General features: G+C 68.9%; 47 protein-coding genes (2 of these 47 cut by a window edge). 27 read left to right on the top strand and 20 right to left on the bottom strand.

Going from position 1 to position 57,671, the window contains the following annotated elements; genetic code table 11:
• A protein-coding gene (locus tag HDA45_RS03755; RefSeq protein ID WP_184891900.1) for a flavin monoamine oxidase family protein crosses the window boundary here: on the top strand, positions 1-100 show its end. Its footprint begins 1,592 nt before the window's first position; 100 of the gene's 1,692 nt are visible here — the last part of the coding sequence; the start codon falls outside the window, past its left edge; the stop codon is at positions 98-100.
• Here HDA45_RS03755 and HDA45_RS03750 read toward each other — a convergent pair.
• From HDA45_RS03750 to HDA45_RS03730, 5 genes are all read right to left on the bottom strand, one after another.
• Positions 64-576: a VanZ family protein gene (locus HDA45_RS03750; protein WP_184891899.1), complete on the bottom strand. Its 513-nt coding sequence runs from the start codon at positions 574-576 to the stop codon at positions 64-66. The two genes, HDA45_RS03755 and HDA45_RS03750, sit on opposite strands and share 37 nt — an antisense overlap.
• Positions 577-604: 28 nt before the next feature.
• A complete protein-coding gene (locus HDA45_RS03745) occupies positions 605-1,150 on the bottom strand; it encodes a cysteine hydrolase family protein (RefSeq protein ID WP_184891898.1) in 546 nt (181 codons plus the stop codon).
• 2 nt (positions 1,151-1,152) lie between these two features.
• The gene (locus HDA45_RS03740; RefSeq protein WP_184891897.1) at positions 1,153-2,145 is read right to left on the bottom strand and encodes a TolB-like translocation protein; all 993 of its coding nucleotides are present in this window, start codon (positions 2,143-2,145) and stop codon (positions 1,153-1,155) included.
• Entirely contained in the window at positions 2,142-3,401 is a 1,260-nt protein-coding gene (locus tag HDA45_RS03735) for an MFS transporter (protein WP_184891896.1), read from the bottom strand. The genes HDA45_RS03740 and HDA45_RS03735 overlap by 4 nt, the downstream gene beginning before the upstream one ends.
• Before the next feature lie 66 nt (positions 3,402-3,467).
• On the bottom strand, positions 3,468-4,331 hold the full coding sequence (locus HDA45_RS03730; protein WP_184891895.1) for an alkaline phosphatase family protein: 864 nt from the start codon (positions 4,329-4,331) through the stop codon (positions 3,468-3,470).
• A 270-nt stretch (positions 4,332-4,601) separates the two neighbouring features.
• Between HDA45_RS03730 and HDA45_RS03725 the strand changes: the two genes are divergently transcribed.
• Entirely contained in the window at positions 4,602-5,237 is a 636-nt protein-coding gene (locus HDA45_RS03725) for a MerR family transcriptional regulator (protein WP_184891894.1), read from the top strand.
• On the opposite strand, the gene HDA45_RS03720 is transcribed toward HDA45_RS03725, so the two are convergent.
• From HDA45_RS03720 to HDA45_RS03700, 5 genes are all read right to left on the bottom strand, one after another.
• Positions 5,194-6,003: a serine hydrolase gene (locus HDA45_RS03720; protein WP_184891893.1), complete on the bottom strand. Its 810-nt coding sequence runs from the start codon at positions 6,001-6,003 to the stop codon at positions 5,194-5,196. The two genes, HDA45_RS03725 and HDA45_RS03720, sit on opposite strands and share 44 nt — an antisense overlap.
• Before the next feature lie 182 nt (positions 6,004-6,185).
• The gene (locus tag HDA45_RS03715; protein ID WP_184891892.1) at positions 6,186-7,784 is read right to left on the bottom strand and encodes a purple acid phosphatase family protein; all 1,599 of its coding nucleotides are present in this window, start codon (positions 7,782-7,784) and stop codon (positions 6,186-6,188) included.
• Positions 7,785-8,041: 257 nt separating this feature from the next.
• Positions 8,042-8,311 (bottom strand): hypothetical protein, encoded by a 270-nt coding sequence (locus tag HDA45_RS03710; RefSeq protein ID WP_184891891.1) that lies wholly within the window; start codon positions 8,309-8,311, stop codon positions 8,042-8,044.
• Between the two features lie 201 nt (positions 8,312-8,512).
• Complete coding sequence (glpK, locus tag HDA45_RS03705) at positions 8,513-10,453, bottom strand: glycerol kinase GlpK (RefSeq protein ID WP_184891890.1); 1,941 nt, start codon at positions 10,451-10,453, stop codon at positions 8,513-8,515.
• Positions 10,454-10,466: 13 nt separating this feature from the next.
• A complete protein-coding gene (locus HDA45_RS03700; protein ID WP_184891889.1) occupies positions 10,467-11,234 on the bottom strand; it encodes an IclR family transcriptional regulator domain-containing protein in 768 nt (255 codons plus the stop codon).
• A 151-nt stretch (positions 11,235-11,385) separates the two neighbouring features.
• Between HDA45_RS03700 and HDA45_RS03695 the strand changes: the two genes are divergently transcribed.
• The 3 genes from HDA45_RS03695 to glpD are packed head-to-tail and all read left to right on the top strand — an operon-like array spanning position 11,386 to position 15,455.
• On the top strand, positions 11,386-12,207 hold the full coding sequence (locus HDA45_RS03695; protein ID WP_184891888.1) for an MIP/aquaporin family protein: 822 nt from the start codon (positions 11,386-11,388) through the stop codon (positions 12,205-12,207).
• Positions 12,208-12,219: 12 nt separating this feature from the next.
• Complete coding sequence (glpK, locus tag HDA45_RS03690; protein ID WP_184891887.1) at positions 12,220-13,737, top strand: glycerol kinase GlpK; 1,518 nt, start codon at positions 12,220-12,222, stop codon at positions 13,735-13,737.
• 5 nt (positions 13,738-13,742) lie between these two features.
• Positions 13,743-15,455 carry a glycerol-3-phosphate dehydrogenase gene (glpD, locus tag HDA45_RS03685; RefSeq protein ID WP_184891886.1) on the top strand — a complete coding sequence of 571 codons (1,713 nt, stop codon included), beginning with the start codon at positions 13,743-13,745 and terminating at the stop codon, positions 15,453-15,455.
• A gap of 83 nt (positions 15,456-15,538) precedes the next feature.
• Here the strand turns inward: glpD and HDA45_RS03680 are convergent, their stop codons facing one another.
• Entirely contained in the window at positions 15,539-16,270 is a 732-nt protein-coding gene (locus tag HDA45_RS03680; protein WP_184891885.1) for an SDR family oxidoreductase, read from the bottom strand.
• A gap of 107 nt (positions 16,271-16,377) precedes the next feature.
• Between HDA45_RS03680 and HDA45_RS03675 the strand changes: the two genes are divergently transcribed.
• On the top strand, positions 16,378-16,860 hold the full coding sequence (locus HDA45_RS03675) for an RrF2 family transcriptional regulator (RefSeq protein ID WP_378317345.1): 483 nt from the start codon (positions 16,378-16,380) through the stop codon (positions 16,858-16,860).
• Positions 16,861-17,063: 203 nt separating this feature from the next.
• Here the strand turns inward: HDA45_RS03675 and HDA45_RS03670 are convergent, their stop codons facing one another.
• Positions 17,064-18,353, bottom strand: a complete 1,290-nt coding sequence (locus HDA45_RS03670; RefSeq protein WP_184891884.1) for an MFS transporter — start codon at positions 18,351-18,353, stop codon at positions 17,064-17,066.
• A 66-nt stretch (positions 18,354-18,419) separates the two neighbouring features.
• Here HDA45_RS03670 and HDA45_RS03665 point away from each other — a divergent pair, with 66 nt between their 5' ends.
• Complete coding sequence (locus HDA45_RS03665; RefSeq protein WP_184891883.1) at positions 18,420-19,370, top strand: Lrp/AsnC family transcriptional regulator; 951 nt, start codon at positions 18,420-18,422, stop codon at positions 19,368-19,370.
• Here HDA45_RS03665 and HDA45_RS03660 read toward each other — a convergent pair.
• Positions 19,360-20,160, bottom strand: a complete 801-nt coding sequence (locus HDA45_RS03660) for an NmrA family NAD(P)-binding protein (RefSeq protein ID WP_184891882.1) — start codon at positions 20,158-20,160, stop codon at positions 19,360-19,362. The genes HDA45_RS03665 and HDA45_RS03660 overlap by 11 nt on opposite strands.
• A gap of 140 nt (positions 20,161-20,300) precedes the next feature.
• Here HDA45_RS03660 and HDA45_RS03655 point away from each other — a divergent pair, with 140 nt between their 5' ends.
• Positions 20,301-20,516: a hypothetical protein gene (locus HDA45_RS03655; RefSeq protein WP_184891881.1), complete on the top strand. Its 216-nt coding sequence runs from the start codon at positions 20,301-20,303 to the stop codon at positions 20,514-20,516.
• A gap of 167 nt (positions 20,517-20,683) precedes the next feature.
• Positions 20,684-23,260 carry a glycoside hydrolase family 3 protein gene (locus HDA45_RS03650; RefSeq protein WP_184905264.1) on the top strand — a complete coding sequence of 859 codons (2,577 nt, stop codon included), beginning with the start codon at positions 20,684-20,686 and terminating at the stop codon, positions 23,258-23,260.
• 88 nt (positions 23,261-23,348) lie between these two features.
• Here HDA45_RS03650 and HDA45_RS03645 read toward each other — a convergent pair whose 3' ends face one another.
• On the bottom strand, positions 23,349-24,548 hold the full coding sequence (locus HDA45_RS03645) for an oxygenase MpaB family protein (RefSeq protein ID WP_184891880.1): 1,200 nt from the start codon (positions 24,546-24,548) through the stop codon (positions 23,349-23,351).
• 115 nt (positions 24,549-24,663) lie between these two features.
• On the opposite strand from HDA45_RS03645, the gene HDA45_RS03640 reads away from it, so the two are divergent.
• Complete coding sequence (locus HDA45_RS03640; RefSeq protein ID WP_184891879.1) at positions 24,664-25,293, top strand: TetR/AcrR family transcriptional regulator; 630 nt, start codon at positions 24,664-24,666, stop codon at positions 25,291-25,293.
• On the opposite strand, the gene HDA45_RS03635 is transcribed toward HDA45_RS03640, so the two are convergent.
• Positions 25,247-25,912, bottom strand: coding sequence for a TetR family transcriptional regulator (locus tag HDA45_RS03635; RefSeq protein ID WP_184891878.1), 666 nt, complete (start codon positions 25,910-25,912; stop codon positions 25,247-25,249). The genes HDA45_RS03640 and HDA45_RS03635 overlap by 47 nt on opposite strands.
• 79 nt (positions 25,913-25,991) lie before the next feature.
• Between HDA45_RS03635 and HDA45_RS03630 the strand changes: the two genes are divergently transcribed.
• The 3 genes from HDA45_RS03630 to HDA45_RS03620 are packed head-to-tail and all read left to right on the top strand — an operon-like array spanning position 25,992 to position 29,154.
• On the top strand, positions 25,992-27,371 hold the full coding sequence (locus tag HDA45_RS03630; RefSeq protein ID WP_184905262.1) for an FAD-dependent monooxygenase: 1,380 nt from the start codon (positions 25,992-25,994) through the stop codon (positions 27,369-27,371).
• Positions 27,372-27,397: 26 nt separating this feature from the next.
• Positions 27,398-28,603: an MFS transporter gene (locus HDA45_RS03625; protein ID WP_184891877.1), complete on the top strand. Its 1,206-nt coding sequence runs from the start codon at positions 27,398-27,400 to the stop codon at positions 28,601-28,603.
• The gene (locus HDA45_RS03620; RefSeq protein ID WP_184905260.1) at positions 28,600-29,154 is read left to right on the top strand and encodes a TetR/AcrR family transcriptional regulator; all 555 of its coding nucleotides are present in this window, start codon (positions 28,600-28,602) and stop codon (positions 29,152-29,154) included. Before HDA45_RS03625 ends, HDA45_RS03620 begins: the two co-directional genes overlap by 4 nt.
• Positions 29,155-29,470: 316 nt before the next feature.
• On the opposite strand, the gene HDA45_RS03615 is transcribed toward HDA45_RS03620, so the two are convergent.
• On the bottom strand, positions 29,471-30,436 hold the full coding sequence (locus HDA45_RS03615) for an aldo/keto reductase (RefSeq protein ID WP_184891876.1): 966 nt from the start codon (positions 30,434-30,436) through the stop codon (positions 29,471-29,473).
• Positions 30,437-30,438: 2 nt separating this feature from the next.
• Positions 30,439-31,239, bottom strand: a complete 801-nt coding sequence (locus HDA45_RS03610) for an SDR family NAD(P)-dependent oxidoreductase (RefSeq protein WP_184891875.1) — start codon at positions 31,237-31,239, stop codon at positions 30,439-30,441.
• Between the two features lie 301 nt (positions 31,240-31,540).
• On the opposite strand from HDA45_RS03610, the gene HDA45_RS03605 reads away from it, so the two are divergent.
• The 5 genes from HDA45_RS03605 to HDA45_RS03585 are packed head-to-tail and all read left to right on the top strand — an operon-like array spanning position 31,541 to position 44,121.
• Positions 31,541-37,849, top strand: a complete 6,309-nt coding sequence (locus HDA45_RS03605) for a type I polyketide synthase (RefSeq protein WP_184891874.1) — start codon at positions 31,541-31,543, stop codon at positions 37,847-37,849.
• 8 nt (positions 37,850-37,857) lie between these two features.
• Positions 37,858-41,886, top strand: coding sequence for a beta-ketoacyl synthase N-terminal-like domain-containing protein (locus HDA45_RS43000; protein ID WP_184891873.1), 4,029 nt, complete (start codon positions 37,858-37,860; stop codon positions 41,884-41,886).
• Positions 41,887-41,901: 15 nt separating this feature from the next.
• Entirely contained in the window at positions 41,902-42,201 is a 300-nt protein-coding gene (locus HDA45_RS03595; RefSeq protein ID WP_184891872.1) for a phosphopantetheine-binding protein, read from the top strand.
• Positions 42,202-42,205: 4 nt separating this feature from the next.
• Positions 42,206-42,991 (top strand): alpha/beta fold hydrolase, encoded by a 786-nt coding sequence (locus HDA45_RS03590; protein ID WP_184891871.1) that lies wholly within the window; start codon positions 42,206-42,208, stop codon positions 42,989-42,991.
• Entirely contained in the window at positions 42,988-44,121 is a 1,134-nt protein-coding gene (locus tag HDA45_RS03585; RefSeq protein ID WP_184891870.1) for a glycosyltransferase, read from the top strand. Before HDA45_RS03590 ends, HDA45_RS03585 begins: the two co-directional genes overlap by 4 nt.
• 359 nt (positions 44,122-44,480) lie before the next feature.
• On the opposite strand, the gene HDA45_RS03580 is transcribed toward HDA45_RS03585, so the two are convergent.
• The 3 genes from HDA45_RS03580 to HDA45_RS03570 all read right to left on the bottom strand — a co-directional run bounded on the left by HDA45_RS03580 (position 44,481) and on the right by HDA45_RS03570 (position 48,103).
• The gene (locus HDA45_RS03580; RefSeq protein WP_184891869.1) at positions 44,481-45,593 is read right to left on the bottom strand and encodes a trypsin-like serine peptidase; all 1,113 of its coding nucleotides are present in this window, start codon (positions 45,591-45,593) and stop codon (positions 44,481-44,483) included.
• 717 nt (positions 45,594-46,310) lie between these two features.
• The gene (locus HDA45_RS03575) at positions 46,311-47,162 is read right to left on the bottom strand and encodes an ABC transporter permease (RefSeq protein WP_184891868.1); all 852 of its coding nucleotides are present in this window, start codon (positions 47,160-47,162) and stop codon (positions 46,311-46,313) included.
• On the bottom strand, positions 47,159-48,103 hold the full coding sequence (locus tag HDA45_RS03570) for an ATP-binding cassette domain-containing protein (protein WP_184891867.1): 945 nt from the start codon (positions 48,101-48,103) through the stop codon (positions 47,159-47,161). The genes HDA45_RS03575 and HDA45_RS03570 overlap by 4 nt, the downstream gene beginning before the upstream one ends.
• 327 nt (positions 48,104-48,430) lie before the next feature.
• Here HDA45_RS03570 and HDA45_RS03565 point away from each other — a divergent pair, with 327 nt between their 5' ends.
• From HDA45_RS03565 to HDA45_RS03525, 9 genes are all read left to right on the top strand, one after another.
• Complete coding sequence (locus HDA45_RS03565; protein ID WP_184891866.1) at positions 48,431-50,020, top strand: DUF6801 domain-containing protein; 1,590 nt, start codon at positions 48,431-48,433, stop codon at positions 50,018-50,020.
• A 200-nt stretch (positions 50,021-50,220) separates the two neighbouring features.
• A complete protein-coding gene (locus HDA45_RS03560) occupies positions 50,221-50,991 on the top strand; it encodes a hypothetical protein (protein ID WP_184891865.1) in 771 nt (256 codons plus the stop codon).
• A gap of 2 nt (positions 50,992-50,993) precedes the next feature.
• Positions 50,994-51,797 carry an MlaE family ABC transporter permease gene (locus tag HDA45_RS03555; RefSeq protein ID WP_184891864.1) on the top strand — a complete coding sequence of 268 codons (804 nt, stop codon included), beginning with the start codon at positions 50,994-50,996 and terminating at the stop codon, positions 51,795-51,797.
• A 4-nt stretch (positions 51,798-51,801) separates the two neighbouring features.
• Positions 51,802-52,641 (top strand): ABC transporter permease, encoded by an 840-nt coding sequence (locus tag HDA45_RS03550; RefSeq protein WP_184891863.1) that lies wholly within the window; start codon positions 51,802-51,804, stop codon positions 52,639-52,641.
• Positions 52,638-53,861: an MCE family protein gene (locus tag HDA45_RS03545; RefSeq protein WP_184891862.1), complete on the top strand. Its 1,224-nt coding sequence runs from the start codon at positions 52,638-52,640 to the stop codon at positions 53,859-53,861. Before HDA45_RS03550 ends, HDA45_RS03545 begins: the two co-directional genes overlap by 4 nt.
• Positions 53,858-54,871: an MCE family protein gene (locus HDA45_RS03540; protein WP_184891861.1), complete on the top strand. Its 1,014-nt coding sequence runs from the start codon at positions 53,858-53,860 to the stop codon at positions 54,869-54,871. Before HDA45_RS03545 ends, HDA45_RS03540 begins: the two co-directional genes overlap by 4 nt.
• Positions 54,868-55,878, top strand: coding sequence for an MCE family protein (locus tag HDA45_RS03535; RefSeq protein WP_343071971.1), 1,011 nt, complete (start codon positions 54,868-54,870; stop codon positions 55,876-55,878). Before HDA45_RS03540 ends, HDA45_RS03535 begins: the two co-directional genes overlap by 4 nt.
• Positions 55,878-56,882 (top strand): MCE family protein, encoded by a 1,005-nt coding sequence (locus tag HDA45_RS03530; RefSeq protein ID WP_184891860.1) that lies wholly within the window; start codon positions 55,878-55,880, stop codon positions 56,880-56,882. Before HDA45_RS03535 ends, HDA45_RS03530 begins: the two co-directional genes overlap by 1 nt.
• Positions 56,879-57,671: the 5' portion of an MCE family protein gene (locus HDA45_RS03525; protein ID WP_184891859.1), read on the top strand. 191 nt of this gene lie beyond the right edge of the window; 793 of the gene's 984 nt are visible here — the first part of the coding sequence; the start codon lies at positions 56,879-56,881; its stop codon lies off the right edge, out of view. The genes HDA45_RS03530 and HDA45_RS03525 overlap by 4 nt, the downstream gene beginning before the upstream one ends.

Genomic DNA, 57,671 nt, shown 5'->3' with positions numbered 1-57,671 from the left:
GTGGGGCGTCCTGCACCATTTCGGCGGCGAGACGGACCCGGCGAACCCGGGACCGGGCGACGTCTACGACGACATCGCGCCCGTCGAACTGCCGGACTGAGCACGGCGGTCCACCAGCCACGCCGTACCGAGCGCGAGGAGTAACCCGAGGACCCCGCCGAGGGTGTTCATCAGCCAGTCGTTGGTGTCGCAGGCGCGGCCGATCGCGGGTACGAGCGCCTGCAGGGTCTCGACCACCGCGGACAGCGCCGAGCCCGCCACGAGCATCGTCAGCGGGCGCCGGGACGCCAGCGCGGCGAAGTACACCGGAGGCAGGAACAGCGCGACGTTGGCCAGGAGTTCCACCGCGCCGAGCGTGGGCAGGGAGAACTGGACCGTGCACCCGACCTCGTCGATCGTGCGGCCGGCGGGAACCAGCGTCAGCGCGAAGACCGGCACCAGGGACACCCCGGTGAGGGTCCACAGGATCCGGTGCCTGCCCGCGAACAGGTGACCGAGGACGGCGCAGACGAGCGCGACCAGCAGGATCGCCACCGGCACGAGGGCGGAGTGGTCGAGCAGGAAGTTCGTGATCATGACTGGCCGATCCTACGAGCACGCCCGCTCAGCCGGTGAACGCGACCTCCGCCGCGGGAACCACGCGCAGCCGCCCGCCGGGGTGGATCGCCGTGCCCAGGATCAGGTTGTGCCGGGCGATGACCTGCTCGGCGGTCAGACCGGCGACGGGATCGCCGTCGGACGAGGGCGCGTGACCGTCGCCGACCAGCACGACGTCCAGACCGTGGCTCTGCGCGGACCGGGCGGTCGCGTCGACGCAGTAGTCGGTCGCGAGCCCGGTCAGCACCACGGTGTCCACGCCGCGGTCGACGAGCAAGCCTGCCAGCCCGGTGCGGTAGAAGGAATCCGTCGCCGTTTTGTCGACCACCACGTCGACCGGTTCGAGGCCGAGCAGCGGGCTGAGCCGGGTGCCCGGTGACGCGGGGTCGAAGTCCGTGCCGGAGGCGCCGATCTGCCGGAGCGCGATCACCGGAACGCCGTGGGCGCGGGCTTCGCGCGCCAGCGCGGCGATCCGGGACGCCAGTTCCTCACCGCGCCAGACCAGGGGAACGAGCATTTCCTGCATGTCGACGATCAGCAGCGCGGCCCTCATGGTCAGGAGCGTAGAGCAGCGGGCGATTCGGCCTCCGGGATGAGCAGGCGCGGTGCCCCCGTACCGTCGGCGGGAACGGCCCAGACGTCGGAATGTCCTTGCGTGCGGGGGAGGGCGTAGCCGACGGTGTGGTCGTCGAGCCAGGCCGGCTGGTCGTCGACGCTCCGGGTCTCGGCCAGCGGCGTCACGGTGCCGCTCGCGAGGTCGAGCACCGAGACCCGCCAGCCCTTGGCGGGATCGCCGTCGATGGCGGACTTGTAGGCGATGCGGGTCTCGTCGGGGGACAGCGACGGGCATTCGACGTTGTCCCGCACCGTCCTGGCGGTGCGGGCCTTGGCGTCGCCTTCGACGAGGTAGCGGTGGGAGCCGGTGGACATGGTGGCGTAGAACCGGTCCGGGTCCCGGGTGAAGGTCACGCCCCAGAAGTTGAAGTCGGCCGCCTTGTAGGGCTTGCCGTCCACGGTCACGGCGAAGTCCTCGAGCGTGCCCTCGACGTTGTCGGTGGTGAGGTCGAGCGTGCCGGCGCGGGTGGAGAACCGGCCGCCGTTGTAGGAATCGCCGGTGACGAACACCGTCCACGCGAGACGGCGGCCGTCGGCCGAGACGCGGGCCCGGTTGGGCAAACCGACCAGCGGGATCTCCTGCGTGACCGTGAGACGGCCGTCGAGTACGGCCAGCTGATAGGTGGTCAGCCCGCTCTCCGGGCGCAGGCAGATGCCGGTGCCGCCCGCCGCGTAGACCCGGCTGCAGGACAGGTTCGACACCGCCCGAGCCCCGCCCGGATCGGCCGCCGCGACGCTGGACACGTGCCCGCGGTCGGCGTCGGCGGTGCTGCGGAAGAGCAACCGCGGGCCGTCGAGGGTGACGGCACCGCTGGTGCCCGCCGACGCGGTGTCCTGGTTGCGCGCTCCCGCCACTCCGACGTAGATCACGGCGGCCGCGGCCAGCGTGAGTACTCCGGTGACGGCGATCAGGACGCGGGTGCGGGTGTTCACGGTCGTGCCTTCCTGCGGGGAGCCAAGAGAACGAAGGTGGCGGCGACGGCGGCGAGCACCGTGCCCGCGGCGATCGCTATCGCCGTGGTCGCACCCCAGAACTGCCATGAGAGTCCGAAAAGGACGGACGAGGCGAAGTAGGCGAGCGCCTGCCCGCTCTGCACGATCGCGATCCCGGTGGTGCGCAAGGCCTCGGGCAGCAACGGCCCGGCCAGCGCCATCAGCACGCCGTCGGTCGCCGCGTAGAACACGCCGTACAGGCCGAGGGTGAGCGCGAACAGCGCCCAGCCGGTCAGCGGGCTGAGCAGCAGCAGGTAGACGGCGATCAGCGCGCCGTAGCCCGCGAGCATCACCGGCAGCCTGCCGATCCGGTCGGCCAGCGCGCCGAGCGGTGCGGCCAGCACCAGATAGCCCAGGTTCGTGCCGACTGCCAGCAGCGGGAACCAGCCGGTGGCGATGTCCTCCTTGTCCTGCAGCAGGAGGTACACGAAACCGTCGCCGATGGTCGCCATGCCCAGGACGCAGGCGGCGATCAGCAGCCGTCGCACGCCGGTGCCCCGCAGGAGCCCGGCCGCCGCCCGTAAGGACACGGTCCCCGACGGCGGTTTGGGCGCGCGGTGGTCGCGGACGAACAACGCCAGCAGCAGCACCCCGGCCGCGGCGATGCAGAAACTGGTCACGAACACCGCGTCGAAGCCTTCGATCCCGGTCGACGAGCCGACGAAGGCCAGCACCGCGACCGCGACGAGCGGGCCGAGGAACGCGCCGACGCTGTCCATCGCCCGGTGCACCCCGAACGCGCGGCCCAGCATGTGCTCCGGCGCGGACAGCGTGATCAGCGCGTCGCGGGGCGCGGTCCGCAGGCCCTTGCCCGTCCGGTCCGCGGTCAGCACAACGCCGATCGCGGCCGCCGAAGACCCCACGGCCACGAGCCCCAGTTTCGCCACCGCCGACATCGCGTAGCCCAGCCCCGCGACGGCCTTGCGCCGCCGCACCCGGTCCGCGACGTAACCGCCGACGAGGCGCAGCAGCGCGGTCGCGCCGGTGTAGAGGCCGTCGACCACGCCGTACGCCGCCGGGCCGAGGTGCAGCCCGAGCACCAGGTACACCGGCAGCACGGCCGTCACCATCTCCGAGGAGACGTCCGTGACGAGGCTGACGGTGCCGAGGGCGAAGACGTTCCCGCCCAGGAGGGCGAACGACTTCTTGGACACGCCGCCGGGATGCTCCCGGCGGCCGATCGTGGACAGGTACACGCGTCGAACCACCCTTCCCCGCCCGCGGGCGCGTCCACTGTGGACACGCCCGCGGGGTTCACCCGATTACTGCCACACGTTCGTGATCGGCGACTTGTTCGCCGCGTTGGCGATGCCCGGCAGGCCGAACGCCGCCTCCATCGTGCGGAGGATCGAGTAGTGGTTGACGGATTCGCTGTAGCTGCCCGGCTTCACGTGGGCGCCGACGAACGTGGTGAAGATCTGGTTCACCGACGTCCCGCTGTCTTCGTCGAAATTGACGATCAGGAGACTGTTGTGCGTCTTCGCCCATTGGGCATAGGCGTCGAGGTTCTTCTTCAGCCATTTGTCGCCCGTGTCGACCGCGCAGTCATGCATGTCGCTGCACAGGTCCGGGGTCACGAAAGCGACGTGCGGGAGCTTCGTGAAGTCGCTCGGGAACGACGAGAACCGTTTGTTCGCCGACGCCGGGACATTGCCGAAGCTGACCCAGCTGTTGTGCTTGCGGGCGTATTTGTCCTTCGTGCAGCCCGTGTAGCCGTCGGAAGGCATGCTTTCCGCGTAGCCGACGAACGTCTTGCCGATCCCGAACAGCTGGGACGCGATGTTCTCCTTGTTCCCCAGATCCTGGCACTTGTTGCTGTCGACACCGTGCGTCGAGCCGGCGAACTGGGCGATGTAGTTCGGCTGGCTGGGGTGCGTGGTCCCGTACGCCTTGGTGAACTTGGCGCCCTGTGCGGCGAGTTTGTTGAAGTACGGGGCCTTGGAACTGCCGTTGATCTCCTTGTAGTCCTTGTTCTCGAACATCACGAGGACGATGTGGTCGAACGCGGGTACTTTCGCGGCGGCGGGCTGTATCGCGACGGCCTGGGTGTCCTCATGGGACACCACGAGCGCCGCGGCCAGCCCGGTCGCGGCCACGGCGGCGACCGCGATCCGTTTCCAGAACATGAAACCTCCCGGTAAAGGTTGAAACTTTGACGACCAGCCATCGGGTTCAGCGGCGCTCCGCGGGCGGTGACAGAGTCAGACATCGGATGTCTTAGCTGCATTTAAACGGCAGGGAAGTCCTCGGCCTACCAAGATCGCCTGACTGGAGTAATCGACAGGTAGTGAACTCCCCAAATCCGGCATTCGACGACCGGGGATCGGTTGACGGTCCCGTCACCATTGCACCGGCTTCATGGTGTACTCATCCGACCATTGGTTAAGCTGATCGGCGTGAAGCCCTTTTCGTCGCGACCGGCCGGATACACGATCGAAGACCTGTCCACGATCGTCGGCATGTCGGCGCGCAATATCCGGGCGCATCAGACGAGAGGTTTGCTGCCGCCGCCGGCCCGTCACGGCAGGTCCGCCTACTACGGTCCGGTCCATTTGCGGCGCCTCCGGCGCATCACGATGCTGCAGAAACAGGGCTTCAACCTGGTGTCCATCGCCGCGATGCTCGGAACGACCACAGTGGACGGCGGCGATCGGCTGGAAGCGGCGATGGCCGACCTCGCCCGCGACCAGCCCGCCGTCGCCCGCTGCCTGGAGCGGCACGGGGTACTCGGCCGGGACGGCGCGGGGGAGCCCGCCGTCGTGCGCCCGTCCATCTCGCGTGCGGTGGCGGACCTCGCCGGGGCCGGGATCCCTCCTGTCGCGGCGCTGCGGCTCCTGGGGCAGTTCATGGACCGGGTCGCCCCGCTGGCGGGCGAGCAGCTGGCCGCGCTTAAGGCGCAGACAGGAGGTGTTTCGGCCGCTCCGCTGGCCTGTTTCGCCGAGCTTCTTGTAAGCGCTTTCAGAACGACTGTCGAGAACGCCGTCGAAGTCACTTTTCCAGACGGAGAGCCAGGGAAACGGCCGTCGAGGTAGTCATCGCCGTCGCCGCCCCGAGGTCGGTGCCTTCGGCGAAACTGGACAGGATGACGACGACGTAGCGGTCGCCCGCCCCGACGAGCCCGGTCGTGTGCGCGTCCACGGCGCCTCGTCCGGACGCCCAGCCCTGTTTCACGGCCCACGGCCGGTCCTGGAAGGCCGAGGGGATGCCGAAGTGCTGGTCGAATCCGTCGGCCGCACGCCGCGGCGCCTCCCGCAGCGGCTTGATGAGCGCGTTTCGCTTGGCCTTCGGCAGTTTGAGGATGTGCCGGTACACCAGGGCGATGTCGTCCGCGGTGGACAGGGTGTCGCCCCAGCGGCCCGGGTCGGCGGGCGCGGAGGTGTTCTTCAACCCGGCGGCGGCCACCGTCCTGGTCACGATCGCCGGCCCGCCGTTCCTGGCCCAGAGGGTGTTGGCGATGGCGTCGTCGCTTTTCGCCAGCATCCGGTAAAGCTGGACCTCGTCGGCTTTGCTCGGCTTGTGGGTGACGGCGTCCAGTGCGATGAACAGTTTCACCACCGAAGCCGTGCGGAACCTCTCCGAACCCGCGTCGTCGATCACCTGATCGCCCGACGTACGGTCGAAGACCACGGTGGCGGCTCGTCTTTCCGGTGCCGGGCGGCTTTCCGCGTTGGCCTGGAAGATCACGTAACCGAGGATTCCGGTGACGACCAGGAAAGCGATCAGCACCGTCACACGGAGGCGGAGTCGCCGGTTCGCACCGGGAACGGCGATCGGCCTGGTTCGTTCGTCGTCGAACATGGTGTCGATGTTCAGAGACGATCATCGTTGTCCCGTCTCGTTCTTGTCATGAACTCGTAACAGCGGCGGACCGCACGGAAACCGTTTCCGCGCTTCGGAAACCGGGCCGGACCTGATGTTCGGATACCGGCCGATCGGCCGAGGCGGACCGGCTTTCCGGTCGATGCGGTCCCGCCGCCGGGTCACGACCGCTGCACGATGATCTGGTCGACCAGGGTGCCGTCGGCGCTGATCGCGCGGACGTCCATTTTGGGCGGTGTGGTGCCCGTGCCCGCGATGACGTCGACAGCGACCAGGCTGTAGCCGCGGAACCGGACACGGGACCAGGTGACCTTCTTGGTGCGATCCTGACCGTCCCGTTCCGAGTACTTCATCGGGACGGGGGAGTCGTTGGGGGTCTCGTGGCCGAGGTAGGTGTCGGGAGCGGGGAACTCGGAGACGCTGCCGCCACCGCCGCCCGCGGTGATGTAGGTCGTCCCGTCCTTGACCGGGTTGGTGGTCCCGCGCGAGGGCACCTTCTTGACGGACTTGCCGGCGCGGATGGGGTCGGTGCGCTCGTAGATGTGGTTGTGCCCGTTGAGCACCAGGTCCACCTGGTACTTGTCGAACAGCGGTCCCCAGTCCTTCTGCGCGCCGAGTTCGGCGCCGTTGGAATGGCAGGTGGAATACGTGCACTGGTGGCAGTAGACGACGATGAAGTCGATCGTGGGGTCGGCGCGGAAGGCGGCGAGCGTCTTGCCGAGCCACTTGAGCTGCTTGCCCTTGGTGTAGTCCAGATTGGACGGGCTGTTGTAGCAGACGTCGTTGCCGTCGAGGCTGACCAGGCCGACGTTCTGGTATCGCCACGAGTAGATGCAGGTGGACCCGTCCCAGGCGTTGTCCGGCATGGTGAAACGCGCCCGGACGCCGCCGTAGCCGTCTGCGGAGTACCAGCCCTCCATCTCGTGGTTGCCGAGCGCCATCATCCACGGGATCCCGGCGGTGACCGGCTCGTTCTGCACGAAGAAGGAGTCCCACAGCCGGGCGTCGTACTGGTCTTCCTCCGGGTGCCCGCCCTCGCCCTCGAGGGCGTAGCTCAGGTCGCCCATGGCGAGGTGGAAGGCCGGGTCGAGGCCCGCGATCAGGCTGCTGGTCGCGACGGCGTTGTAGCCGACGCCCTGGTCGCCGAACGCGGTGAACGAGAACGTGCCGTCGCCGCCCGGGGCCGGAGCGGTGCGGAAACTCGCCATTTCGCCGAGCCTGGCGGCGGGGTCGTAGCCTTCGTGACCGACGACGTAGTAGTACGTGGTGTTGGGCAGGAGCCGATCGATCCGGGCGTGGAGGTAGTACTGGGTGATCGCCTTCGGACTGTTCGGCGGCACCTCCTCGACCGGGTGCTGCCAGGACATCTGGCTGGTCAGCGCCCGGACCTCGGCCTGGATGGGCGGGCTGAAGTCGCCGGGGACCGTGCCGATCCGGATGAACGGCGCGGTGACCGCCGCGGGCACCTGCCAGGAGACCACGACCTGCTGGGACGGGTCGGCCCCATAGGCGATATGCCTCCCGAACGGCCGGAGCGCCGAACCCGCGACCTTGTCGGCGTTGAGCAACACGGTCGGTCCTGGCGAGGCCATCGCGGTGCCAGGCTGGAGGACGCCGCCGATGGTGAGCGCCGCGCCGCTCATCGCGCCCACCCGGAACAGGGTCCGCCGCGAGTACCGGTTGACGAAGTTGTCGTGCTTCTCGGCCAGGCTGAGCCGACGATAGGCTTGAGACCTGCTGTTTCGGGGAGTCTCAGACATGAAATCGAAGTTAAGAAGGCTTCCTAACTAAGTCAAGAGGTGGGGACGCGCTGCACGGAACCGTGCAACCGGGCGTCGGCCAGGGTTCGCGGCGGGCCGAAGGCGTGACTCGCGTGCTTGAAGACGTGACTCGCGTGATCAGAGGCGGAACTCGCGTGTGCGGTGTTCAAGCACGCGAGTCACGTCTCCAAGCACGCGAGATCCGGGTTTGAGCACGCGAGTGCGGTGTCTGATCACGCACTCGAGCCGACGCGAGCTCAGGCCAATTCGGACGAGACGACCGAGTCCAACCCCCGCAGCCGCTCCAGCAGTGGCTCGACCTCGTCCGCGCCGATCAGGACGGCGCAGGTCATGGAGCTTTCCCGGACCCCGTCGCGCACGTCGACCGACAGTTCGTGGACGAGGCAGCCGAGGGTGTCGACCAGGGTGGGGATCTGCTCGACACCGCCGACGAAGTAGGTGGCGATCCGGCGGCGGACCATCAGTGCCGAACGCGGGGCGGGAACCTGGAAAGTGGTGAGTGACATCGTGGTCTCCAAAGGCGGGAACGAACAGGCCATGGAGGGCCAGGTCCCGGGAGATGCCCCGTGTCGAGGGGTCGCCGGAATGCGCGCCGGCGACCTGGTTCAGCCGGCGCGCTTGACTACGACTCGGGTAAAGCGGAGTCGAGTAAAGCGGAGTCGAGTCCAGCGGCGCACGGCGACAGGCTAGCACGCCCTACTGGCGAGTCACGAGAGCCGCAGCCGGGAACCCTGTTCGCGGACGTGGGCGGCCGAGCCGCAGTCGAGGTCGAGCTGTCGCCGCCGTTCGGCGACGAAGGCCCGGCCGAGAGCGGTGCGGTCCGAAGTGGACAGTGTGCGCCGGAGTTCGTTCAGCAACCCGCGTTCCTCCGTGCGGATATGCGCGTCGACCGAATTCTCCAGTGCCGCCAACGCCTTCTCGAAGTCCTCCGGTTCCAGGACCGCCAGCAGTTCCGCGGCGAGCCCGCTCTCCGTCGCATCAGGACGGACGATCCGTTCGGTCGCGGTGGCGTGGGCGACGAGCACCGCCGACAGTTCCGCGATCAGCGCCGGGCGGTCGGCCTCGTCGTTGCGGAGGTCCCGGAAGAGCTGCTCGATCCGCCGGTGATCGGCCAGCACGACCTCGACCAGGTCGGAACCCGGGGGCGCGGCCGCGGGGCCTGGACGCATCCAGCCGAACGTCAGTTCCACGGCCTGGCGCCAGTGCGCGTACTCGCTGTCACGGCGGGCGGGGTCCATCGACGGCAGCCATTGCCCGGCGCGGTGCCAGTTGCGGCGCAGGCCCTCCAGATCCGGCCAGTACCCGACCGACAGCCCGGCCGCGTACGCCGCGCCCAGCGACACCGTCTCGGCGACCATCGGGCGGACCACCGGCACGTCGAGCACGTCGGCGACGAACTGCATCAGCAGATTGTCCGCGGTCATCCCGCCGTCCACTTTGAGCGTGGACAGCGCGAGCCCGGAATCGGCGTTCATCGCGTCGACGACCTCGCGCGTCTGCCAGCCCGTCGCCTCCAGCACGGCCCTCGCCAGGTGGCCCTTGGTGATGTACGACGTCAGCCCGGCGATCACGCCGCGCGCCTCGCTGTGCCAGTGCGGTGCGAACAGACCCGAGAACGCGGGCACGATGTAGCAGCCGCCGTTGTCCTCGACCGTCCGCGCCAGCGTCTCGATCTCGGGTGCGCTGCCGATCAGTTCGAGCCCGTCGCGGAACCATTGCACCAGGGATCCGGTGACCGCGATCGACCCTTCCAGCGCGTACACGGCCGGCTCGTCGCCGATCTTGAACCCGACGGTGGTCAGCATGCCGTGGGTCGAGAGCACCGGCGTCGGACCGGTGTTGAGCAGCAGGAAGCTGCCCGTCCCGTAAGTGCACTTCGCCTCGCCGGGTGCGAAGCAGGTCTGGCCGAACAGTGCCGCCTGCTGATCGCCGAGCGCCGCCGCGATCCGGATCCCCGGCACCACCCGCGACGTCGTCCCGTACACCTCGGCCGACGACCGGATGTCCGGCAGCATCGCGCGCGGGACGTCGAAGAACTCGAGCAGTTCGTCGTCCCAAGACAGCGTCCGCAGGTTCATCAGCATGGTGCGCGAGGCGTTGGTGACGTCGGTGACGTGGACGCCGCCGGTCAGGTTCCAGATCAGCCAGCTCTCGACCGTCCCGAACAGGACGTCGCCGCGCTCGGCGCGTTCCCGCAGGCCAGGCGTCCTTTCGAGCATCCAGCGGATACGGGGCGCGGAGAAGTACGTGGCCAGCGGCAGCCCGCACAGCTGCCGGACGCGGTCCGCGCCCGGCTCGCGGGCGAGGTGTTCGAGCATGGCGTCGGTACGCGTGTCCTGCCAGACGATCGCGCGCCCGACGGGGTTGCCGGTGTGGCGGTCCCACAGCACCGTGGTCTCGCGCTGGTTCGCGATGCCGAGGCCGACCACCTGCCCGGCTTCGACGCCGGCGTCGGCCAGCGCCTGCGGCACGATCCGGGCGACGTTGCGCCAGATCTCCATCGCGTCGTGCTCGACCCAGCCCGGCCGGGGGAAGTGCTGCTGATGCTCGCGCTGCGCGACCGACACCAGCCTGCCGCGCGCGTCGAACAGGATGCACCGCGTCGAGGTGGTGCCCTGGTCGATCGACATCACATAGCGCTGGACCACGCGAGCACCTCCATCACCATCGGGACGCGCCGAGATCGCGGGAGACCGCCCGTGCCGCGTCGCGTACGTGGCCGAGCAGCCGCGGGATCGGGCTGCCGTCGGCCTCACAGATCCGTTCCGTCGCGCCGGACACCCCGATCGCGCCGACCACGATGCCGCCGTGGCCGCGGATCGGCGCCGCTATCCCGGCCTCGCCGGTGATCATCTCGCCGTTCTCGCTCGCCCAGCCCGCCTCGCGCACCTTGCCGCAGGCGCGTTTGATCGCGGTCTGGGTGACCAGGGTCCGGCGGGTGTAGGCCTCCGGCCCGCCGGTGCGCAACGATGCCACGAGACCGGTGTCATAGGCCAGAAGTACTTTTCCGAGCGCCGTCGCGTGCAACGGCAGGAGCGTGCCGACGTCGAGTGTCTGCAGGCTGTCGTCGGGCCGGAAAACGTGGTGTACCACCAGGACCCGGCCCTCCAGCGGCGCGCCGATCCGGACGGCCTCGCCGCTGCGCGCGGCCAGCGCGTCGGCCCAGTTGATCGCGCGTGACCGGAGTTCGTTGACGTCGAGGTAGCTCGTGCCGAGGTGCAGCAACGCCGCGCCCAGTTGGTATTTCCCGGTGTCGCGATCCTGTTCGACAAAGCCGACCCCTTGCAGGGTGCGCAGGATCCCGTGCGCCGTTCCCTTGGCGAGTTCGAGGGAATCGGCGATCTCGCCGACCCCGAGACGGCCGGAACCGCGCGCCAGCAACCGCAGGATCGCGGCGGCGCGTTCGATGGACTGGATTGGACCGGGCACGGCCCAACCGTAGCCCGACCGGCCCAGATTCGACAATGTCGAACATCGTCTCCGGACGTTCGACAATGCCGACCGGTGTCCGTTGACCCCGCGTTTCCGCGAACTTAACTTCGGCCTCAGCAGGGCAACGGTGTCCTTTGTGGAGGAAGCAATGGTGCGAAACCTCAAGGCTCGCGGACTCGCGGGCGAACTGGCGGCGGAGTTCGTCGGGACGATGATCCTCATCCTGTTCGGCTGCGGGGTGGTGGCTCAAGTCGTCGCCGCGGGCATCGGGGATCACGACAGCATCGCGTGGGCGTGGGGAATCGGTGTCACGCTCGGTATCTACGTGGCTTCACGGATCAGCGGCGCGCATCTGAACCCCGCGATCACCGTGGCGCTCGCGGTGTTCAAGGGCTTCTCCTGGCGCAAGGTCGCGCCGTACGCCCTCGCGCAGACCGCCGGCGCGTTCGTCGCGGCGCTGCTGGTGCGCTGGAACTACACCGAGGTGCTCAACGCGGCCGACCCCGGTCTGACGATCAAGACCCAGGGTGTCTTCTCCACCCTTCCGGGTAACGGAACCCTTCCGGTGGGTGACTGGGGCGCCTTCCGCGACCAGATCATCGGTACCGCCATCCTCGCCTTGGTGATCTTCGCCATCACCGATCTGCGCAACACCGCGCCCGCCGCGAATCTCGCCCCGGTCGTCGTCGGCTTCCTCGTGGTCGCGATCGGTATGGCCTGGGGCACCAACGCCGGCTACGCGATCAACCCCGCCCGCGACTTCGGCCCGCGGCTGATGTCCTGGCTCACCGGTTACGACACCGCGTTCACCGACCAATACGGCTACCCGTACTGGTGGATCCCGATCGTGGCCCCGATCATCGGCGCGGTCATCGGCGGCGCGATCTACAAGTACTTCATCGAGCGTTACCTCCCCGCCGAACCGGCACCGGAAGCCTTGCCCGCCAAGGACATCGAGCGCGTTTCCTGAAGGAGCGAAACCATGCCTGACTACATCGGCGCCGTCGACCAGGGCACCACCAGCACGCGCTTCATGATCTTCGACCACGGCGGCAACGAGATCGCCCGTCACCAGCTCGAGCACGAGCAGATCCTGCCGAAGCCGGGCTGGGTCGAACACGACCCGACCGAGATCTGGGAGCGGACCCGCTCGGTCATCGCCACCGCGCTCAACAAGGCGAACCTCACCGCCGCCGACCTCGCGTCGCTCGGTATCACCAACCAGCGCGAGACCACCGTCGTGTGGAACCGCCGGACCGGGCGTCCGTACTGCAACGCCATCGTGTGGCAGGACACCCGCACCGACCGGATCGCCTCGGCGCTGGAACGCGCGGGCAAGGGCGACATCATCCGCCGCAAGGCCGGACTGCCACCCGCGACGTACTTCTCCGGCGGCAAGCTGCAGTGGATCCTCGAGAACATCGACGGTGTGCGTGAAGACGCAGAGAAGGGCGAAGCGCTCTTCGGCACCACCGATTCCTGGCTGATCTGGAACCTCACCGGCGGGCCCGACGGCGGTGTGCACGTGACCGACCCGACCAACGCGTCGCGCACGATGCTGATGGACCTCGAAACCCTGGACTGGGACGACGAGCTGCTGTCGTTCTTCAACGTTCCCAGGAAGATGCTGCCGTCGATCCGGCCTTCGTCCGACCCGGGTTTCTTCGGCAAGACCCGCGCCGACGGCCCGTTCGGCGGCGAGGTCGCCATCGCCGGTGTGCTCGGCGATCAGCAGGCCGCGACCGTCGGCCAGGTGTGCTTCCGGCCCGGCGAGGCCAAGAACACCTACGGCACCGGCAACTTCCTGTTGCTCAACACCGGTCACGAGGTCGTTCGCTCGAAGCACGGCCTGCTCACGACGCTGGCCTACCAGTTCGGCGACGAGAAGCCGGTGTACGCGCTGGAAGGCTCCATCGCCGTCACCGGGTCGGCCGTGCAGTGGCTGCGCGACCAGCTGGGCATCATCAGCGGGGCTTCGCAGAGCGAGAGCCTCGCCCGTCAGGTCGAAGACAACGGCGGCGTCTACTTCGTCCCCGCGTTCTCCGGGCTTTTCGCGCCGTACTGGCGTTCCGACGCGCGCGGCGCGATCGTCGGGCTCACCAGGGCGACCACCAACGCGCATCTGGCGCGGGCGACGCTCGAAGCGATCTGCTACCAGACCCGCGACGTCGTCGAGGCCATGCAGAACGACTCCGGTGTCACCCTCGACGTGTTGCGTGTGGACGGTGGCGTGACCGCGAACGAACTCTGCATGCAGCTGCAGGCCGACATCCTCGGCGTGCCGGTGTCGAAGCCGGTCGTCGCCGAGACCACCGCGCTCGGGGCCGCCTACGCGGCGGGCCTGGCGGTCGGGTTCTGGAAGTCGACCGACGAGCTGGAACAGAACTGGAACGAGGACAAGCGCTGGACCCCGTCGTGGACCGACGAGCAGCGCACCGAGGGCTACGCGGGCTGGCAGAAGGCCGTCGGCCGCACGCTCGACTGGGTCGAGGTCGAGTGAGCCCGATGAACAGGAGGAACACCGTGAAATCCGTACCGCTTTCGCCGGTCTACCGCGCCGAGACGCTGCGCAAGCTCACTCGCGAAGAGGTCGACGTGCTGGTCGTCGGCGGGGGAGTGACCGGGGCCGGCGTCGCGCTCGACGCGGCGTCGCGCGGGCTCTCCGTCGCCCTCGTCGAGGCGCGCGACTTCGCGGCCGGAACGTCCAGCCGGTCCAGCAAGCTGATCCACGGCGGGCTGCGCTACCTGGAGAACCTGGACTTCAAGCTGGTCCGTGAAGCGCTCAAGGAACGTAGCCTGCTGCTGCAGACGCTCGCGCCGCATCTGGTCCGGCCGGTGAAGTTCCTGGTGCCGCTCAAGCACCGGGTCTGGGAACGCGGCTACATCGGCGCGGGTGTCACGCTCTACGACACCCTCGGCGGGGCTCGCGCGTTGCCGCGCCACCGGCACCTGTCCAAGCGCGGCGCGGGGAAGGTCGCGCCCGGGCTGGCCGAAGACGCCTTGATCGGCGCCATCCAGTACTACGACGCCCAGGTCGACGACGCCCGGCACACGATGACGATCGCGCGGACCGCGGCCGAGCAAGGCGCCTCGGTGCTCACCCGGGCGCGCGTGACGTCGTTGATCCGTGACGGCGAACGAGTCGTCGGCGCCAAGGTCGTCGACCGCGAGAGCGGTGCGGAGATCGAGGTCCGGGCCAAGACGGTCGTCGCGGCCACCGGTGTGTGGAGCGACGACATGGCGGAAGCGGCGGGCATCCCCGCGCCGTTCACCGTGCGCGCGTCGAAGGGTATCCACCTGGTGGTGCCGCGCGAGAAGATCGATCTGGACACCGGGCTGATCCTGCGCACGGAGAAGAGCGTCCTGTTCGTCATCCCGTGGGGTCGGCACTGGATCGTCGGCACCACCGACACCGAATGGGACCTCGACCGCGAGCATCCGGCGGCCAGCCAGGCGGACGTCGACTACGTGCTCGGCCATCTCAACGCCGTCCTGCGCACGCCGATCACCGCGGACGACATCGAGGGCGTGTACGCCGGGCTTCGGCCGCTGCTGGCCGCGAAGGCGACGTCGACCACGAAGCTTTCGCGGGAGCACGCGGTGGCGCATCCCGTGCCGGGCCTGGTGATCGTGGCCGGTGGCAAGTACACGACGTACCGGGTGATGGCCGCGGACGCCGTCGACGTCGCGGTGGAGGACCTCGGCCGCCCGGCACCGTCTTCGTGGACCGAGCGGCTTCCGATCGTCGGCGCGACGGGCTACCACGAACTGTGGGGCGCGCGGCACGCGCTCGTCCAGCGCACGGGGCTGCCGATTCGCCGGATCGAGCACCTGCTCCAGCGCTACGGCACCGCGATCGACGACATCCTGGCGTCCATTTCGGAGCGCCCGGAACTGGCCGAGCCGATCCCGGGGACGGCGGACTACCTCAAGGCGGAAGCGGTCTACGCCGTCTCGCACGAGGGCGCGCTGCACCTGGAGGACGTCCTGACGCGCCGCACCCGGATCTCGATCGAGGAGCGGGATCGCGGCGTGACGGCGGCACCGGTGGTGGCCGCGCTGATGGCGCCGCTGCTGGGCTGGGACTCGCACCGGCAGGAGCGCGAGGTCACCAACTACCTCGCCCGGGTCGAGGCGGAGCGTTCCGCGCAGGCCCAGCCGGATGACGAAGCGGCGAACGCCAGCCGTCTCGCCGCCCCAGCGCTGCTACCCAGTTGATTGAAGGGGCCCTTCACCGCATGCGACGCGGCGAAGGGCCCTTTCGTCGCGTCACATGCGGGCATGGTTCCCTTCAGCCGCCGCTACTTCAGCCAGTCCAGGTAGCGGGTCTCGGCGATGCGGGCGCCGTCCTTGGTGGTGAGCACGTCACCCTTGACCGCGGAGAACATGCCCGCCGTCTCGTCGACCGTCACCGAACGCGCATCCCCCTTGGCGGACAAGGTGATCCGGCCCAGTTCGTCCAGCGGGTAGACGTCGGGGCCGCCCACGTCGAGGGTTCCGTTCAAGGGCTTTCCCGCCGAGACCTCGGAAACGGCGGCGGCGACGTCCGCCGCGGCGATCGGCTGGATCGGCGTGCTGGGCAGGCGGACCGTGTTCTCGTCGGAGGTCCAGGACAGGACAGCGCCGACGAACTCCATGAACTGGGTGGCGCGGACGATCGAGTAGGGGACACCGCTGTTCTTGAGGATGTCCTCCTGCAGCGTCTTGGCCTGGTAGTAGTCGAGTTCGGGGACCTGGTCGACGCCGACGATCGACAGGATCACGAAGTGTCCCGTGCCGGCCTTCTTCGCCGCGGCCACGAGGTTGTCCATCGAGGTCTGGAAGAACGCGGGCGAGGCTTCGTCGAAGGTCGGGGAGTTCGAGAGGTTGACGACCACGTCGGCGCCGTCGAGCGCGGTGTCCAGACTCTGGCCCGTGAGGAGGTCGACGCCGGTGGACGGCGAATGCGGCACCGCCTCGTGCCCGGCCTCGTTCAGGTTTCGCACGACCTGCGAGCCGATCAGCCCGGTCCCGCCGATGATCGCGAATTTCATGACCCAGTGCCCTTCGTCGGTGGATGTCCGTAACCCGGACACCTCATGTCCGAGATAATACTCAGACACATTGTGTCCGAGTCAAGAGGCGGGTTAGAGTCATCCGGGTGAAGATGTCCGGCGGGGTCGAATGGGCCCTGCATTGCTGCGTCGTGCTGACCTCGCTCGACGAACCCGCGCCCGCCGCGCGCCTGGCGCAGCTTCACGACGTCTCCCCGAGTTACCTCGCGAAGCAGCTCCAGGCCCTTTCCCGGGCGGGCCTCATCCGTTCGGTGCAGGGGAAGGCCGGCGGCTACGTCCTCACCCGGCCGCCTTCGGAGATCACGGTGCTCGACGTCGTCGAGGCGATCGAAGGGCCCGGCCCGGCCTTCATCTGCACCGAGATCCGGCAGCGCGGTCCGATGGCGACACCGCCCGAAGCGTGCACGGCGCCGTGCGCCATCAGCCGCGCGATGGCCAACGCCGAAGTCCAGTGGCGCGCGGCGCTGCGTGAGATCACCATCGCGAATCTGGCCGACGACGTCAGGGGCGACTACGGTCCGGGCGCGCTGGCGGGAATCGGCGCGTGGTTCAAGGCCGCCGACGGCTAGGTGAAGGGCGCTTTCCCCGCATGCGATGCGAGGAAAGCGCCCTTCGCCGCGTGAGACGAGGGGCCACTTCTCTGCCCCTGCGGGCGTGATCTCCGCTCAATCACGCGAGTTCGCCTTCTGATCACGCGAGTTGCCCGCCCGATCACGGGTGATCTCCATCCAGCCACGCGAAGTCTGTATCGGATGCCGTACAGCAAGCAGGATCACAGGGCTCTAGGCCGCATCAACGCGGTGGCCGCCATCGTCGCGATCACCAGCGCCGCCGCGAGCGAGAACGCCTGCGCGGGGGAGTGTCCGCGCAAGTAGACGGTGCCGAACACCGCGACACCCAGCGTCGCGCCCAGTTGCTGCACCGCGTTCAGCAGTCCCGCCGCCGATCCGGTCTCTTGTGGACGGACGCCCGCCAGCGCCGTGGTGAAGAACGGCACCGTGAACAGTCCCAGCCCGAGCCCGCCGATCCCGAGCGCGGGAAGCAGCGGCCCCACCGTCGCCAGCAGGATTCCCGCGAGCAGCAGCGTCAGCCCGGCGAAGGCGACACGCAGTCCGTAGCGGGGCACGAGCCATCTGCCCGCCGCCCACGACGAAACCGCGAGCCCGCTCGACCACGGCAGCAGCGTCAAGCCGGATGTCAGCACACCGAGCCCCTCGTCGAGTTGCTGGTGCAGGACCACCATGAGCATCAGTCCGTTCATCACCGAGAAGAACAGAGCCGACGCCACCAAGGCCGCGGGGAAGCCACGGCGGGCGAACAAACTCGGCTCTACCAAAGGGTTCCGCCTGTTCCGCTGGTGGAGCGCGAACAGCACGAGCACGGCGGCGCCACCGGCGAACTGGCGCCAATCCCACTTGTCGATCAGCGGGAACACCAGCAGCCCGACGCCGAGCGAGACGAGCACGGTGCCAGGGACGTCCAGCCGGACCGGCCGCTCGGCGCGATCTTCCGGCAACAGCCGTGCCGCCACGAGGATCGCGATCGAGATCGGCACGTTCACCAGGAACGCGGCCCGCCAGGACACCAGATCCGTCAGCAGGGCACCGAGCAGCGGCCCGCTCACCGCGGACAGGCCGACCACCGGACCGTTCCAGCCGAGCGCCGCGGCCAGTGCCGGGCCGGTGAACAAGACCTTGATCAATCCGATGGTCTGCGGGATCACCAGTGCCGCCGCCATCCCCTGCACCCCTCGCGCGCCGATCAGCACGCCGGTGCCCGGCGCGAACGCGCAGCACACCGACGCGAGCGCGAACACGGCGACACCGGACAGGAACACGCGGCGACGGCCCAGCAGGTCGCCGAGCCTGCCGCCGGTGATCAGGAGTACCGCGAACGGGAGTGTGTACGCGGCGCCGAACCAGGGAATGGCGGACGCGGGTCCGCCGAGGTCGGCGTGGATCGCCGGACCGGCGACCTGGGTGATCGTCGCGTCGAGCACGTTCATCGCTTCGGCCGCGAGCAGGATGGCGAGCGGGGCCGAACTGGTCTTCGTCACTTGCATGGTCGAGATCGTGCGGCGAAGATGAGTTCTGTTCCAGGAACCGGCTCCGGATGGACGATATATTCCATGCTCGACGGCATCGACCGCGCTTTGATCCATGCGCTGCATCTCGACGCCCGTGCGCCGTTCAGCCGGATCGGCGCGGTGCTCGGCGTCTCGACCCAGACCGTCGCCCGTCGCTATCAGCGGCTTCGCGCCGAGGCGGGATTGCGTGTGGTGGGCCTGCCCGATCCCGATCGGGCGGGGCTGACGCAGTGGCTCGTGCGGCTCACCGCGCAACCGGCCACGGCGCGGACACTCGCCCGCTCGCTGGCCCGACGGCCGGATACGTCCTGGGTGAAACTCACCTCGGGCGGCACGGAGATCGTGACGATCGCTCATACGCCGAGGCAGGCGCAGAGCGCCATGTTGCTGCACGACATCCCGCGCACCGCGAGCGTCACGGCGGTGTCCGCGCATTTCATCCTGCACACCTACCTCGGCGGCCCGACCGCTTGGCACGGACGCGTCACCGCGCTGACCGAGGAACAGCAGGACGCTTTGCGGCCACCGGAATCCGTCGCCGAGGACGTCCCGCCGACCGCGGCGGACCACGCGCTGATCGCCGCCCTCCGGCACGACGGCCGGGCGAGCATCGCGGACCTCGCCGCCGCGGCGGGCCTGGCACCGGCGACCGCGACGCGCCGCCTTTCCGACCTTCGCGCGCGGGGCGCGGTCTTCTTCGACGTCGAGATCAGCGCGGCCTTGTACGGCGTGACCACGCAGGCCTTCCTGTGGATGGCCGTCGCGCCGGCGGATCTCGACGAGGTGGCGACGACGCTGGCCACCCACGAGGAGCTGGCCGTCGTCGTCGCCACCACCGGGCCGACCAATCTGGCCGCGCAGGCGCTATGCCCGGATCCCGCCGCGTTGCACCACTACCTCACGCACCGGCTCGGTGCGCTGCGCGCGATCCACACGGTGCACACCGCGCCGGTGCTGGAAATCGTGAAGGCGGTCGGACCGCTCACCGGCTGAACCGGTCCGTATGCTCCGCGACCCACTGGGCGAACGTCCGGGCCGGGCGGCCGAGCACCTGCTCGACGGTGCGGTCCACGGTCCTTGCCTCCACCGGCGGATCGCTGTGCCAGCCGACGACGTATTCGGCGTCCGCCGTCGAGACGCCGTCGGCCAGCAGCCGATCGATCGCCTGCTGCCGCGTGATCTGCTCCAGATCGAGGTCGCGGCCGAGGGCGGCGCCGAGGATCGCGATCCGTTCACGTGTCGTGAGCGCCTCGGGGCCGGTCAGGTTGTAGACCTTGCCCGAGTGCCCGTCCTCGACGAGCGCGGTGGCGGCGACGGCGCCGATGTCGCCCTCGTGCACCACCGCGCCGGGGAGGTCGAACGGCTCGCGGACAACGCCGTCGGCGCGGACGGAATCGGCCCAGGTCAGGGCGTTGGACATGAACTCCTGCGGCTCCAGCCTCGTCCATTCCACGCCGGACTCGGCCATGGCCTGTTCCGTCGGGCCGACGTAACCGCCCCACACGATGGTCATCCGCCGCACTCCCGCGGCCACGGCGCGCTTGACCAGATCGGCGCCGACGTCGGCGAGACCGGCCGTCACGGTGATGTGCAGCCGCGTGACCCCGTCGAAGTCCAGCGTTTCGGGCGCGGTGTGGGTGCCTTCGACCAGTTCGACACCCGCCGGAAACCGGGCTCCCGAGGGATTCCTGGTGAGTGCGCGGACGCGTTCCCCGCGCCGGACGAGCTCGGCCACCACGTGGCGGCCGGTGTTCCCGGTCGCCCCTGTTACCAAGACGGTCATCGTTGTTTCCCTTCGTTTCCCGCGAAGGTAAAAGGTCGAGTAATGTAGAGGTCAAGCGGACCGGTCAGGAATCGAGAAGCGTTCGCACCGGGGTCGTCCCTAGCGTCATCCGCACAGGAAAACGACGCCGAGAGGTTCCCATGAGCAAGCGCATCCGGACGTTCCACCGCTGGACGTCCCTCGTCTTCGTCGCCACCGTCATCGTCTGCTTCGTCGTCGTCGCGCAGGACGATCCGGCCGAGTGGGTGCTCTACACGCCGCTGCCGCCGCTCTTCCTGCTGATGTTCAGCGGTCTCTACCTGTTCGCCCTGCCGTACACCGCCAAGCGGCGCAACCGGCGGCACGTGGCCGGGTGACGGGTCCGGTCTTAGTTCACGGCAAAAATTAACTTTCGCCGTACTCGCCCGAAACCCTTGACGTGCTCGCCCCGGTCCGGTGAGGATCGGCCGGTCCCGCCTCCCGCAGAATGGACCAGACCATGGCAAGACGTTCTCGTGCGCGCCGAAGTCCGCTCATCGCCCTGATGAGCCTCGCCCTGCTCGGCGGGGCCGTGGTGGCCGCGCCGTCCGCGGGGGCGGCCGAACAGCCCGTGATCGGGAAGCCCACGCTCGACAGGGACGGTTGCGCCCGGATCGAGAAGAGCCTGCCGACCCTCGCCGACTGGCCGAAGGTCGAGAGCCGGTTCAAGGGCAAGACCGGCGACGAGGCGCGGATCGCCCAGATCCTCGGGGGAATGACCCTCGAGGAGAAGGTCGGGCAGATGACACAGCCCGAGATCGCCGCCATCACCCCCGACGAGGTCCGCCAGTACTCCATCGGCTCGGTCCTCAACGGCGGCGGCTCGTGGCCGAACCAGGACAAGCACGCTTCCCAGCAGGATTGGCTGAAGCTCGCCGACTCCTATTGGGACGCCGCCAAGACCAGCCGGACGAAGATCCCGGTGATCTGGGGTATCGACGCCGTGCACGGCAACAACAACGTGTACGGGGCCACCGTCTTCCCGCACAACATCGGTCTCGGCGCGGCGCACGACCCGTGCCTGGTGCGCGACATCTCCGCGGCGACGGCCCGGCAGATCCGCGCCACCGGCCAGGACTGGGCCTTCGCCCCGACGCTCGCCGTGGTGCGGGACGACCGCTGGGGCCGTACCTACGAAGGGTTCTCCGAGGACCCGCGGATCACCCGGGCCTACGGCTACGAGGCGATCAACGGCCTCCAGGACGGTTCGACCAAACGCATCGGCTACAACGGCGTGATCGGCACCGCCAAGCACTTCATCGGTGACGGCGGCACCCTCAAGGGACAGGACCAGGGCGTCAACCCGTCTTCCGAAGCCGAAATGATCAACGTCCACGGCCAGGGCTACTACGGCGCGCTCGCGGCGGGCTCCCAGACCGTGATGGTGTCGTTCAACAGCTGGACCAACGCCGAACTCGGGATCGACGAAGGCAAGCTGCACGGCAGTGACAAGGCGCTGAACCAGATCCTCAAGGGCAAGATGGGCTTCGACGGCCTCGTCGTGTCCGACTGGAACGGTATCGGCCAGGTTCCGGGCTGCACCAACGCCTCGTGTCCGCAGGCGATCAACGCCGGCATCGACATCGTGATGGTCCCGCACGACTGGAAGGCGTTCATCGCCAACACCGTCGCGCAGGTCAACGGCGGGCAGATCCCGGTCTCGCGGATCGACGACGCGGTGACCCGCATCCTGCGCGTGAAGCTGCGCTCCGGGCTGTACGAGTCGCAGAAGCCGTCGGACCGTTCTTACGCGAACTCCGACGACGCGCTGAAGGAGACCTGGCTGGCGCGCGACGCCGTCCGTTCGTCGCAGACGTTGCTGAAGAACAACGGCAACGTGCTGCCGCTGAAGCCGAAGTCCAAGGTGCTGGTGGTCGGCAAGAGCGCGGACAGCATCCAGAACCAGACCGGCGGCTGGACGCTGAGCTGGCAGGGCACCGGCAACACCAACGCCGACTTCCCGAACGCCACGTCGATCCTGACCGGGCTCAAGCAGCAGCTCGGCGACGTCAACGTCACCTTCGACGAGAAGGGCGACGCCGACCCGAAGGGCTACGACGCGGTCATCGCGGTCATCGGTGAGACCCCCTACGCGGAAGGCGTCGGCGACCTGACCCGCAAGACGTTGGAGGCTTCGAAGCTGTACCCCGAGGATCTGGCCGTACTGGACAAGGTCCGCGGCAAGGGCGCTCCCGTCGTCACCGTCTACGTCGGCGGCCGCCCGCTGTACATGAACAAGGAGATCAACCGCTCCGACGCGTTCGTGGCGGCCTGGCTGCCCGGTACCGAAGGCGGCGGCGTCGCGGACGTCCTCGTCAAGGGCGGTTTCAAGGGCACACTGCCGTACTCGTGGCCGAAGAGCGCTTGCCAGACGCCGCTGAACGCGGGCTCGGCGGAGTACGACCCGCTGTTCAAACTCGGCTACGGCCTCAAGACCGGTCAGCGCGTCACCGTCGGGCAGCTGGACGAGACCGTCGGCCCGATGGCCTGCGGGTCGACCGGTGGCGGTGGCACCGCGACCGAGGATCTCGAGGTGTTCAACCGCACCGATGTCGCTCCGTACAAGGGTTTCATCGGTTCCGCGCAGAACTGGGGCGGTACCGAGATCGGCCCGGACGGCGCCGCTTCGCACGCCGAGATCGCGGTCGTGCAGTCGGACGTCAACGTGCAGCAGGACGGGCTGAAGGCGACCTGGACCGGCACCGGTCCGGCGCAGCTCTACTTCCAGAACCCGGCCGGTACCAACGATCTGCGCGGATATCTCAACGCCGACGCGGCACTGGAGTTCGACACGATCGTGCAGGAGGCGCCCGCCAACCGGACGGTGATCAGCATGCACTGCGTCTACCCGTGCTTCTCGGAGGTGAACGCGACCAAGTTGTTCACCGACTTGGCGGGTGCGCCGAAGTCGACGGTGAAGATCCCGGTGTCGTGCTTCGCCAACGGGCTGGACCTGGAGAACATCAACACGCCGTTCCTGGTGTACACGGACGGCAAGTTCTCGGCTTCGTTCGCGAACATGCGGTGGGTGCCCAAGGGCGCTCAAGATCCTGACGCGAGGCCTTGCTCGAGTCTGAGCTGACCCCAGGTCTCGTGAGTGGTAAGGACGGTTCTAACCGTCTGTCTGAGTTCAGGACAGCCGGTTCTAACCGTCCTTACCACTCACGAGGTCACGAAGGCCGGTTCATGTCCGGAATCTCGATGTGGACCGGCCTGCCTCCCGAGAGCCACAGCCGGATGTACTGCCGGATCGCCTCGTCCAGCACCCAGGCGACCGGCGGTACCAGCGGCAGCGGGATCAGCTTCTCGTGGAAGGCCACCAGCGCCGGGAACGCAGTGCCGATCAGCAGGTCCCAGATCCGCTCGCGCGGGATGCCGTTCCACTCGGAGAACCGGTCGCCGATGATGTACCGGGCCAGCGCGTTGACCATCGGCCGGTCGACACCGCCGGGGCTGGTCTGGTCGGCGAGCATGTCGAGGAGGATGTCGGTGAGTTCGACGCCCTCGCGGGTCGGCCCCATCGCCGGGTCCAGCACCTGCTTGGACTGGGCGTTGGCCGCGTCCCAGGTCGACGGCAGATACTCGTCGCTGATCCCGAGCATATGGCCGGTCACCTGCCAGATGTGCAGGTATGCGGCGGAATGCGCGGGGGAGACGCGGACGCGCCACTCGGTCAGCTTCTGCATCGTGTAGGTCGGCAGGGTGTGCCAGGTGACGAGCATGTCGTTCTGGCTGATCGGGATTCCCTGCTGCCAGTGCGGCGACTGCGGCAGCAGATGCCGGACGGCGGCGTGCACGAGGCGGGTCTTCACCGCCGACACGATCATCTGGCCGTCGGGGCGGTAGGCGTTGAGCGAGCCGACGTCGTAGCCGAGTTTGGCGGTCTTCGCGACGCGGTCCTTCATGTCCGCGCCGCCCTTGGAGTAGTAGACAGCCCGGGCCTCGTTCGGGATGGCGGTGCTCAGCATCCCGCCGCCGAGCCCGTTCAGCAGGTTGACGAAACGCCCGCTGACCTTCATGAAATCCGCGGCCTTGTCCAATTCGGACTGATCGGCCCACGACGGGAGCCGTCGCGCGTACTCGACGAACTCCCGCAGATCCGGTGGGAGCCCGGACGGCGTCGGCTGGTCGTTCCTGGTCCAGGTCCGCAGCGCGCGGTTGACCTCCGCGACCTGCCCCCGGTCGAGGACCGCGGCGACCACCGGATCGGCTTCGGCGTCCCACACCCATTTCGGATCGGTGCCCGCCCCCGCACCGGCCACCGAACCGCTCGGACTCCACGCCCAGGCAGGCTGGGCCATCCCCATGGCCCCCAGCAGGGTCACTCCGCCACTGACGATCAGCATCTTGCGTCGATTGAGTTCGGTCATGCGCCAGTACTCCTCCTTGAGTCCCGGACCTGCGGGTTGGTACTGTGATACAAGTAGTGCAACCGCGTATCTCAAGGAGAGCACAATCGTCGCGAAGACACCAGACCCGGATTCTTTGCTGGAGCGCGCGCTCACCGACGCACTCGAACGCGCCGAAGAAGGCGACGCCATCGCGCTCCGGCTGCTCGACGCTGCCTACGAGCAGTTCTGCCGGATGGGGATCCGGCGGTCCACGATGGAGGACGTCGCGCGCCGGGCCGGCGTCTCCCGGATCACCGCCTATCGCCGGTTCGCCACCAAGGACGCGCTCGTCGAACAGGTCGTGCGACGCGAGTTCCGGCGCTACTTCGACCAGTTCCTGCTCGACATCCAGCAGGCCGAGACCGCCGCGGACAGGGTCGTGTTCGGCTTCGCCAGCGCGCTGCGGGCGATCCGGCACAACCCGCTGATCGGCGGGCTGATGGCCGTCGAGCCCGACGTGCTCGTCCCGTCGATGGTCAGCGACGGCGGCAACACCCTCGCGACGGTGCAGCGGTTCGTCGCGGGGCAGCTCCGCCGCGAGCAGCAGGCGGGCAACGTCTCGGAAGACGTCGATGTCGAACTCGTCGCCGAACTGATGACGCGGGTCTCCGCGTCGTTTCTGGTCACACCCAGCCAGGTCGTCGATCTCGACGACGACGAGCAGGTCCGCGAAGTGGCTAGGCGGTTCCTGGTTCCGATGTTGCGGCCGAAACGAGGCCGCTGATCAGCAGGTCCAGTGCCCGGGCGAAGTCCCGCTCGGGGTCGACGGCTTTCAACGCCGGTATCGCGCGGCTGAAGTTCGGCAGGACGGCCGGGTCGACGCGCCGGAGGTAGAGCTCGGCCTGCTCCTGTTCGGCTTCGCCGCGGCGCGGCATCGTGAAACCGACGGTCGTCAGCAGCAGGGAGCCGAAGATGAGGCTGTTCAGCGCGCCCAGTGTCTGGCGGACGCCGCCGTCGTCGAATCCGGCTTCGTAGAGCGCGCCGATGAGATCGTCGAGCGGTTGCAGTGCTCGCAACGAGTCCGGGTTGGCTTCGTCGGTGGCCAGCGCCATCGGCACGACCGGATGCCGGGCGAGCGCGCGGTAGATGTTGAGCGCGGTGACGCGTATCCGTTCCGGCCACGGTGAATCCGCGTCCGCGCGCTCGATACCGCTGTAGACGCGTTCCGCGATGCCGTCGAGGATGTCGGTCTTGTTCTGGACGTGGTTGTACAGCGCCATCGCTTCGACGCCGAGCGTCTTGGCGAGCTTGCGCATCGACAGTCCCTTGAGGCCCTCTTCAGCGGCCAGGGCGAGCGCCGCGTCCAGGACCTTCTCCCGGTTCAACGGTTCTCTCCGCGTCATCCCACGTCCCTCGCTTGACAGGTTTACGGTGTATCTATCATATTTACAGCGTAAATATACGCTGTAAATGCGGGGTGTCGTGAACGACGTGATCATCGTGGGCGGGGGACCGGTCGGCCTGCTGCTGGCGGGCGAGCTCCGGCTGGCCGGAGCCGATCCGCTCGTCTTGGAGTCGGCCGACGGGTCCGCCCGTGGGAATCGGAGTTTCGGGTTGCGCGGGATCAACGGCCGCACCTCGCAGTCCTTGCGGCTGCGTGGCCTGACTGACGCGTTCTCGAAGGTGCAGGCCGAGATGCCCGGGCTTGCGCGGCAGTTGAGGGGAAGTCGCTCCAGGGGGCATTTCGCCGGGTTGCCGCTCGTCGAGGACGAGGTCTCGCCAGATGCGGCCGTCGGGTTCATTCTCAGACAGCATGTGCTGGAACGGGTCCTCGCCGAGTGGGCGACAGGGCTCGGCGTCCGGATCCGTACGGGCCACGAAGTGGTCGACATCGCGCAGGAGAACGACGCGGTCCGTGCCGTGCTCGCCGACGGCCGTTCCGAACGGGCCGCTTATCTGGTGGGGTGCGACGGCGGTCGCAGCGTCGTGCGGAAGCGGGCCGGGATCGCGTTCCCCGGTACGGAGCCGACGATGACCGGACGGGTCGCCCGCGCGGAACTCGCCGATCCCGGCGCGGTGAAGTCGTCCATGCACGGCCCCGGCGGGATGGTGCACGTCGGGATGGTGCCGGGTGAGATCGCCACGATGGAGTTCGACGGCGGACCGGAAGACCGCGACGCGCCGATGACGGCCGAGGAAATGCGGGCGAGCGTCGGCCGCGTCAGCGGGATCGACGTGACTGTCACCAGCCTGGACGGGGGAATCCGCTTCAGTGACAACACGCGTCAGGCGGCCACCTATCGGCGAGGACGCGTGCTCCTGGCGGGCGACGCCGCCCACGTGCATTCGCCGATCGGCGGCCAAGGGCTGAACCTCGGGCTCCAGGACGCGATGAACCTCGGGTGGAAACTGGGCCTGGTGGTGCGAGGCGCCGCACCGGAGTCCTTATTGGACACTTACACCGCGGAACGGCATCCGGTCGGCGAGCGGGTCCTGCGCAACACTCGGGCCCAGGTCGCGCTGATGCGGCCCGGACCGCAGGTGGCCGCGCTCCGGGAGGTGCTGGAGGAGACCCTGGGGATCCCCGCGGCCAAACGGCATTTCATCGCGATGGGCAACGGGGCCGACATCGACTACGCGCCGGGCTCCGTCCCTCCGCTGGTGGGCCGCTTCGCTCCGCTGCCGTTGTTGTCCGAGGACGGTCGCGCGCTTCTGGTTTCCGGCGCCGGTTCGACCTTCCTCGCGAGGCCGGACGGCTACGTCGCCTGGGCCGCGCCCGACGGCGAGACGGCTGGGTTGGACGAGGCGCTCGCGCTCGTCACGGGAGGCGTGTATAAAGTGAAACGAGTGTTCAAAATGTAACGACTGTTCAGGTTGTGGAGTGTGCCGTGGCAGACCAGTACCGAGAGCTGTTCTCCGCGAAGGGATCGCTCGCCTTCTCTTCCGCCGGGCTGGTCGCCAGGATCCCGGTCCCCATGATGGGGATCGGGATCATCACCATGCTGGCGCAGACGCACGGTGACTACGGCCTCGCCGGACTGGTCTCGGCGGCGTTCACGTTGTCCATGGCGCTGCTCGGACCGCAGGTCTCGAGGCTGGTGGACCGCCGGGGGCAGGGCAGGATCCTGCTGCCGGTGACGGGGATCAGCGTGCTGGCGCTCGGCGCGCTCCTGCTCTGCGCCCGCTTCGGGGCGCCGGACTGGACGTTGTTCGTGTGCGCGGTCCTCGCCGGGTTCATGCCCAGCATGGCGGCGATGGTCCGGGCCCGGTGGTCGCGGCTCTACCGCGACTCGCCGCGGCTGCACACGGCGTTCGCGCTCGAAGCGGTGGTCGACGAATTGACCTTCGTCATCGGGCCCGCGCTGTCGGTGGCGTTGTGCACCACCGTTTTCCCGGAAGCGGGACCGTTGGCCGCCCTGGTGCTCCTCGCCGTCGGGGTGCTGTTGTTCGTGGCGCAGCGCGGGACGGAACCGCGTGTCCTGCCGTCGAGCGGGCCGGCGGGGAGTTCGGCGATCCGGCTGGGCGCGATGCGGGTGCTGGTACTGACGCTGGTGGCGGGCGGTGTCATCGTCGGCACCGTCGACGTCGTCAGTGTCGCTTTCGCGCGGCACGTCGAGGCACCGGCGGCGGCGGGCATCGTCGTTTCGGTCTACGCGGTGGGCTCCGCGATCTCGGGACTGGTTTTCGGGACGCTCGAGCTGAGAATGTCGCCGCCTCGCCTGTTCCTGATCGGCACCGCGGGCACGGCCGCGAGCGCGGTGCCGTTGCTGGTCGTGGACGGCGTCATCGGCCTGTGTGTGGTGGTCTTCGTCGCCGGATTGTTCTTCTCGCCCACGATGATCGTCGTCATGGGGATGATCGAGAAGATCGTCCCGGCGGAGAAACTGACCGAGGGGATGACGTGGGCGATCACCGGCCTCAGCATCGGTGTCGCCCTCGGTGCCGCGGTGTCGGGAGAGGCCGTCGACCGCTTCGGACCGGATGGCGGCTTCACCGTCGCGGTCGTCGCCGGTGGCTTGATCATCCTGATCGCCCTGCTCTCGTATCCTCTGCTGAGCCGGAAGACCACGATCCGTGAGGAGGCGGCACGCTGAACGAGCCGATCGCCGACGGCCGTCTCGCCAAAGGTGAGCAACGCAAACGCGAACTGATCGAGGCGACCCTGCGCATCGTCGCGAGGGACGGCGTGTCGGGAGTCAGTCACCGCACGGTCGCCCGTGAGGCGGGTCTGCCCGCGACGGCGGCCGCGTACCACTTCCGGGGGATCGAGGACCTGCTGACGGCCGCGCTCACCCGCTGCATGGACGAAGACGCCGAGAGAATGCGCGTCCTCGCCGCGGAAACCGGCGGCGACGCCTTGCCGAGATTCGCCGCACTGCTGGCCAGGGTGGCCGCGGAACCCGGGCATCTGCTGGCGGAGTACGAGCTGTACCTGCTGGCCGCGCGAGAGCCGAGACTCCGCGAGTCGACCGACCGCTGGATGGCGGCCCTGGCGGACTTCGCGCGACGGCACACCGACGATCCGGTGCGGGTCGAGATGATGGTCGGGCTGGTGGACGGGTTGCTGCTGCAGGGATTGCTGCGGGACGAACCACCGACGGCGGACCGGTTCGAAGCCATCCTGCGGACCGCGCTGGTCTCGTGAGTGGCGTTGTTGGCTGAACCAGAGGTGAGCGAGGGCGTGACTCGCGTGTTTGGAGACGGATCTCGCGTGCTCGGACGCCGAACTCCGTGATCGCCGCCCAATCACGCGAGATCCGTCTCCAAACACACGTGATCGCCGCCCGGTCACCCGTGAACACCCTTCCCTCGATAGAACCGGCATTGCCACTCACAACACCGTGTGCTGGGTGACCCCCTTCCTTGCCGGGACTGAAGGTTCCGGCCATCGCGAGGGCCACACCAGCTTTCGCGACACGGCTGCTCGGCATCCCGTCGCCAGCCTCGCTCACGAGGGCCGGTCAGCCGGTCGCGGGCGGCGACCACGTCAGCCGTGGATCCGTCTGGATGAAGCTCCCCAGCAGCTGATCGATCCGCGTCAGCACGTCGAGGTCCAGCACCACCCCGGACGCCTTCGCGTTCTCGGTCACCTGGGCGGCGGTGCTCGCCCCGGTCACCACCGAGGCGACGGTGTTGTGCTGCAACGTCCACGCGAGCGCCAGCTGGGCCATGGTCAGCCCGGCGTCGTCGGCGACGCCACGCAGCATGCCGACGCGTTCGAGGAGATCCGGCAGGAGCAGCGGCCGCGCCTCGACCGACTTCGCGGCCCGTGAGCCCGGCGGGATCTCGCCCGGCCGGTACTTGCCGGTCAGCACGCCTTGCGCGAGGGGGACAGAGGCGAACTGGCCGATCCCCGCGCGTTCGCACACCGGCATCACCTGTGCCTCGGCGACTCGCCAGAGCATCGAGTAGTGCGGCTGGTTGGCGATGAGCGGGACGCCGTGACGGTCGGCGATCGGCCGCGCCTCCAGCAACTGTTCGGCCGTCCATTCCGCCGTACCCGCGTAGAGGATTTTCCCCTGCCGCACCAGATCCGACAGCGCCAGGAACGTCTCCTCCAGCGGGGTGCGGTAGTCGAACCGCAGTAACTGGTAGACGTCGACATAGTCGGTGCGCAGCCGCCGGAGCGAGCCGTGCAGCGACGTGACCAGGTGCTTGCGGCCGAGGCCCGCGTCGTTGGCACCCGGGCCCTCGGGCCAGAACACGCCGGTGCACAGGACGAGATCGTCGCGGTGCACGTGGCTCAGCGCCTCGGCGAGGTTCTCTTCGGCGGCGCCGCCGTCCCAGGCCGCGGCGGTGTGGAAGGTGGTGACGCCCGCGTCCAGCGCGGCCTGGACGCACTCGGCGCCGTCGGGATGCGTGAGCCAGTTGCCGTACGAGATCTCGCTGACGGACAGTCCGCTCGCGCCGAGCCTGCGGTGATCCATGCTCACCTCTTCCGCGCGCCGGTTTCGAGGATGGTCTGGTCGATCCATTCGTCGAGTCCCGCGGCCTTGCGTGCGTAGGTCTCCCGCACCGATTCGTGCGGCAGGATCAGGAATTCTTCCGAAGCCAGGCCGTGGATGACGGATTCCGCGACGTCCTCCGGTTCCAGCAGGGGCGCCAGGGCCGCGATGGCGAGCGCGGCGGGGTGCCCGGCGGCGATCCCCGGTTCCAGCAACGCGGTCCGCACACCGAGCGGGCACAGCGCGCTGACCCGCACCCCGCGTGGCCGGTAGGTGATGGCCAGCCATTCGGCGAGTCCGACGGCCGCGTGCTTGGTCACCGAGTACGGCGCGTCGCCGGGGGTGCCGAGCAGACCCGCTCCCGAGGCCGTGATCAGCAGATATCCGTGACCCCGGCTCAACATCGCGGGAAGCGCGACCTGTGCGGCGTGCACATGCTGCATGACGTTGATCGCCCACGATCGCGACCACTGCTCGTCGGCGGCGTGCACGCCGGTCCCGAACGCGGCACCGGCGTTGGAGCAGAACAGGTCCACCGGACCGAACTCCGTACGCGCTTCGGTCACCAGCATCTTCAAGTCCTCTTTGGACGACGCATCGGCGTGGCGCGCGATCGCGGCACCACCCGAGGCGCTGATCTCGGCGACGACCTTCTCGGCCGCGTCGAGATCGAGGTCGGAGACCACCACTCCGGCGGCGCCCTCGGCGGCGAACCGCCGGGCCATGGCGGCGCCGATACCGTGTGCCGCGCCGGTCAGCACGACGACTCGTCCTGTCACTTCCACATGCGCTCCATGGTTATCGATTCTGCTTTCGATGACAATTCTTCTGTTTTGTTACGCCGGTGAGCAACGCCTTGTCGAAATCTGGAATGCGAGTGATAAAAGTGCAGGTCAGACGCTTGTTCTGCGAGTGTCGACATATTTGTTTCCGGCGCCGGACTTTAGCATGCGTTCCCTTGTTTTCCGAGTTTTCACGCGGGAGTATTGCGCTCTCTGCGGCAAGTAGGTTATTTCTTGGGAATCCCGCTGAAGATCGCCGAACCCGGCGAGGTTCGACCAGCCCAGCCGAACAGGAGGTCCGCCGGTGAGTCATGCGACGGCGCGCACGCGGGTACTCGGCGTCAACCCGCTCGGACGTCCGGATCCGGGGCTGGCGGCCGCCGTCGCCAGGGGCGGCGGCCTCGGGGTCGTGGAATTCGGGTCCACAGTGGACGGAGGGGTCCCGTTCGGGGTCCGGATCCCGAACGGGCGTCACGTGCGGTACGAAGAGGTGCGGGAAAGCGGCGCGGGGCTCGTCCTGCTGGCCGAAGGGGCAGTTTGGCAGGGCAGGGGCGACCTCCCCGTGCTGGCCGAGGTGACCGGCGTCGAGCAGGCCGTCCGGATGCTCGACGCCGGCGCCTCTGGTCTGGTGGCGAGGGGAGCCGAAGCGGGCGGCTCGGACCTCACGACGTTCGTCCTGCTGCAGCGGTTGCTGGAACGGTTCGGCCACGACATCCCGGTGTGGGCGTACGGGGGCATCGGGCCGAGGACGGCGGTGGCGGCGATCGCCGGAGGCGCGGCGGGCGTGGTGCTCGACGGACTCGGCCTGTTCCCGGAGGCCGATGTGCCCGCGGCGGAACGGAAAGACCTCGCCAGGGCCGACGACGGGCTCTCGGCGTTGTTCGCGAATCGCTTCGAGGACGCGGAAAGCGCTGTCCGGTCGGTCGTGCGTTCCCTCGCCGCACCGCCGTCGGTGAGCCCCTCGGACCAAGGCGTACGGCTGTGCCGCACGTTGGGGACCCGGCTGCCGGTCGTGCAGGGACCGATGACGCGGGTGAGCGACCAGCCCGGGTTCGCCGCCGCCGTCGCCGGGCACGACGGGTTCCCGTTCGTCGCGGTGGCCACCGCGAACGGCGCCAAGACCGCCGAATTGCTCGGCCGCACCGCCGAAGCGCTCGGCGAACGGCCGTGGGGCGCGGGCATCCTCGGCTTCGTCCCGGAGGCCTTGCGCGCCGAACAGCTCGCGGCGGTCCGCGCCGCGCGCCCGCGGTGCGTGCTGATCGCGGGCGGAAAACCCGCGCAGGCCAAAACACTGGAGGCCGACGGGATCGCGACCTTCCTGCACGTGCCGTCACCGATCCTCCTTCGGCAGTTCCTCGACGCCGGGATCCGCCGGTTCGTCTTCGAGGGCGCCGAATGCGGCGGGCACATCGGTCCGCGCTCGAGTTTCGTGCTGTGGGAGCAGCAACTGGACGTCCTGCGCGAACACGGCGCCACGGACGTCGAGGTGCTGTTCGCGGGCGGTGTCCACGACGCCCGGTCCGCCGCGATGGTCTCGGCGATGGCGGGACCGCTCACCGGCGTCGGCGTCCTGATGGGCACCGCGTACCTGTTCACCGAGGAAGCCGTGACCCACGGCGCCATCACCGAGGTCTTCCAGGACCGGGTGCTCGACGCCCGGTCCACGGTCACGCTGGAGACCGCGCCCGGTCATCTCACCCGCTGCCTGCCCAGTCCGTACACCGACGAGTTCGCCGCGCTGAAGGCCGGGCTCCGCGCGGACGGGATCCCGCCGCAGGAGAGCTGGCAGCGGCTGGAGGAGCTGAACACCGGACGCCTGCGGATCGCGAGCAAGGGGATCCGGCGCGACGGCGACGCTCTCGTCGAGGTCGACACCCTCGGCCAGCTCGCCGAGGGGATGTACATGGCGGGCCAGGTGACCGTCCTGCGTGAACGGCGCACCGACATCGCCACCCTGCACCGCGAGGTCACCGACGGCGCGGCGGATCTCCTCGCCGCCCGTGTCCCGCCCGAAGAGTCCGTTGTGGACGGTGACGTCGCCATCGTCGGCATGGCTTGCGTGTTCCCCGGTGCCCCCGACCTCCCGGCCTTCTGGTCGAACATCCTGCGTGGCGCGGACGCCGTCACCGAAGTGCCGGACCAGCGCTGGGACAAGACGGTCTACGCCGGCCAGTCGACGTCCCACTGGGGCGGTTTCCTGCCGCCCGTGGACTTCGACCCGCTCGCGTACGGCATCCCGCCGAAGTCGATGGGCAGCATCGACCCGGCTCAGCTGGTGTCGCTGCAGACGGCACGGCGCGCGCTGGAAGACGCGGGCTACGGAGAAGGCGGCTTCGACCGCGAGCGCACCAGCGTCATCTTCGGCGCCGAGGCCGGGGGAGACCTGGCGAACGCCGGAGTTCTCCGCGCCTTGCTGCCCAGCTATCTCGAAGACGTCCCGGAAGAGCTGCTCGCACAATTGCCGGAACTGACCGAGGACTCGTTCCCCGGCACCCTCGCCAACGTCATCTCCGGCCGGATCGCCAACCGGCTCGACCTCGGCGGCACCAACTACACCGTGGACGCCGCGTGCGGTTCCTCGCTGGCCGCGCTGGACCTCGCGGTGAAGGAACTGCGGGCGGGGACGAGCTCGATGGTCCTGTGCGGCGCCGTCGACCTGCACAACGGCGTCAACGACTACCTCATGTTCACCTCGGCGGGCGCGCTGTCGCCGACCGGCCGGTGCCGCCCGTTCGACTCGGCGGCGGACGGGATCGCGCTCGGCGAGGGCGTCGCGTGCCTCGTGCTCAAGCGGCGGTCCGACGCCGAACGCGACGGCGACCGGGTCTACGCCGTGGTCAAGGGCGTCGGTGCCGCCAGCGACGGCAAGGCGCTCGGTCTCACCGCGCCGCGCCCCGAGGGGCAGCGGCGAGCGCTGGCTAGGGCCTATCGCGACGCCGGGGTGTCTCCGGCGGACGTCTCGCTGGTGGAAGCGCACGGCACGGGCACGGTCGTCGGCGACGCCACCGAACTGACCACGCTCACCGAGTTCTTCCTCGACGCGGGCGCCGAACCGGGCGCGTGCGCGCTGGGTTCGGTGAAGAGCCAGATCGGCCATACGAAATGCGCCGCGGGGCTGGCGGGCCTGATGAAGGCGGCGCTGGCGCTGTGGCACGAAGTCGTGCCGCCCACGCTGCATCTGAGCAGGCCGAACCCCGCCTGGGACGCCCAGCGCAGTCCCTTCACCTTCTCCACCGGTGCCCGGCCGACGCCGGTTCCGCGCGGGCGCGAGTTCGCCGGAGTGAGCGCGTTCGGGTTCGGTGGGACCAATTTCCACGCGGTACTGGCCGCACCGGGTGTCCCGCCGGACCGCCGGCACGGGCCGCGCGACTGGGACGCCGAGCTGGTCCTGCTCCGCGGTTCCGATGTGGACGGTGCCCGTGCCGCGCTGCGCGAACTGCTCTCGGCGAACGAGAGCCGTCCGCTGCGGGAAATCGCCGCTCTCGCCGCTGAACTAGGCGGATCCGAGCCGGTGCGGCTCGCCGTCGTCGCGAGCGATCTCGAGGAGCTGCGCGAGGCCGCCGAGAACGGGGGCGGGCTCACCGCGGGGTACACCGAAGCCGGTCCGATCGCCTTCCTGTTCCCCGGTCAGGGCAGCCAGCGGACCGGGATGCTGGCGGATCTGTTCGTGCATTTCCCCGAACTGGCCGACGTCCTGCGGCTCGCCCCGGACATCGCCGCGACCGCCTTCCCGCCGCGGGCCTTCGCCGAAGAGGCACGCGCCGCGCAGGACGAGGAGCTCAAGGACACGCGGGTCGCGCAGCCCGCGCTCGGGCTCGTCGAGTCGGCCGTGTGCCGGTTGCTCGCCGACCTCGGTGTCCGGCCGGATCTGCTGGCGGGGCACAGCTACGGCGAGCTGGCCGCGTTGTCGGTCGCCGGCGCTTTCGACACCCCGACCCTGGTGGCGCTCAGCCGGGCCAGGGCCCGCTCGATCGCCGAGGTCGCGGGTGCCGACCCGGGCGCGATGGCCGCCGTGAAGGCGTCCCGTGCGGAACTGGCCGCCGCCCTCGACCGGCCGGACGTCGTCGTGGCCAACCACAACGCACCGGAACAGACTGTCCTTTCCGGACCGACCGCCGCCGTGGAGGAGGCCGTCCGAGTCTTGCGCGGCCAGGGGATCGGGGCCAAGCGGATCCCCGTCGCCTGCGCTTTCCACAGTCCGCTGGTGGCCGGGGCGAGCGACGTGTTCGCCGTCGATCTCGACAATGCCGAGATCGACGAGCCCGGTCTGCCGGTGTGGTCGAACCGCACCGCCCGGCCGTACGAAACCGGGACGGTACGCGCCGGACTGGCGGCGCAGATCGGCTCGCCGGTGCGTTTCGTCGAGCTGATCGAGGACATGTACGCGGCGGGCGCGCGCACGTTCGTCGAGGCGGGCCCGGGGCAGGTGCTTTCCCGGCTGGCCAAGGACATCCTCGGCGACCGGCCGCATACCGTGATCGCGTGCGATCCCGGCGGCCCGGGGCTGCGAGGGTTCCTCACCGCGCTCGCGCGCCTGGCGCTCACGGGCGTCGAGGTGCGCACCGAACGGCTCTTCCGCGGCCGCGTCCGCGTCGGCCCGCTCCCCACGCCCGCCTGGACCGTGGACGGCCAGACCGTCCGCGCGCCCGGCGGCGAGGTCCCCGCCCATGGGCTCGTGCCCGCCCGACGAATCCCGAGGACGACCATGAACCAGCCCGCGCCCGGTCGTGACCAGGCCGTCGTCGAATTCCTCCGCACCAGCCGGGAGATGCTGGCGGCGCAGCGGGACGTGATGCTGGGATACCTCGGCACCGCGCCCCTCGCCCCGGCTCCGGCCCCGGTCGCGCCGGTGCTGCTGCCGCCGGTCGCGGTACCGGCGGTGACCGTACCCGTCGCCGAGCCGGAACCGGTCGTGGAGGAAACCGCCGTCACGGACGTCCTGGCCACCGTGATCGGCGCGATCAGCGAACGCACCGGCTATCCGGCCGAGATGATCGACGCCGATCTCGACCTCGAAGCGGATCTTTCCATCGACTCGATCAAGCGCACCGAAATCGCGGGTTCGCTGCTGGCGAAGCTCGGGCTCACCGGACGGGTGCACGACGACGCCCAGGATCAGCTCAGCCGTGACCGGACGGCGAGCGCGCTGGCCGCGCGGCTGCGGAAGTGGCTCGAACCGGCGGCCCCGGTCGCCGTGGCACCGGCCACGACCGAAGCCCCGGCGGGCCGAGCGCCCGGCCGCTACCTGATCGGCCGCGTGCCCGCGCCGCTCGGGACGCCCGATCTCACCAAGGTGCGCGGCAAAACGGTCGCGGTGAGCTTCGAGCCCGGACAGGAGGAGCTGGCCGAGTCGGTCCGCACGGTGTTCGCCGAGGCGGGTGCCTTGCCGGGGGAGCGGGGCGAGTCCGACGTCGTCCTCGTGCTGAATCCGCTGTCGGACGCCGAAGAACCGGTCGCTGCGCAGGTCTTCGGGCTGCTCAAGGAGGCCAAGGGCGCGGTGGTCGTGGTGGCGAGGCCGGGGTCCGGGCACACCGCCGGGCTGCGCGGGCTCGTCCGGGCCGCGGCGCGGGAACGGAGTGAACCGACCAGACTGGTCGAGCTGGAGTCCACTGTGGACCTCGCGCGGATAGTGCTGGAGGAGGTGATCGCCGAGGGACCTGCCGCCGTGCGGTACGACACCGCCGGGCGCGCGGCCTTCGAGCCCGCCGCGGGCTCTCTCGGCTCGATCGCCTACGCCGGCGCCGGCCCTGACGGCGGCGAGACCAAGGCGCTCGGACTCGGCGCGGACTCGGTGTTGCTGCTGATCGGCGGCGCGCGGGGGATCACCGCGCGGGCGGCGGTCGCGCTGGCGTCGAGCGGATGCCGGATCGAACTGGCCGGGCGCACCCCGTGGCCCGCCGAACCCGGTGACGAGGACCTGCCCGGCGATGCGCCGGGGATGCGCTCGGCCTTGGCCGCGCGCGGCGGTTCGCTGGTGGACATCGAACGCCGCGTGCGCACCGTGCTCGCCCAGCGCGAGATCGCCAGGACGCTCGACCAGATCACCGCGGCCGGTGGTACCGCGGCCTACCGATCGCTCGACGTGCGCGACGCCGCCGCCGTGCGGCAGGTGGTCAAGGATTTGCACACCCGGCACGGACGGATCGACGGTGTCGTCCACGCGGCCGGGGTGATCGACGACAAACTGATGGCGGACAAGGACGAGCACTCGTTCCGCACGGTCTACGGGACCAAAGTGGACGGTGCGCGGGCGCTGCTCGACGCCCTGGAGCACTTCGGTGTCCGGCCCGGGTTCGTGACCTTCTTCGGCAGCATCGCCGCCGTGCTCGGCAACCGGGGGCAGACCGACTACGCGGCGGCGAACGACGCACTGGAGACCCTCGGCGAGCAGTGGGCGGATCGCACCGGCTGCCGGGCGCTGACCGTCCACTGGGGACCATGGGCGCCGTCGGACGACCACGCCGGCATGGTGTCGCCCGAACTGGCGCGCGAGTACGAACGCCGGGAAGTCGCGCTGATCGATCCGGACGAGGGCACCTCCGCGCTCCTGCGCGAGCTGGCCTACGGCCCGGCCGACGTCCGCTCGGTGCTGTACACGGCGTCGCTGTGGTGAATCAGAACGTGGTGAATCAAGAGGCAGTCGCGATCGTCGGCATGGGAGTCTTCCTGCCCGGCGCGTCCACCGTGGACGAATACTGGCAGAACATCGTTTCCGGTACCGACGCGATCACCGAGATCCCCCCGCACCGCTGGGATCCGAGTTTCCACGACGGAGACGGCCGGACCCCCGACCGCACCTATGGACGGCGCGGCGGCTTCGTCGCCGACAGCCTGGACTTCGACGCGACGGCCCTCGGCATCGCACCCAGCTCCGTCGCCGGGATGGAGCCGGACCAGCTGGTCGCGCTGTCCGTCGCCGCTTCCGCGGTCGACGACGCCGGCGGTCTGCGAAGGCTGGGCGACCTCGAACGCGTCGGCGTGATCCTCGGCAGGGGCGGCTATCTGTCGCCCGGGTTGCAGCGGTTCGACCAGCGTGTCCGGTCGGTCCGCCAGATCACCGGCACCGTCCGGGAACTCCTCCCGTCCGCGCGTCCGGAGATGCTCGACAAGCTCCGGGACGCGTTGCTCGAACCGCTCGGTGAGTTCCGGCCCGACACCGCCATCGGGCTGGTGCCGAACCTCGCCGCGTCGCGTGTGGCCAACCGCCTGGACCTCGGCGGTCCCGCGTACACGGTGGACGCGGCGTGCGCGTCCTCGCTGCTGGCCGTGGACCAGGCGATCGGCGAACTCGCCCGTCGCCGCTGCGACGTGGTGCTGGCCGGCGGGGTGCACCACTGCCACGACGACACGCTCTGGTCGATGTTCACCCAGCTCGGCGCCCTGTCCCCGAGCCAGCGGATCAGCCCGTTCTCGCGGGACGCGGACGGTCTGCTGATCGGCGAGGGCACCGCGATCGTCGTGCTGAAACGGTTCTACGACGCGCGTCGCGACGGTGACAGGGTCTACGCGGTGCTGCGCGGGTCTGGGACGTCGAGCGACGGCAAGGGCGCGAGCCTGCTCAGTCCTGCCGTGGCGGGCCAGACCCTGGCGCTGCGTCGAGCGTGGGCTTCGGCCGGTCTCGATCCCACCGCGCCCGGCTCGATCGGCCTGCTGGAGGCGCACGGGACCGCGACGCCGACAGGGGACGCGGCCGAACTGGCCACCCTCGCCGAGGTGTTCGGCCCGCCGGAAGGCCGCCGGGCCGCGATCGGCGCGGTCAAGGCGATGATCGGGCACACCATGCCGACCGCCGGGGCCGCCGGACTGGTCAAGGCGGCGCTCGCGCTGCACCACGCCGTCCTGCCGCCGACCCTGAACTGCGCGGATCCGAGCCCGCTGCTGGACAAGACCCGATTCCGGGTCCTGACCGGGGCCGAGCGCTGGCCGTCGGGTGACGCGCCACGCCGGGCGGCGGTCAACGCCTTCGGTTTCGGCGGTGTCAACGCGCACGTGGTGCTGGAAGAAGCCGATCCGGCGCCCACCCGCCCGCACCGGGCCAAGGTGACCGGCGAGCCCGAGCGGGTCCTGCGGCTCGCGGCGTCCACACCTGAGGAACTGCGCGTGCTGCTCGACCGCCCGGACCCCGAGCTCGGCGGACAGGGCGCGTGCCGGATCGGGATCGTCGGGCCGACCGAGAAGCGGCTCGAGGTCGCGCGGCGGGTGCTCGCGAAGGTCACGGCCGAAGGCAAGTCCTGGCACGGTCCCAACGACATCTGGTGCAGTACGGCGCCTTTGCTGGAGCAGCACGGCGCGAAGACCGCGTTCGTCTACCCCGGGCTGGAGGCGGACGCGGAACCACGCTGCGCCGACGTCGCCCGGCACTTCGGCCTGGAGCGGCCCGAATGGTCGACGAAGAGTGTGCTGGCGCGCGCGTCGAGTGTGTCCCAGGTCGGGTTGCTGCTCGACACCGCGCTGCGCCGGCTCGCCATCGCGCCGGATCTGCTCGCCGGGCACAGCGTCGGCGAGTGGACGGCGATGCAGGCGGCCGGAATGTATCCGGGACAGTCCACAGAGGACATGCTGAGCCGGTATTGGCCACAGGGATTCACCCTGCCGGACGCCGAATTCCTGGTACTCGGCTGTTCCGCGGACCGGGCGTCCGCGCTCCTCGCCGCCGAACCGGAACTGATGGTCTCCCACGAGAACGCGCCGCGGCAGACGATCGTCTGCGGTGATCCGGCGGCCGCGGCCCGGCTCGCGCGCCTGTGCACCCAGTACGGCATCGTCGCCAGGACGCTGCCGTTCCGGTCCGGGTTCCACACCCCGCTGATGCGCTCCAGGCTCGGCCCGTTCACCCGGCTCGCCGCGGAACTGGATCTGAAGCCGCCGCGGATCCCCGTCTGGTCGGCGACCACGGCGCGGCCGTATCCCGCGGATCCGGTGGAGGTCCGCGAACTGTACCTCGCCCACCTGGTGCGCAAGGTCCGGTTCCGGGAGCTCGTCGACGCCCTCTACGCCGACGGCGCCCGCGTTTTCGTGCAAGCGGGCGCCGGTCAGGTCGGTTCGTTCGTGGCGGACACGCTGGGGACCAGGCCGCATCTGGTGATCCCGGCGTCGTCCGGCACCAGGCCCGGCCTCGCGCAGTTGCGGCGGGTGGCCACCGCGGTCTGGGTGGAGGGCGGACGGCCCGCGTTCGACGTGCTCGAACCGCGCCGGACCAGGATCGACACGGCGGGCACGCTGCTCTCGGTCGACGGTGACGTCAAGGGCATGTTCGAAGGCGCAGGCGCGGTTCCCGAGCTGGTCGACGGCGTACCGGACGCGATCGTCGCGGAGTTCACCGCACTGCTGGCCGAAACCAGGCAGGCCGCCGCGAGTGTCGTCAACGCGGCGGTACGGCGGACCGTCGAGTCCACTGTGGACGTCTCGCTCGCCGCGATGCCGTACCTGGTGGATCACCGGTTCTTCCGGCAGCGCGACGACTGGCCGGACGAGGCGGACTCCCGTCCCACCGTTCCCGCGACGACGCTGGTCGACCTGGCCTGCCGGGCGGCGGAACGGGCCTGGCCGGGGACCGTCGCGACCGGCGTGAGCAACGCGGCGTTCTCCCGGTGGCTGATCGCCGCCCCCGCGCGGCGTGTCCCGCTTTCGATGACCCGCGAGGGCGACCGCATCAGTGTCCAAATCGGACCGCACGCCAGTATGGACGTCCATCTGGCGCAGCGGTATCCGACGGCGCCCCGGCCGTCCCCGCGACCGGGGCCGGAAACCGCGCCCCCGCTGAGCGCCGCCGAGATCTACTCGCGCCGCGAGATGTTCCACGGCCCCGCGTACCAAGGGCTCGCCAGGCTCACCGGTCTCGGCGAGCGGCACATCCGCGGCGAGCTCGTCGTACCGTCTGCGCCCGGTGCGCTGCTGGACAACGTCGGCCAGCTGCTGGGCTGCTGGCTGATGGCCACCAAGGCGGACGCGCTGCTGGCTTTTCCGACGTCGATGGGCCGGATCACCTGGTACGGCCCGGAACCGGCGCCGGGCAGCACGGTCGGCTGCGTGGTCCGGGTCCGGCTTCCCCGGCCCGACGTGCTGGAGATGGACGCCGAACTGGTGCGCGACGGCGTCGTGCTGGCACGGATCGAGCAGTGGCGGGACATCCGGTTCCCGTGCGACAGGTCCGCTCACCGGGTCTACGCCTTCCCAGACCGGCACCGGATCTCCGAAGACCATCACGGTGGCTGGACGCTGGTCACCGACCGGTGGCCGAGCCCGGCGGCGCGCGACATCTACGCCGGCGTCTACCTCGGTTCGGAGGAACGCGCCGAGTTCGCCGCGTGCGCGCCGCGGCGGCAGCGCGGATGGCTGCTGGAACGGATCGCGATCAAGGACGCTGTCCGCGCGAAACTCGGCTTGGACGGCGTTTACCCGGCGGAGCTCCGGGTGAGCGCCGACGGGACCACGGTGACCGGGCTCCACGGCCGGGAGGTGCCGCCGCTGGAGGTGGCCGTCGCGACGGCGGGAGAGGTCGCTGTCGCCCTCGTCCGCGAACGGACCGCGACGCCGCCCCGGATCGCGGTCCGGGCGGAAGGCGATTTGACGGGATTGGCCGAGGAAATCGGTATCGGGGCGGAGTTCGCGGGAATCCCGGGACACGTGGTGGCCTGGAATCGCGGGTAGGAACAGGAGCAGAGCATGACGATCGAACAGCAGAGCCCGACGTCGGTCTTCGGCACCGTGGCCGAGTTGCTGAGAGAACTGGTGGGGGACACCGACGTCCTCGGCATCGAGATCACCCCGCAGACCACCTTCCACGAGGATCTCCAGCTCGAGAGCATCGACCTGGTGACCTTCGCGAGCATCCTCGCCGAGTTCTTCGGCGCGGATGTCAACCTCGCGGAGTTCCTCGCGGAGAAGGATCTCGACGACGTGATCGGGCTCCGGGTCGGCGACATCGCGGATTACGTGGCCGCCCGCCTCGGCGAACGGGGCTGAACCGGTGCCGACGATGACCGTCAACGGGCTGCGCACGAACGTGCAGCTCGTGCCCGGCGGGGGCACGGAGACCGTGGTGTTCCTGCACGGGATGGGCACCGACAGCCTGGCGAGCTTCTACCTCACGCTGGCCCCGCCGGTCGCCGCCGCCGGCGTGGACGTGATCAGCTACGACCTGCGCGGGCACGGCAAGACCGAACGCCCGGAGCGCGGGTACACGATCGGCGACTTCATCGCCGACCTCGACGACCTGCTGGCCCAGCTCGACCTCGACCGGCCGGTGCACCTGGTGGGCAACAGTTTCGGCGGCACCCTCGCCTACAGCTACGCCGTGGCGAAACCGGAACGGGTGCGCAGCATCGTGTGCATCGAGTCGGAGCCCGCCACCGAACTGTGGGCTGGCAAGATGGCGCAGATCCTCGAGCACACCGTGCGATTCCTGAAGGTCGAGGAAAGTTTCGACTGGATCGAGGCCAACTACAGCGCACACCACCGGCGGCTGGCGAGAATGGCGGCGGAGCGGATCACGTCCACGAGGATGGCCGAGGAGGTCCCGCTCGGCCCGTTGCTGACGCTGGACCAGGTGGCGGGGATCGATTGCCCCGTACTGTCCATTTTGGGCAGTCACGGCTACCAGGCCGACGACCTCAACGCCCTGACGTCCTTGTTGCCCCGGGGCGAGCTGCACGTGTTCGAGGGCCAGGGGCACTCGGTGCTCGTCGAGCAGCACCGGGAGGTGCGGGAGCTGCTGCTGAACTGGATCTCCCGGCACGGGAGGCCACGCGGATGAGCCGTTTCCTGCTGGTCGTCCCGCCGCTCACCGGACATGTGGCGCCCCTGCGCGCGGTGGCCGCCGAACTCGTGGGCCGTGGGCACGACGTCGCCTGGTGCGGTCCGGAACCCACGACGTCGGAGCTGACCAGGGCGGGCCGGGTGTACGCGGCGGGCGACGCGCTGGAGTTCGCCGTGGAGCGCCGCCCCGAGGGCCTGCGCGGGTTCGCGGCCTTGAAGTTCCTCTGGGAGCAGTACCTGGTCCCGCTCGCGGACGCGATGGTCCCCGGCGTCGAAAAGGCGGTGGCCGACTTCCGGCCCGACGTCGTGATCGCCGATCAGCAGGCCTTCGCGGGCGCCCTGGTGGCGAGCCGCCGGGCCCTGCCTTGGGTGACGTCGGCGTCGACGTCGACCGAACTCGGCGACCCGCTGGCCGCCATGCCGAAGATCGCCGCCTGGGTGGACAAGCTCCAGCAAGATCTCCAGACGCGGCATACGGTGGCCTGCGGCGACCTGCGGTTCTCGCCGGAGCTCGTCCTCGCTTTCACCACCGTCTCGCTGACCGGACCGCTCGCCGACGCGGGCGCGGTCCGGTTCGTCGGCCCGGCGCTCGCCCCCGCGCCGCCGGTGGGATTCTCGTGGGACCGGCTCGACGGCCGCCCGCTCGTCCTCGCCACCCTCGGCACCGCCAACGCCGCACTCGGCCGCCGGTTCCTGTCCGAATGCGTCGACGCGCTCGCCGGGATGCCCGAGGTCCAAGGCCTGGTGGTCGACCCGACCGGCGAGCTGATCAGCGACGAAGTGCTGATGGCCAAACGGATTCCGCAGGCGGAAGTGGTACGGAAAGCGGCGGCGGTGATCTGCCACGGCGGGCACAACACCGTCAGCGAGACCCTCGCGTCCGGGCTGCCGCTGGTGATAGCGCCGATCCGGGACGATCAGTCGATGCTGGCCCAGCAGGTGGAGTCGGCGGGCGCGGGGCTGCGGCTGCGCTTCGACCGCGTGAAGGCGCCGGACATCCGAGGCACGATCACCGAAGTGCTGACCGAGCCCGCCTATGCCGCCGCGGCCGCGCGGGTGCGGGCTTCGTTCGCGGCGGCCGGGGGAGTCGTGGCGGCCGCGGATCACCTGGAGTCCGTGCCGCGTTAGGTCTCCGCGGACAAGACAGCGAGCAGTCCGTGAAGGCCTCCATACCTACTTTGAGGGTAGGTATGGAGGCCTTCACGGAAAGTCGCGCACGATCCACCTGCCTCACCTCGGAGGACGTCCGCGCCGCGGCGTAACGACCGAAGAGCGGCTGCAGGTGGTCGTGGGAACCGCAACCCGCCTGTAGCCTGTCCATCGGAGGTAAGGCACTCACCGGTAAGAGGGTTCGTATGACGACGAAGAGAACACTGGTCTTGCTCGCCGCTCTGGTCGTACTTGCCGTCGCCGTCGGCTTGCTTTGGTACTACGTTTGGCGAGAGCCGCCACCCAGAAGGGTTTTCGTATGACTCTGCCAGGGCAACTCAGCTGGGGCGAACCAAGACCTGGGCGCGGGAGTAATCATAACCGGCCCTGCTGAGCAGTCTTGACGAGTACAGTCCAGCCTTTTGGTCATTGCAGTCGACGCCGCAAATCGTCCACGAGGAGACGCCGGCCACAATCCCGCTCCGGCTGCTCGACGAGTAATTCACCAGCCAGGGTCCGCCGCTGGCTCCCGGTCCCATCCGGCATTCGTCCGCATAGTGAAATCTGTCGATATTCTGCACCGGCACCGTTGTGCCGGGCGCTGTGCAACGCCACTGGTACTTGCCATTGAAACGAGGGCTTGGCTGAAACGGATACCCCGCTACGTCGATTTGCCCGCCAAGTGATTCATAGCCGAAGCCGATACCATTTGCGCCTGTGTGATCCTGAATCCCGCTGCCATCGGAGAGTGTCGGTATCAGTGCGAACGCCCAGTCGCATTCCGTCGTTTGGGGATTGTAGCATTGCGACATGTAAATGCCCCATGCTGACCAGGCGCCGTAGGGGTATCGCCCATTGTCTTCCTGGGGGACATAAACGACGCCCGTGATGCCGGTGTCCTCGAGGCAATGACTTGCGGTCAGCACCGTTCCGCGGTTGTTCGCCGTGACAAGGGCCCCACTGCAGTTGTAGGCCATGGTGTCGCCTTTGAACAGGTACAGCTTTCCGACCGTTGGCGACGGGTAGACGGCGTCCCAGGCCGCCTGGGTGGTGCCTCCGCCGCCAATGATCGGTGCGGGCGGGGCGATGGAAGGCTTCGAAGGCGGAATGGTCAGATTGAGCGGAGGTTCCGGTGGTGAACCCTCCCCCTTGGGTTCGGCCAGGCGTGCGAATCCTGGTTCCGGGATGATCTCAACGGATTCCAAGTAGGCCTTTTTCTCGTCGGCCGACCACTCGTTGAACTTGGTGAAATCCTTAGTTTTCCCGTTGACTTGCACGTTTCTGGGAACTGATGACTGGAAGGTCCTCAGATTGGGTTCGGACCCTTTGTCGACGCCTTCGGGCGATATGCCGGAGGTGTCCAAGTTATTGGTCAGGCGAATACTCGCCGCAGAGGCGGGCATCGCTGTAATGCTCAATAATGCAACTGTCATGCTCAGTGCGAGCAGCAATGTGCGGCGACTGTAACGTCTTCGCAATTTGTTCCTCCCCGTTGACCGGTCGGCCCGATAGCGGAGATCTGATGAATCAGGAAAACTTGACATCCCCCTATGCGCCGACCCATGGCGTTTCGATCATGAGGTTAATGGCGCGCGCAGGTGTCAGCCTAGATCCGATCGAGTGAACAAAGGCGACTTCGAGACGCCGCTGTTGTGTTGCCGGGCGTCAATGTCATTTTCGGATTTCAATGCGGAATCTTCCACTGATTCAGCACCCTCAGTGGGCTGTGATGCAGATTTGGGTTCGCGCCTGTCTGCGTGGATCGGCACGGCCTTGCCTGATCGTGATCGAACACGGAACTCGCGTGCTCGGCGCCGTGCATCCGAGTGCGGCGTCCAATCACGTGAGTTCCGGCTCTGATCACGCGTGATCGCAGTTGTGGTCGCTCACCGCGGCGGAACTTCCCGTGGCGACCGGAAAGTCCTCGCCGCGATCCACCCGAGGCGCCGCTGTTGTGTTGCCGGGCGACGATGTCAATTTCGGATTTCAATGCGGAATCTCCCACTGATTCAGCACCCTCAGTGGGCTGTGATGCAGATTTGGGTTCGCGCCTGTCTGCGTGGATCGGCACGGCCTTGCCTGATCGTGATCGAACACGGAACTCGCGTGATCGGAGCCGGAACTCGCGTGATCGGAGCCCGATCACGCGTGATCGCAGTTGTGGCTGCTCACCGCGGCGGAGCTTCCCGTGGCGACCGGAAAGTCCTCGCCGCGATCCACCCGCCCGCCAGCGCCGCCACGGCCGCGATCGCGAGTGAGATCGGGATCGACCAGCCCGACGGCCGTCCCAGCGCGAGCGCCCTCGTCGCGTCGATCGCGTAGGTCAGCGGGTTGATCGCCGAGGCCACCCGTAGCCAGGCGGGCATGGTTTCGAGCGGCATGTAGGCGCTGGAGGAGAACATCAGCGGGAACATGACCACGAAAGACGCCATCTGCAGGGTTTCGGCCTTGCGCAGCCAGGTCGTGATGGCGACGAAGATCCAGCTCAGGCACCAGCCGACGACGAGCGTGAGCAGAAGCGCCGCGGTGACACCGAAAACCCCGCCGGTCGGCCGGAAACCGAGCAGCACCAAGCTGGCGAGCGCCGTCACCACCAGTTGCACGGCCAGCCGGGCGGAGTCGGAGATGGTGCGGGCCACCAGGACGGCCGAAAGGCTGATGGGCATGCATCGCAGGCGTCCGGTGAATCCACTGTAGATCTCCGCGAGCAGGCCGGCGCCCGAACTCATCGCGGTGGTCATCGCGATGTTCACCAGCGTCGCCGGGACGAGGAAGTTCACGTAGCCCTGGTAGGCCGCGACACCGGGCAGCGTGCTGACCCCGTTGAAGACCTGACTGAACAGCAGGAGCAGCACGATCGGTTGCAGCAGACCGAAGAACACCAGCCGCCGGTCGCCGAAAGCGGTCTTCAGCGACCGGACGGCGAGCACCCGCACCTGGGTGCCGAAGGTGCTCGGCGGCCAGGTCGCCGGATCGGTCAGCACCAGCGGGGACGGCGCGCGGTGGCGTGCCTCGGTCATGACGGGACCGCCGGATTCCGGTGCAGGGAAAGGTAGACGTCGTCGAGCGTCGGCTCGGTGACGGTGAGGTCCTTCATCGGCGCGCCCGCGGCGTCGAGCGCGCGGACCAGCACGGTGATGTCGGAGGGGCCGGACAGCGCGACGCCGAGCACCAGCCCGGAGGCGGACGTCGTGCAGCCCATGCCGAGCCGGTGCAGCGCGGCCAGCGCCCGGTGGGCGGCGAGTCCGGTGCCGAAGGTCAGCGTCGCGGTCCGTTCCCCGAGACGGGCCTTCAGTTCCGACGGCCGCCCGGCGACCGTGACATGCCCCAGCCCCAGCACGATGACGTGATCCGCCAGTCTGTCCGCCTCCTCGAGATACTGCGTGGTGAGCACGACGGTGGTGCCTCGCGCGGCGAGCCGTTCGACGCCGTCCCACAGGCCCGCGCGGCTGAGCGGGTCGAGGCCGGTCGTCGGCTCGTCGAGGAAGAGGACGTCGGGGGAGCCGACGAGCCCGGCGGCGAGATCGAGCCGCCGCCGCATCCCGCCGGAGTAGGTGCTCGCGGGCCGGTCCGCGGCGTCGTCGAGACCGAACATGGCGAGCAGTTCGGCCGCGCGGGCCCTGGCCTGGCGCCGGTTCGCGCCCAGCAGCCGTGCGACGAGTTCGAGGTTGCCGCGCCCGGAGAGCGCGTCGTCGACCGCCGCGAACTGGCCGGTCACCCCGATCCGCCGCCGGACGTGATGGCCGGCGCGGACGACGTCGAAACCGCACACCTTGGCGCTGCCGCCGCTCGGTTTGACGCGGGTGCTGAGGATGTCGATCAGCGTCGTCTTCCCGGCACCGTTGTGGCCGAGCACCGCGAGTACGGTGCCGCGGCCGACACGAAGGCTGACGCCGGCGAGGGCCGTCACTTCACCGTAGTGCTTGGCGAGGCCGGTCACTTCGATGGCAGCCTGCTCCATTCGCCGAACGTAGCGGGGGTTTCGGTACGGCCGCAATGAACGGGAACGGACTCCGGACGCGCGTGACAATTCCGCCCGCCGCCCGGCGCACGGGTGTCACAAGAACGCGCGCGTGACAGTTTCGCGGGTCTCGCCGCTGACGGAGATGACAAAAGTGATTTCGCCCGGAGTGGTGGTGCCAGTTAATGAGTCACTCGATCCCACCTGGATGACAAACGGATTCGGTGTCCTTGCCGGTGTGAGAAGGCGCAGGTAATTTACCGCTTCCGTGTCCGCGCCGTTTCGGCCGTGTCACGCAATTTCTCCGATTCCCCGGGAGTGACCGTTGTGAAGTTCCCACTGAAGTCGAAAAGATCCGTGCAAGCCTTGGCCGCCGGTACGGTGGCCGCCGTCGCGGCCACCCTGGGCATCGTCGGCGCGGGCTTGAGCGAGGCGGCGCCCGCGTCGCTGACGCTGAAGTACACCTGTCCGTTCCCGCTGATCGGCGACCAGACGCTGGTCGTGAAGATCGACACCGTCCTGCCGGACGACGCCGTGGCCGGGAAGACGTCCACCCCGATCACGTTCGACGTCGACGTCACCGTTCCGGCGGACGCGACGGCGGGGCTCTCGCTCGTCGGCGCCACCACCGTCGAGGGCAGCGCGAAGGCCGCCGCGGTGCTGAAGTATCCGGTCGACAAGACGCTGAACCTCGGTCTGCCGCTGGTCATCCCGGTCACGCAGGTGCCGGAGTCGGGCGAGTTCCACGTCAAGACGAGCGGCAAGGCGCCCGCGGTCACGTTCCCCAGCCCCGGCACCGCTTCGGTGACCGTCGGGAACTTCAGTACGACCATGACGCCGAAGAACGCGCAGGGGCAGCCGACCGACCTCGGCACGTTCACCTCGGACTGCGTCGTCCAGCCGGGACAGAACCAGCAGCTGGGGACGTTCGAGATCAAACCGGCCGGCGGTGGCACGACGACGCCGACCACTCCGACGACGCCCACCACACAGCCGACTCCGACGACGGAGCCGACGCCCACGACGGAGCCGACTCCGACGACCGAGCCGACTCCCACCACGGAGCCGACCCCGACCACGGAACCGACTCCCACCACGGAGCCCACGCCGACCACGGAGCCGACACCCACGCCGACCACGGAGCCGACTCCGACGCCGACCACGGAACCGACCCCGACCACCGAGCCGACGCCGACTCCCACCACGGAACCGACGCCGACGCCGACGACCCAGCCGACTCCCACCACGGAGCCGACTCCGACCACCGAGCCCACGCCGACTCCGACCACGGAACCGACGCCCACGACCGAGCCCACGCCGACCACGCAGCCGACTCCCACCACGGAGCCGACCCCGACGACCCAGCCGACGAGCCCGACCACCGCGCCGACCACGACGCAGCCGCCGGGTGACACCAAGATCGTCTACGGCGTCAAGGGGAAGACCACCATCGCCGGGCTGAACGCCAAGCTGCCGCTGGGGCCCGGTGAGTTCACCGCGAAGCTGAACGCCCAGTCGGGCACCTTCACCGGTCAGCTGTCGCTGCCGCCGTCGAACGTGCAGTTCCGGTTCCTCGGCTTCTTCCCTGCCTCGGCGACGGTGAAGATCAACCAGGTCGGCGATGTGACGGGCACCGTCAACGCCGGCGCGGTCAAGGCCGACACGAAGGCCGACGTCAAGCTGCTCACGGTGCGGCTGTTCGGCTTCCCGATCTTGGCGAGCTCGACGTGCAAGACGGCCAAGCCCGCCGACATCCCGCTGGTTTCGTCGCACGGCTTCAACCCGTTGAAGGGCGGCAAGCTGACGTCCGAGTACAAGCTGCCGCAGTTCAGCGGCTGCGGCCTGCTGACGCCGTTGATCAGCGCGATGGCCTCGGGTGACGGCAACAGCCTCGAGATCAACCTCACCAAGAAGTAGGTCGAATCTCGTGAGTGGTAATGACGGTTCGAAACCGTCATTACCACTCACGGGCACCACGCCAAAACAGTTACGCCCATTACAACCTTTCCCGTTCCCGGACCCGCCATTCCCGAATTACTTGTCTCCCTGATCTTCCGCCAGTAGCGTGCTGCACGAGTTGGCCGTTCGGCCGGAGAAGTCGAAGTGAGGAAGCCCGAATGTCAGTGATGACCGGGCGCGTTCCGCGCGCCTTCCTGCTCCCGGTGGTGCTGGGGTTGGGGGCGCTTTCCTTGGCTTCCGCCTCCGCCGAGCCCGCGCCGGCACAGCGGGCCGAACCCGAGCCGGTGGCCGCCGCCGCGGCCGGGCTGCCGTTCGGTTTCTACGTCGGCGACGAGCAGCAGCCGACGACGAGCCGGGTCGCGAAACTCGGTTCCGACATCACGTTCCCGCAGGGTCGGTTCGACGGCTCGCTCCTCGGGCTGTCGGGCAAGGTGCCGATCACCGGCAAGCTCGCCATCCCGTCGACGTCGAGCTACTTCGTGTCCTTCCGGTTCATGCCCGCCACGGGCACGGTCGAACTGATCCCGGACGGCGACGCCACCGGCACCGTCGAGGTGAAGACCGGCAAGACGACCAACTGCAAAGAGGTCGGCACCGCGCTGTGCGGCGATTCCGACGTCACGTCGAAGGTGTTCATCAAACTCTCGAACGTCAAGGTGGACGGCAAGGTCCTCGACGTCGGCCCGAACTGCCGGACCGCGCAGTCGGTCGCGGTGAACATCAAAGCGTTGATGCCGCTCGGATTCCCCGCTCCGTCGGTCAAGGCCACGAGCACGTTCGCGACACCGGGGTTCACCGGCTGCGGGGTGCGCGAGGACCTCAGCCCCTTGCTCACCGGCCTGGTCTCCGGCCCCGGCAACACCCTGGTCACCAACCTCAAGCTGCGGTGCGTCGGCTCGGGCCCGCCCCCCAACGGATGCGGAGCCTGACGATGACCAATCCCGTCGCCCTGCTCGCCCGCGCGCCGGAAAAGGCCGCCGCGGGATTGCGCGAATTCGGCCGCATGTGCGCCATGGGGCTCGACGTCATCCTCGCGATGTTCCGCCGCCCGGTTCAGGTCCGCGAGTTCATCCAGCAGTTCTGGTTCATCGCCAGTGTGTCGATCACGCCGGCGATCCTCGTGTCGATCCCGTTCGGCGCGGTCATCTCGCTGCAGCTCGGCTCGCTCACGAGCCAGATCGGCGCACAGCAGTTCAACGGCGCCGCGAGCGTGCTCGCCGTCGTGCAACAGGCCAGCCCGATCGTGACGACGCTGATCATCGCCGGCGCCGGCGGTTCGGCGATCTGCGCGGACCTCGGCGCCCGCTCCATCCGCGAGGAGATCGACGCGATGGAAGTGCTCGGCGTCTCGCCGATCCACCGGCTCATCGTGCCTCGGGTGCAGGCGGCCATCGGGGTTTCGGTGCTGCTGAACGGTTTGGTCAGTGTCGTCGGCGTGCTCGGCGGTTACTTCTTCAACGTCATCGTGCAGGGCGGGACACCGGGCGCGTACCTCGCGAGTTTCAACGCGCTGGCGCAGCTGCCCGACCTCGTCATCAGCTCGATCAAGGCGTTCATCTTCGGTTTCCTCGCCGGTGTCGTCGCGGCCTACCGGGGGCTGAACCCCAAGGGCGGCCCTAAAGGCGTCGGCGACGTCGTCAACCAGTCGGTGGTGATCACGTTTCTGCTCCTGTTCTTCGTCAACACCATCCTGACCGCGCTGTACCTGCAACTCGTCCCGGCGAAGGGAACCTGATCCCGTGACCAGCGTCCCCGAGCGGGCCCGCGAGGCGTTCAAACGCCCCGGCAACAGTCTTTTCGAGCTGGGCGACCAGTTGCTGTTCTACGTCCGCGCGCTCGCGGCGATCCCGATGGCCGTCACCCGCTACTTCCGCGAGGTGGTGCGCCTGCTCGCCGAGGTGACCTTCGGCAGCGGCGCCCTCGCGGTGATCGGCGGCACCGTCGGCGTGATGGTCGGCCTGTGCGTGTTCACCGGGATCACGGTGGGGCTGCAGGGTTTCAGCGCGTTGAACCAGATCAACATCTCCGCGATGACCGGCTTCCTCACCGCGTACTTCAACACTCGTGAGATCGCGCCGCTCTCGGCAGGGCTCGCGCTGTCCGCGACCGTCGGCGCCGGATTCACCGCGCAACTGGGCGCCATGCGGATCTCGGAAGAGATCGACGCGCTCGAGGTGATGGCCGTGCGCAGCATGCCGTACCTCGTCACCACCCGGATCGTGGCCGGGTTCATCGCGATCATCCCGCTCTACGTGATCGGCCTGCTGATCTCGTACCTCGGTTCGAGGGTGACGACGGTCGTCTTCTTCGGACAGTCCGGCGGCACCTACGACCACTACTTCTCCTTGTTCTTACCGCCCGAAGACGTCTTGTGGTCGTTCGCCAAGGTGCTCGTGTTCAGCGTCGGCGTCATCCTCACCCACTGCTTCTACGGTTATCGCGCCGCGGGCGGCCCGGCGGGCGTCGGGGTCGCCGTCGGCCGCGCGGTGCGGACGTCGATCGTGCTGATCAGCGTGCTCGACCTGTTCCTCAGCCTGGCCATCTGGGGCGCCACCACGACGGTGAAGGTCTCCGGATGAGCGCGCGGGCGCGGACACAGGCCGCCGGGGTGATCTTCCTCGTCATCCTGGTGCTGCTGGGCTGGGTCGCGGTGGCCATCTTCAACAAGGACTTCGACCGCGCGGAACTGGTCACGCTCAAAACCGACAGGGTCGGCAACCAGCTGGCCCCGCCCGCCGAGGTCAAGGTCCGCGGCGTGCCGTTCGGCGAGGTCAGGGCGGTCCGGGGCAGCGCGGACGGCGCGGAGATCGACCTGGCCATCGACCCGGCGAAGATCGATCAGCTGCCGAGGAACGTCTCGGCCCGGCTGCTGCCCAAGACGGTGTTCGGCGAGCGATACGTCAATCTCGTCCTTCCGGAACGGCCCGCCGGTGGTTCGCTGCAGGACGGCGACGTCATCGGCCAGGACTGGTCGGCCAACGCGATCGAACTGGAACGCGTCCTCGGCGACCTGCTGCCCTTGTTGCGGGCGGTGCAGCCGCAGAAGCTGAACAGTTCGCTCGGTGCGATCTCGCTCGCGCTCGACAATCGCGGGAAAGCCTTGGGGGACAGCATCGTCCAGCTCAACGACCTGCTCGGTCAGGTGAACCCGTTGATGCCGCAGTTCAAGGCGGACATCAGCAGCCTCGCCGACGTCGCCGATCTCTACACCGGTGCCGCGCCGGACATCCTCAAGGCCCTGTCGGATCTCTCCACGACCGCGAAGACCATTGTGGACACTCGTGCCGATCTCGACAAGCTGTACACCAGTGTCACCACCGCGAGCGGTGACCTGAACAAGTTCCTGGTGCAGAACAAGGACAACATCATCGGCGTCAGCGTGAAGAGCAGGCCGACACTGGAACTGCTGTCGCGCTATTCGCCCGAGTTCCCGTGCCTGTTCGACGCGGTGAACCGGCTCAAGCCGGTGATGGAGAAGGCCTTGGGCAAGGGCACCGGTGAGCCGGGGCTGCACGTGACGTTGTCCGTCCACGATCCGCGCGACAAGTACGTGCCGGGGCGGGACGATCCGCGGTTCGACCAAAAGGGCGGCCCGCGGTGCTACGGCGGGGGCACGACTTCGGCGGCGGTGGTGAGCGCCGCCGATGGGGACCTCGGCCCGGCAAATTCGAAGGGGGAGCGAGGGCTGGTCGCCGAGATCCTGGCGCCGTCGCTCGGGATGAAACCGGCCGAGGTCCCGGACTGGAGCAGCGTGCTCGTGGGCCCGGCGTTGCGCGGAACGGAGGTGTCCGTCCGATGAGGAGTGTCGTGGGCCCGGCGATCAAGGGCCTGATCTTCTTCGTGATCACCGTGGTGGCGACCGGGATCCTGGCCATCACCATCGCGAACTCCGGGGTCGGCACGACGGTCGGCTACACCGCCAGATTCACCGACGCGACGTCGGTCAACCCCGGGGACGAGGTCCGGATGTCCGGGGTCCGGATCGGTCAGGTGGATTCGATCGGGGTGGTCGAGCGGCGGCTGGCGGACGTGCGGTTCTCGATCGAGAACAAACGCCGTCTCACCGAGGGCGCCTCGGTCACCATCAGGTACCGCAACCTCGTCGGCCAGCGGTACCTGTCGATCGACCCCGGCCCGGACGGACCGGCCGCGCTGACCGAAGGCGCGCTGATCCCGCCGGAGCGGACGACTCCGGCGCTGGATCTCACCGCGTTGTTCAACGGGTTCAAACCGCTGTTCCAGGCGTTGTCGCCGAACGACGTCAACCAGCTGTCGTTCGAGATCGTGCAAGTGCTGCAAGGGGAGGGGAGCACCATCGACAGCCTCTTGGAGCACACCGCGTCGCTCACGAGCACCCTGGCGGGCAAGGACAAGGTGATCGGCGAGGTGGTCGGGAATCTCAACACGGTGCTCGACACGCTGAACTCCCAAGGTGATCAGTTCGACAAACTCGTCGACGTCACCGCGCAACTGGTCTCCGGGCTCGCCGGCGACGCGAAGCCCATCGGGCAGGCGATCGGCGGGCTCGGCGAGCTCACCACCGCCACCGCGGACCTGCTCCAGGACGGCCGCGCGCCGTTGAAGGACAGCATCAACACCCTCGGTGACCTGTCGAAGAATCTCGCCGACAACACCCCGGTGTTCGAGCAGTTCCTGTCCAACCTCCCGAAGAAGCTGGACCGCATGGGCGCGATGGTCTCGTACGGCTCGTGGTTCAACTTCTACCTGTGCTCGGTCAAATCGGACGCGCCACCCGCCCCGGGCGGCCCGCCGGTCGGCATCCCGCTGACCCAGGGACGGTGCCGGTGAAAGCGCCCAGGATCAAACCCTTCCGCAGCCGCAACCCGATCGTGGTAGGCGCCATCACGGCCGCGCTGATGACGGTCGCCGGCTCGGCGGTGTTCTTCTCCGACGATCTCCCGCTGGTCGGCGGCGGCACCACGTACGCGGCGGAGTTCACCGAGGCCGCCGGGCTCAAACGCAATGACGAGGTCCGGGTCGCCGGGGTGAAGGTCGGCGAGGTCTCCGACGTCCTGCTGGACGGTGGCCGCGTCAAGGTGCTGTTCCGGGTCAAGGACACCTGGGTCGGCAACCGCACCACCGCCGCGATCAAGATCAAGACGTTGCTGGGGCAGAAGAACCTGGTCATCGACCCGGTCGGCAACGCGGAGCTGGATCCGGACGAGCCGATCCCGGTGGAGCGCACGAGTTCTCCTTACGACGTCACCACGGTGTTCAACGACCTCGCGAACACGGTGGGCGCGATCGACACCGATCAGCTCGCGAAGGCGTTCGGGACGTTGTCGGAGACGCTCGGCGCCTCCACGCCCCAGGACGTCCGGACAGCCTTCGACGGCATCACCGCGCTGTCCAAGACGCTCGCGTCCCGGGACGAGGAACTGGTGAAGCTGTTCCAGAACACGAACAAGGTGTCCCAGACACTCGGCGACCGGTCGCAGCAGATCGAAGCGCTGATCCGCGACGGCAACACGCTGCTCACGGAACTGAACGCGCGCAAGGACGCCATCGCGAAGCTGTTCAGCGGCGTGAAGAACCTCTCGGTGCAGCTCAAGGGGCTCGTCGCGGACAACCAGAAGACGCTCGGTCCCGCACTCGACCAGCTCGACCGCGTCGCCACCGTGTTGCAGCGCAACCAGGACAAGCTCAGCGAGAGCCTGCGGCTGGCCGGGCCGTTCTACCGGCTGCTCGGCAACGCTGTCGGCAACGGCCGCTGGATCGACACCTACATCTGCGGGCTCGTCCCGACCGGCAGTACACCCGGCAGCTGCATGCCGTCGAGGAACGGGGGACGCTGATGGGGCGCCACTTCACGTTGTCCGATCTCGGGGCGCACGCCCGGCGACGGGCCTGGTTGCGGCGGCTCGCGGTCGCCGTCGTCGCGGGGCTGCTCGTGACGGCGGCCTGGCCGCTGCTGACGCGGCAGGCCGATCGCATCCTGACCGGGTACTTCACCGCGACTGTCGGGGTGTACCCGAACACCGAGGTGCGCGTGCTCGGGGTCCCGATCGGTTCGGTGACCAAGGTCGAACCGCGGGCCACGAACGTCGAGGTGACGATGTCGGTCCGGCCCGACGTCAAACTGCCCGCCGACGTCGGCGCCGTCGTGATCACGCCGAGCCTGGTCGCCGACCGGTACGTGCAGCTGACCCCGGTGTACCTCGGCGGGCCGGAACTGGGCGGCGACGCCCGGATCCCACCCGAGCGCACCGTGACCCCCGTCGAGGTCGACGAACTCCTCGGCAGTCTCAACCAGCTGATGACCGCGCTGGGACCGAAGGGCGCCAACCGGGACGGAGCCGTCAGCGACGTTCTGACCAAGGCCGCGACCTACCTCGACGGCAACGGCGGCAAACTCGGCGAGGCGATCAAGAACCTCGGCGAGTTCGCCAGGACGGCGAGCGATTCCAAGGACGACCTGTTCAACTCCGTCGACAACATCAGCAAGTTCACCGCGATGCTCGCCTCGAACGACGACAAGGTGAAACAGGCGATCCAGCAGATCTCCTCGATCAGCAAGATCCTGGCCGATCAGCGGGACCAGTTCTCCGGTGCGATGACCGAACTCACCGAGGCGCTCAGCGTGGTTCAGGGCTTCATCAAGGACAACCGGGGCAAAGTGAAGTCCGATGTGGACAAACTCGCCGAGATCACCAAGGTGCTCACGCAGCAGAAGGCGTCGCTGAGCGAGGCGCTCGACGCCGCGCCGAACGCGCTGGCGAACGTGCTCGGCGCGTACAACCAGGGCGCGGGAACGCTGGACGGCCGAGGGAACCTCACCGAATTCTCGGGGGCGAAATGAAGTCCCGGTTCAAATGCGCGGCCCTGCTGGCCCTCACGCTGGCCGCCACCGGCTGCAGCGGCGGTGTCGACGTCTACGACATCCCGTTGCCGGGCGGCGCCGCGCTGGGCGAGCGCCCGATCCACGTCACGGCGAGTTTCACCAACGTGCTGGATCTCGTGCCGCAGTCCGGGGTGAAGGTCAACGACGTCCCGGTCGGGCAGGTGCGGACGGTCGAACTGGCGCCGGACGGCCGCAGCGCGGTGGTCGGACTGCTGATCAACGGGGACGTGAACCTGCCCGCCAACGCCGTCGCGCGGCTGCGGCAGGCGAGCATCCTCGGTGAGAAGTTCGTCGAGCTCGCGCCGCCCGCCGAAGGGACACCGAACGGGCGGTTGGTCGACGGCGCGGTGATCCCGCTCGCCAGTTCGTCGCTGACCCCGGAGATCGAGGAGGTCTTCGGCGCGCTTTCCCTGCTGCTCAATGGTGGAGGCGTCGCGCAGGTGCAGAACATCACCCGCGAACTGAACGACGCGCTCGGCGGCAAGGAAAGCGCGGCCCGCAGCCTGCTGGCGAATCTCGACACCTTCGTGCGCGGGCTCGACGAGCACAAGGCGGAGATCACGCGCGCGATCGAGAGTGTCAACAAACTCGCGGCGACGCTGAACGGGAACACCGAAGAGATCAAGGCGACGCTGAACGGGCTCACCCCCGGGATCGAGGTGCTGAACCAGCAGCGTCAGGCGCTCGTCGGGATGCTGAAGTCGCTGGACGGGCTCACTTCGGTCGCGGTCGACACGGTGAACCGCA

It is taken from the genome of Amycolatopsis umgeniensis (assembly GCF_014205155.1).
GTDB lineage: Bacteria > Actinomycetota > Actinomycetes > Mycobacteriales > Pseudonocardiaceae > Amycolatopsis > Amycolatopsis umgeniensis.
This window is presented reverse-complemented; position numbering and strand designations above follow the sequence as displayed.

Bases quoted from the DNA above. Each gene is read 5' to 3' on its own strand.
- HDA45_RS03750 (WP_184891899.1), bottom strand. From the start codon at position 576: ATGATCACGAACTTCCTGCTCGACCACTCCGCCCTCGTGCCGGTGGCG.
- HDA45_RS03745 (WP_184891898.1), bottom strand. From the start codon at position 1,150: ATGAGGGCCGCGCTGCTGATCGTCGACATGCAGGAAATGCTCGTTCCC.
- HDA45_RS03730 (WP_184891895.1), bottom strand. From the start codon at position 4,331: ATGTTCTGGAAACGGATCGCGGTCGCCGCCGTGGCCGCGACCGGGCTG.
- HDA45_RS03720 (WP_184891893.1), bottom strand. From the start codon at position 6,003: ATGTTCGACGACGAACGAACCAGGCCGATCGCCGTTCCCGGTGCGAAC.
- HDA45_RS03715 (WP_184891892.1), bottom strand. From the start codon at position 7,784: ATGTCTGAGACTCCCCGAAACAGCAGGTCTCAAGCCTATCGTCGGCTC.
- HDA45_RS03710 (WP_184891891.1), bottom strand. From the start codon at position 8,311: ATGTCACTCACCACTTTCCAGGTTCCCGCCCCGCGTTCGGCACTGATG.
- HDA45_RS03695 (WP_184891888.1), top strand. From the start codon at position 11,386: ATGGTGCGAAACCTCAAGGCTCGCGGACTCGCGGGCGAACTGGCGGCG.
- glpK (WP_184891887.1), top strand. From the start codon at position 12,220: ATGCCTGACTACATCGGCGCCGTCGACCAGGGCACCACCAGCACGCGC.
- glpD (WP_184891886.1), top strand. From the start codon at position 13,743: ATGAACAGGAGGAACACCGTGAAATCCGTACCGCTTTCGCCGGTCTAC.
- HDA45_RS03680 (WP_184891885.1), bottom strand. From the start codon at position 16,270: ATGAAATTCGCGATCATCGGCGGGACCGGGCTGATCGGCTCGCAGGTC.
- HDA45_RS03670 (WP_184891884.1), bottom strand. From the start codon at position 18,353: ATGCAAGTGACGAAGACCAGTTCGGCCCCGCTCGCCATCCTGCTCGCG.
- HDA45_RS03665 (WP_184891883.1), top strand. From the start codon at position 18,420: ATGCTCGACGGCATCGACCGCGCTTTGATCCATGCGCTGCATCTCGAC.
- HDA45_RS03660 (WP_184891882.1), bottom strand. From the start codon at position 20,160: ATGACCGTCTTGGTAACAGGGGCGACCGGGAACACCGGCCGCCACGTG.
- HDA45_RS03655 (WP_184891881.1), top strand. From the start codon at position 20,301: ATGAGCAAGCGCATCCGGACGTTCCACCGCTGGACGTCCCTCGTCTTC.
- HDA45_RS03650 (WP_184905264.1), top strand. From the start codon at position 20,684: ATGAGCCTCGCCCTGCTCGGCGGGGCCGTGGTGGCCGCGCCGTCCGCG.
- HDA45_RS03645 (WP_184891880.1), bottom strand. From the start codon at position 24,548: ATGACCGAACTCAATCGACGCAAGATGCTGATCGTCAGTGGCGGAGTG.
- HDA45_RS03635 (WP_184891878.1), bottom strand. From the start codon at position 25,912: ATGACGCGGAGAGAACCGTTGAACCGGGAGAAGGTCCTGGACGCGGCG.
- HDA45_RS03615 (WP_184891876.1), bottom strand. From the start codon at position 30,436: ATGGATCACCGCAGGCTCGGCGCGAGCGGACTGTCCGTCAGCGAGATC.
- HDA45_RS03595 (WP_184891872.1), top strand. From the start codon at position 41,902: ATGACGATCGAACAGCAGAGCCCGACGTCGGTCTTCGGCACCGTGGCC.
- HDA45_RS03585 (WP_184891870.1), top strand. From the start codon at position 42,988: ATGAGCCGTTTCCTGCTGGTCGTCCCGCCGCTCACCGGACATGTGGCG.
- HDA45_RS03575 (WP_184891868.1), bottom strand. From the start codon at position 47,162: ATGACCGAGGCACGCCACCGCGCGCCGTCCCCGCTGGTGCTGACCGAT.
- HDA45_RS03570 (WP_184891867.1), bottom strand. From the start codon at position 48,103: ATGGAGCAGGCTGCCATCGAAGTGACCGGCCTCGCCAAGCACTACGGT.
- HDA45_RS03560 (WP_184891865.1), top strand. From the start codon at position 50,221: ATGTCAGTGATGACCGGGCGCGTTCCGCGCGCCTTCCTGCTCCCGGTG.
- HDA45_RS03555 (WP_184891864.1), top strand. From the start codon at position 50,994: ATGACCAATCCCGTCGCCCTGCTCGCCCGCGCGCCGGAAAAGGCCGCC.
- HDA45_RS03545 (WP_184891862.1), top strand. From the start codon at position 52,638: ATGAGCGCGCGGGCGCGGACACAGGCCGCCGGGGTGATCTTCCTCGTC.
- HDA45_RS03540 (WP_184891861.1), top strand. From the start codon at position 53,858: ATGAGGAGTGTCGTGGGCCCGGCGATCAAGGGCCTGATCTTCTTCGTG.
- HDA45_RS03530 (WP_184891860.1), top strand. From the start codon at position 55,878: ATGGGGCGCCACTTCACGTTGTCCGATCTCGGGGCGCACGCCCGGCGA.